Source organism: Curtobacterium sp. Leaf261 (assembly GCF_001422205.1).
GTDB lineage: Bacteria > Actinomycetota > Actinomycetes > Actinomycetales > Microbacteriaceae > Curtobacterium.
The window spans coordinates 282,585-340,255 of record NZ_LMMJ01000010.1 but is presented as its reverse complement, the minus strand read 5'-3'; the positions used below and the strand labels follow the sequence as shown (position 1 = coordinate 340,255).

The 57,671-nt window shown below is 72.1% G+C and carries 47 protein-coding genes (2 of these 47 cut by a window edge); 20 read left to right on the top strand and 27 right to left on the bottom strand.

Going from position 1 to position 57,671, the window contains the following annotated elements:
• On the top strand, positions 1-873 hold the 3' portion of the coding sequence (locus ASF23_RS14820; RefSeq protein WP_055955299.1) for a L,D-transpeptidase. The gene continues 36 nt to the left of window position 1, outside the view; the window shows 873 of its 909 coding nt (coding positions 37-909); its start codon lies off the left edge, out of view; its stop codon occupies positions 871-873.
• Positions 874-1,133: 260 nt separating this feature from the next.
• Here ASF23_RS14820 and ASF23_RS14815 read toward each other — a convergent pair whose 3' ends face one another.
• Positions 1,134-4,823, bottom strand: a complete 3,690-nt coding sequence (locus ASF23_RS14815) for a S8 family peptidase (protein ID WP_156364544.1) — start codon at positions 4,821-4,823, stop codon at positions 1,134-1,136.
• Between the two features lie 152 nt (positions 4,824-4,975).
• On the opposite strand from ASF23_RS14815, the gene ASF23_RS14810 reads away from it, so the two are divergent.
• The 6 genes from ASF23_RS14810 (at position 4,976) to ASF23_RS14785 (ending at position 12,175) form a co-directional block, all read left to right on the top strand.
• Positions 4,976-5,653, top strand: a complete 678-nt coding sequence (locus ASF23_RS14810; RefSeq protein WP_055955294.1) for a TetR/AcrR family transcriptional regulator — start codon at positions 4,976-4,978, stop codon at positions 5,651-5,653.
• Positions 5,650-6,537 (top strand): hypothetical protein, encoded by an 888-nt coding sequence (locus tag ASF23_RS14805; RefSeq protein WP_055955291.1) that lies wholly within the window; start codon positions 5,650-5,652, stop codon positions 6,535-6,537. The genes ASF23_RS14810 and ASF23_RS14805 overlap by 4 nt, the downstream gene beginning before the upstream one ends.
• Positions 6,534-8,615, top strand: a complete 2,082-nt coding sequence (locus tag ASF23_RS14800) for a YhgE/Pip family protein (protein WP_055955288.1) — start codon at positions 6,534-6,536, stop codon at positions 8,613-8,615. Before ASF23_RS14805 ends, ASF23_RS14800 begins: the two co-directional genes overlap by 4 nt.
• 244 nt (positions 8,616-8,859) lie before the next feature.
• Complete coding sequence (locus tag ASF23_RS18435; protein WP_055955285.1) at positions 8,860-10,107, top strand: endonuclease domain-containing protein; 1,248 nt, start codon at positions 8,860-8,862, stop codon at positions 10,105-10,107.
• Positions 10,037-10,840, top strand: a complete 804-nt coding sequence (locus tag ASF23_RS14790) for an NAD-dependent epimerase/dehydratase family protein (protein ID WP_055955283.1) — start codon at positions 10,037-10,039, stop codon at positions 10,838-10,840. Before ASF23_RS18435 ends, ASF23_RS14790 begins: the two co-directional genes overlap by 71 nt.
• Before the next feature lie 270 nt (positions 10,841-11,110).
• Positions 11,111-12,175 carry a LacI family DNA-binding transcriptional regulator gene (locus ASF23_RS14785; protein WP_055955280.1) on the top strand — a complete coding sequence of 355 codons (1,065 nt, stop codon included), beginning with the start codon at positions 11,111-11,113 and terminating at the stop codon, positions 12,173-12,175.
• A gap of 109 nt (positions 12,176-12,284) precedes the next feature.
• Here ASF23_RS14785 and ASF23_RS14780 read toward each other — a convergent pair whose 3' ends face one another.
• Positions 12,285-12,947 (bottom strand): TrmH family RNA methyltransferase, encoded by a 663-nt coding sequence (locus ASF23_RS14780; protein WP_055955277.1) that lies wholly within the window; start codon positions 12,945-12,947, stop codon positions 12,285-12,287.
• Entirely contained in the window at positions 12,944-13,597 is a 654-nt protein-coding gene (locus ASF23_RS14775; protein WP_055955272.1) for a TetR/AcrR family transcriptional regulator C-terminal domain-containing protein, read from the bottom strand. The genes ASF23_RS14780 and ASF23_RS14775 overlap by 4 nt, the downstream gene beginning before the upstream one ends.
• A 199-nt stretch (positions 13,598-13,796) precedes the next feature.
• Between ASF23_RS14775 and ASF23_RS14770 the strand changes: the two genes are divergently transcribed.
• The 3 genes from ASF23_RS14770 to ASF23_RS14760 are packed head-to-tail and all read left to right on the top strand — an operon-like array spanning position 13,797 to position 16,997.
• Positions 13,797-14,600 carry an HAD-IIA family hydrolase gene (locus tag ASF23_RS14770; RefSeq protein ID WP_055955271.1) on the top strand — a complete coding sequence of 268 codons (804 nt, stop codon included), beginning with the start codon at positions 13,797-13,799 and terminating at the stop codon, positions 14,598-14,600.
• Entirely contained in the window at positions 14,597-15,415 is an 819-nt protein-coding gene (locus ASF23_RS14765) for a methyltransferase domain-containing protein (protein WP_055955268.1), read from the top strand. Before ASF23_RS14770 ends, ASF23_RS14765 begins: the two co-directional genes overlap by 4 nt.
• Positions 15,416-15,452: 37 nt before the next feature.
• Entirely contained in the window at positions 15,453-16,997 is a 1,545-nt protein-coding gene (locus tag ASF23_RS14760) for an RICIN domain-containing protein (protein ID WP_055955264.1), read from the top strand.
• A 30-nt stretch (positions 16,998-17,027) separates the two neighbouring features.
• Here the strand turns inward: ASF23_RS14760 and ASF23_RS14755 are convergent, their stop codons facing one another.
• Positions 17,028-17,945 carry a CPBP family intramembrane glutamic endopeptidase gene (locus tag ASF23_RS14755; protein ID WP_055955261.1) on the bottom strand — a complete coding sequence of 306 codons (918 nt, stop codon included), beginning with the start codon at positions 17,943-17,945 and terminating at the stop codon, positions 17,028-17,030.
• 16 nt (positions 17,946-17,961) lie between these two features.
• Between ASF23_RS14755 and ASF23_RS14750 the strand changes: the two genes are divergently transcribed.
• Positions 17,962-18,651 (top strand): metal-dependent transcriptional regulator, encoded by a 690-nt coding sequence (locus ASF23_RS14750; protein ID WP_055955561.1) that lies wholly within the window; start codon positions 17,962-17,964, stop codon positions 18,649-18,651.
• Positions 18,652-18,816: 165 nt separating this feature from the next.
• On the opposite strand, the gene ASF23_RS14745 is transcribed toward ASF23_RS14750, so the two are convergent.
• Positions 18,817-20,133, bottom strand: a complete 1,317-nt coding sequence (locus tag ASF23_RS14745; RefSeq protein WP_235510906.1) for a sodium:proton exchanger — start codon at positions 20,131-20,133, stop codon at positions 18,817-18,819.
• A 535-nt stretch (positions 20,134-20,668) separates the two neighbouring features.
• On the opposite strand from ASF23_RS14745, the gene ASF23_RS14740 reads away from it, so the two are divergent.
• Positions 20,669-22,198 (top strand): phosphatase PAP2 family protein, encoded by a 1,530-nt coding sequence (locus ASF23_RS14740; protein ID WP_235510905.1) that lies wholly within the window; start codon positions 20,669-20,671, stop codon positions 22,196-22,198.
• Positions 22,199-22,311: 113 nt separating this feature from the next.
• Here ASF23_RS14740 and ASF23_RS14735 read toward each other — a convergent pair whose 3' ends face one another.
• On the bottom strand, positions 22,312-23,856 hold the full coding sequence (locus ASF23_RS14735) for a GMC family oxidoreductase (RefSeq protein ID WP_200919372.1): 1,545 nt from the start codon (positions 23,854-23,856) through the stop codon (positions 22,312-22,314).
• Positions 23,853-25,331, bottom strand: coding sequence for an alpha/beta hydrolase (locus ASF23_RS14730; RefSeq protein WP_055955258.1), 1,479 nt, complete (start codon positions 25,329-25,331; stop codon positions 23,853-23,855). Before ASF23_RS14730 ends, ASF23_RS14735 begins: the two co-directional genes overlap by 4 nt.
• 224 nt (positions 25,332-25,555) lie before the next feature.
• On the opposite strand from ASF23_RS14730, the gene ASF23_RS14725 reads away from it, so the two are divergent.
• Entirely contained in the window at positions 25,556-26,503 is a 948-nt protein-coding gene (locus tag ASF23_RS14725; protein WP_055955255.1) for an aldo/keto reductase, read from the top strand.
• Between the two features lie 177 nt (positions 26,504-26,680).
• On the opposite strand, the gene ASF23_RS14720 is transcribed toward ASF23_RS14725, so the two are convergent.
• Positions 26,681-29,512, bottom strand: a complete 2,832-nt coding sequence (locus ASF23_RS14720; RefSeq protein ID WP_055955252.1) for a hypothetical protein — start codon at positions 29,510-29,512, stop codon at positions 26,681-26,683.
• Positions 29,509-30,060, bottom strand: coding sequence for an orotate phosphoribosyltransferase (gene pyrE, locus ASF23_RS14715; protein WP_055955250.1), 552 nt, complete (start codon positions 30,058-30,060; stop codon positions 29,509-29,511). Before pyrE ends, ASF23_RS14720 begins: the two co-directional genes overlap by 4 nt.
• Positions 30,061-30,136: 76 nt before the next feature.
• Between pyrE and ASF23_RS14710 the strand changes: the two genes are divergently transcribed.
• The 3 genes from ASF23_RS14710 (at position 30,137) to ASF23_RS14700 (ending at position 34,225) form a co-directional block, all read left to right on the top strand.
• Complete coding sequence (locus ASF23_RS14710; protein WP_055955247.1) at positions 30,137-31,867, top strand: hypothetical protein; 1,731 nt, start codon at positions 30,137-30,139, stop codon at positions 31,865-31,867.
• Between the two features lie 158 nt (positions 31,868-32,025).
• Positions 32,026-33,366, top strand: coding sequence for a M23 family metallopeptidase (locus ASF23_RS14705; RefSeq protein WP_055955244.1), 1,341 nt, complete (start codon positions 32,026-32,028; stop codon positions 33,364-33,366).
• Positions 33,367-33,388: 22 nt separating this feature from the next.
• Positions 33,389-34,225 (top strand): exodeoxyribonuclease III, encoded by an 837-nt coding sequence (locus ASF23_RS14700; protein WP_055955241.1) that lies wholly within the window; start codon positions 33,389-33,391, stop codon positions 34,223-34,225.
• A gap of 165 nt (positions 34,226-34,390) precedes the next feature.
• On the opposite strand, the gene ASF23_RS14695 is transcribed toward ASF23_RS14700, so the two are convergent.
• Complete coding sequence (locus ASF23_RS14695) at positions 34,391-35,314, bottom strand: AEC family transporter (RefSeq protein WP_055955239.1); 924 nt, start codon at positions 35,312-35,314, stop codon at positions 34,391-34,393.
• Between the two features lie 68 nt (positions 35,315-35,382).
• Between ASF23_RS14695 and ASF23_RS14690 the strand changes: the two genes are divergently transcribed.
• Entirely contained in the window at positions 35,383-35,979 is a 597-nt protein-coding gene (locus ASF23_RS14690) for a nitroreductase family protein (RefSeq protein ID WP_055955236.1), read from the top strand.
• Positions 35,980-36,080: 101 nt separating this feature from the next.
• Here ASF23_RS14690 and ASF23_RS14685 read toward each other — a convergent pair whose 3' ends face one another.
• Complete coding sequence (locus ASF23_RS14685) at positions 36,081-36,587, bottom strand: AAA family ATPase (protein ID WP_055955552.1); 507 nt, start codon at positions 36,585-36,587, stop codon at positions 36,081-36,083.
• A gap of 62 nt (positions 36,588-36,649) precedes the next feature.
• On the opposite strand from ASF23_RS14685, the gene ASF23_RS14680 reads away from it, so the two are divergent.
• A complete protein-coding gene (locus tag ASF23_RS14680) occupies positions 36,650-37,408 on the top strand; it encodes an HAD-IIB family hydrolase (RefSeq protein WP_055955234.1) in 759 nt (252 codons plus the stop codon).
• 27 nt (positions 37,409-37,435) lie between these two features.
• Here the strand turns inward: ASF23_RS14680 and ASF23_RS14675 are convergent, their stop codons facing one another.
• Both ASF23_RS14675 and ASF23_RS14670 read right to left on the bottom strand, forming a co-directional pair.
• Complete coding sequence (locus tag ASF23_RS14675; RefSeq protein ID WP_055955231.1) at positions 37,436-38,059, bottom strand: phosphoribosylanthranilate isomerase; 624 nt, start codon at positions 38,057-38,059, stop codon at positions 37,436-37,438.
• A 41-nt stretch (positions 38,060-38,100) separates the two neighbouring features.
• Complete coding sequence (locus tag ASF23_RS14670) at positions 38,101-39,159, bottom strand: serine/threonine-protein kinase (RefSeq protein ID WP_055955226.1); 1,059 nt, start codon at positions 39,157-39,159, stop codon at positions 38,101-38,103.
• Between the two features lie 122 nt (positions 39,160-39,281).
• Here ASF23_RS14670 and ASF23_RS14665 point away from each other — a divergent pair, with 122 nt between their 5' ends.
• Entirely contained in the window at positions 39,282-39,485 is a 204-nt protein-coding gene (locus ASF23_RS14665) for a DUF2945 domain-containing protein (protein ID WP_055955223.1), read from the top strand.
• A gap of 50 nt (positions 39,486-39,535) precedes the next feature.
• Here ASF23_RS14665 and ASF23_RS14660 read toward each other — a convergent pair whose 3' ends face one another.
• The 4 genes from ASF23_RS14660 to ASF23_RS14645 form a co-directional block, all read right to left on the bottom strand.
• Entirely contained in the window at positions 39,536-40,309 is a 774-nt protein-coding gene (locus ASF23_RS14660; protein ID WP_082474200.1) for a DedA family protein, read from the bottom strand.
• 93 nt (positions 40,310-40,402) lie between these two features.
• On the bottom strand, positions 40,403-40,669 hold the full coding sequence (locus ASF23_RS14655; protein WP_055955220.1) for a hypothetical protein: 267 nt from the start codon (positions 40,667-40,669) through the stop codon (positions 40,403-40,405).
• Positions 40,666-41,361, bottom strand: coding sequence for a helix-turn-helix domain-containing protein (locus tag ASF23_RS14650; protein ID WP_055955217.1), 696 nt, complete (start codon positions 41,359-41,361; stop codon positions 40,666-40,668). Before ASF23_RS14650 ends, ASF23_RS14655 begins: the two co-directional genes overlap by 4 nt.
• 100 nt (positions 41,362-41,461) lie before the next feature.
• Positions 41,462-42,601 (bottom strand): ROK family transcriptional regulator, encoded by a 1,140-nt coding sequence (locus ASF23_RS14645; RefSeq protein WP_055955213.1) that lies wholly within the window; start codon positions 42,599-42,601, stop codon positions 41,462-41,464.
• Between the two features lie 208 nt (positions 42,602-42,809).
• On the opposite strand from ASF23_RS14645, the gene ASF23_RS14640 reads away from it, so the two are divergent.
• Complete coding sequence (locus ASF23_RS14640; RefSeq protein ID WP_082474198.1) at positions 42,810-44,513, top strand: beta-N-acetylhexosaminidase; 1,704 nt, start codon at positions 42,810-42,812, stop codon at positions 44,511-44,513.
• 96 nt (positions 44,514-44,609) lie between these two features.
• Here ASF23_RS14640 and ASF23_RS14635 read toward each other — a convergent pair whose 3' ends face one another.
• From ASF23_RS14635 to ASF23_RS14590, 10 genes are all read right to left on the bottom strand, one after another.
• A complete protein-coding gene (locus tag ASF23_RS14635) occupies positions 44,610-46,769 on the bottom strand; it encodes a PTS fructose transporter subunit IIABC (RefSeq protein ID WP_055955210.1) in 2,160 nt (719 codons plus the stop codon).
• 56 nt (positions 46,770-46,825) lie between these two features.
• Positions 46,826-47,815 carry a 1-phosphofructokinase family hexose kinase gene (locus ASF23_RS14630; protein WP_055955208.1) on the bottom strand — a complete coding sequence of 330 codons (990 nt, stop codon included), beginning with the start codon at positions 47,813-47,815 and terminating at the stop codon, positions 46,826-46,828.
• Positions 47,812-48,600 (bottom strand): DeoR/GlpR family DNA-binding transcription regulator, encoded by a 789-nt coding sequence (locus ASF23_RS14625; protein WP_055955203.1) that lies wholly within the window; start codon positions 48,598-48,600, stop codon positions 47,812-47,814. Before ASF23_RS14625 ends, ASF23_RS14630 begins: the two co-directional genes overlap by 4 nt.
• 238 nt (positions 48,601-48,838) lie before the next feature.
• A complete protein-coding gene (locus ASF23_RS14620; RefSeq protein WP_200919371.1) occupies positions 48,839-49,774 on the bottom strand; it encodes a carbohydrate ABC transporter permease in 936 nt (311 codons plus the stop codon).
• Positions 49,771-50,799: a carbohydrate ABC transporter permease gene (locus ASF23_RS14615; RefSeq protein ID WP_082474197.1), complete on the bottom strand. Its 1,029-nt coding sequence runs from the start codon at positions 50,797-50,799 to the stop codon at positions 49,771-49,773. The genes ASF23_RS14620 and ASF23_RS14615 overlap by 4 nt, the downstream gene beginning before the upstream one ends.
• Before the next feature lie 104 nt (positions 50,800-50,903).
• Entirely contained in the window at positions 50,904-52,232 is a 1,329-nt protein-coding gene (locus ASF23_RS14610; protein ID WP_055955200.1) for a sugar ABC transporter substrate-binding protein, read from the bottom strand.
• A 489-nt stretch (positions 52,233-52,721) separates the two neighbouring features.
• On the bottom strand, positions 52,722-53,435 hold the full coding sequence (locus ASF23_RS14605) for a hypothetical protein (protein ID WP_055955197.1): 714 nt from the start codon (positions 53,433-53,435) through the stop codon (positions 52,722-52,724).
• Entirely contained in the window at positions 53,426-54,475 is a 1,050-nt protein-coding gene (locus tag ASF23_RS14600) for an alpha/beta hydrolase (protein WP_055955194.1), read from the bottom strand. Before ASF23_RS14600 ends, ASF23_RS14605 begins: the two co-directional genes overlap by 10 nt.
• Positions 54,472-56,124, bottom strand: coding sequence for a GMC family oxidoreductase N-terminal domain-containing protein (locus ASF23_RS14595; protein WP_055955191.1), 1,653 nt, complete (start codon positions 56,122-56,124; stop codon positions 54,472-54,474). The genes ASF23_RS14600 and ASF23_RS14595 overlap by 4 nt, the downstream gene beginning before the upstream one ends.
• Positions 56,121-57,671, bottom strand: partial view of a GMC family oxidoreductase gene (locus tag ASF23_RS14590; protein ID WP_055955188.1) — the 3' portion only. 534 nt of this gene lie beyond the right edge of the window; the window shows 1,551 of its 2,085 coding nt (coding positions 535-2,085); the start codon falls outside the window, past its right edge — the gene reads right to left on this strand; its stop codon occupies positions 56,121-56,123. Before ASF23_RS14590 ends, ASF23_RS14595 begins: the two co-directional genes overlap by 4 nt.

Genomic DNA, 57,671 nt, shown 5'->3' with positions numbered 1-57,671 from the left:
CTGCTCATCGTCGGCGTCGCGATCGTCCTGCTCGCGGTCCTCGCGGCGTTCCTGATCCCGGCGGCCCTCCGCTCGACGGCGAGCCCGGCGCCGTCCACCTCGGCGTCGACGACGTCCGGGCCCTCCGCCTCAGCGAGGCCGCCGTACCGCGCACCGGACGCCGACACGATCGCCGCGCTGCCCGAGGCGCGCTACAACGCGGTGATCGGCGGACTGCTCCCGTACTACGAGAGCGGGATCACGAAGGCCTCGAGGTCGTCGTACACGATCTCTGCCGACGCACCGCTCTACGGAGCCGATCAGCAGACCGCCGTCGCGAGGCTCGCCGCGAAGAACTTCCTGAACGAACCGACGGTCGTCGTCCCCGTGCGGTTCGACGGCCCGTGGGCGCTCGTGCTCACGCCGAGCCGGCAGCAGCTCCCGTCCGTCGCGCCGAACGGCTCCGCCGCGCAGACCGTCGCGTGGATGCGCAAGGACCTGCTCACCAAGGGGACCACCCTCGAGATGCACGTGTCGATCTCGGTGAGCAAGCAGACCGTGTCGATCGTCGACGCCGCGGGCAAGGTGGAGCAGTCCTTCCCGGCGGGTGTGGGCGCATCCGGCACACCCACACCGACCGGGGTCGTGGGGTACATCGAGGCGCGGTACCTGGACCCGGCGCAGAACCAGACGGTGCACCCGATCAACCTGACGTCGCTGCACTCGGCGGCCGCCGACGAACCCTACGGCGGCGAGGACGGCGGGCTCATCGGGGTGCACTACGAGGCGCAGGCGACGGGCGACATCTCGCACGGGTGTGTCCGCCTGTCGAGCACCGGCGTGGACGCGGTCAACCAGCTCCCGCTCGGCACGCTCGTCGAGATCACGGCCTGATCCGGATCAGCGGGCCCGGTCGTCCGAGCGAGCCACTGCTCGGGTCACATGCGGACGACGTCCGCGTCGCCCGGGTCGAGCGGGGTCCGCGACGCGCTCTCCGACATGTCCGCGTTGCGCAGACGCGGGGAGACGTGCACCGATGACGAACGGGAGGGACGGTGCCAGCTGGCACCGTCCCTCCCGTCCGGATCGGATCCGTCCCGACCGGGCCGGACCGTCCGTCCGGCCCGGTGCTCGGTCGCGGGCGACCGGTGCTGCTAGCGCCGCGTGACCGGCCTCGTGCGGTCCGTCGTCGCCGTCCCGGGCAGGTAGCCCTTCGCGGTCGCCGTGATGGTCACCGAGATCCGGTGCCCCTGGTCCGCCTTCACGAGCTCGTACCGCGCGCCGGTGGCCGTGGCGATCGGCGCACCGTCACGCAGCCACTGGTAGCTGTACTGGACCTTCTTGGCGTTCCACCGACCCTCGTGGGCGGTGAGCCGGTGTCCGACCCGCGGCGTCCCGCTGATGAAGGGCTCGCTGCCCTTCTTGAGCGTCAGCGTCGGCGTCGTCACCGTGGTGGAGGTGGCCAGCACCTGTGCCTGGTTGTCCGTCGCGTTGTGCAGGTGGAGCAGGAGCACGCGGGCGTCGGACGCGGCCGCCCGGTTGACGGTGATCGCGCCGGAGTCCGCGAAGAGCGGACCGGCGGCCGTGCCCTGCGTGAACCAGAGCGCTGGGGCGTACGGGTCGAACGTCGCGGTGTTCGTGGTGTCGACGACGTAGTCACCGCTCGTGGCGAGCGACGGGGCGTACTGCGACTCCGTCTGCACCGAGTAGTCGAACGCGGTGTCCGCCGAGTCGGCCGAGTACCCGAGGGCACTCAGCGCGACCGGCAGGACCTTGACCGAGCTGTCGAACGTGTTGACGTCCTGACCCGGAGCGCCGCCGTTCAGCGGTTCGGCGTCGACGGTCTCGCCGGTCGCCAGGTCGATCGTCGTCGCGAACGTGGCGTCCACGACGGCCGACTTCGAGTCGTACGTCAGGAAGTCCGGCGTGCCGTCGCGGTCGGTGTCGATGAGGACCTCGACGTTCGTGACCGCACCGGGGTTCGCGTCCGGCCCGTTCGTCTGCACCCCGAAGGACACGACGCCCGTCGACTTGTCCATGAGCCCGGTGGTGTCGGTGCTCGCACCGAACGTCCGGACGTCAGCGGCCTCGAGCGACTGCTTCGCCGATCCCTCGGGGAACGACTCGGCCGGGTCGGTGCCGCCCAGGACGAACGGCGCCGCCAGCGCGGTGTACCCGGTCGTGCCGGTGCCCTGAGCGAAGGTCTTCCCGGTCAGGGTCAACGGAGCGGTCGTGTCCTGGTCCTTGAAGACCACGTCGGACCCCTGCACGGCACTCACCGGCTTCGGCGCCGCGAAGGTCGCGAGCCGCAGCGGGTTGTACTTCTTGTCGGTCGGGGTGAACGTGACGAGGCCGGTGGCGGCCGCGACGAACTCGCGGTCGTAGCCGGACTGCACGGCCTCCTGCGTCGGGTCGATGACCTTCCGGAGCAGCGTCGGGTCGGGGATCGCCATGGTGAGCGTGACCGTGGCGGTGCCGTGCGGCACGACCGTGACGCGCTTGGTGTTCACCGTGAAGGTCACGCCGGGCTGTGCGACGCGTGCCTCGTAGGCGACGTCGTACGTGTGCGGCCGACCGTCGGTGTTCTTGATCTGCAGGGTCCGGGTCTGCGTCGTGGCGGACTGCACCCCGACGACGCCGAACGACGCTGTGACCAGCTGGTCGTTCTGCACGGAGCGGACCGTGGTCCCCGCGGTGACGGCCTGGAGCGCGTCGACGCGACCGGTGCCCTGGCGCAGCAGGTTCGCGTCCTGATCGCCGTCCTGCACGTCGTGCGTGGCGGTGTTCATGAGCGCGGCCTTGACGTCCGGTGCGGACCAGGTCGGGTGCGACTCGAACGTCAGTGCGGCGATGCCCGCGGTGTGCGGGGTGGCCATCGACGTGCCGGAGAGCGACAGGCGACCGTTGCCGGTGCCCGATGCCGCGGAGATGACGTTCACACCGGGGGCGGCGATGTCCGGCTTGACGATCTGGTCGAACGACCCGTGCACGCCGCGGCTCGTGAACGACGCGAGCGTGTTCACCGAGTCCGCGTCGATCGCGAGCTCGGAGCCCTTGAGGTCGTCACGGAACTGCACGTGCAGCGTGCCGGCGGTGGCAGCGGCCTGGAGGCTCGTCACGGCATCCAGCGTCAGCTCGGCTCCCGGGACGGTGGTGTTCCCGGCGATGCCGGAGTCGAAGCTGTTGACCGTGCCTGCGAGCAGGACCCCGACACCGCCCGCGGCGGCGACGTTGGTGAACCGGACGCCGGAACCGCACTCGAGCGCGGCATCGGTCCACTTGAGCCAGACGACCTTGCCGGCGATCGCCGCGGCGTCATCGGCGCCGAACGCGGTGCAGCCGTCCGGGTCCGCCGCGCTCGGGACGACGACGTCGCCCTCGACCGGGAGCGTGCCCTGGTAGTTCTGCGAGTACTGCGCGCGGACGTTGCCGGTCTTGTCGGACGGCGCGGTGACGGCGACGGCGTCGAAGAGGCTCTGCCCGGTGGCGGCTGCGGCGACCGTGAGGGCACCCTCCGCGTTCCCCGGGCTGCCACCGATGTCGGTGAAGTCGTCGGCGTTGCCGTTCGCGATCACGGGGAGGACCCCGCGGGCGGTGAGGGCGTCGATCTTGGCGTTGTCCGGGTCGTCCGGTGCGCCGTAGTCGGAGCCGAGCGACAGGTTGATGACGTTGATGTCCTTGCCCTCGGTGAGCGCCTGACCCACCCAGTCGAGCGCGGCACCCGTCAGGTTCGTCGAGCCGCCGGCGTCGCCGAACACCTTCAGGGCGTAGAGCCCGGCCTCCGGGGCCGTGCCGGGACCGACGTACATGTCCTGGATCTTCTGGTTCGTGAGCTTCGTGTAGTCGCCGTCGAACGTGGTCCGGTCGGCGTTCAGCCCGTAGCCCGCTGCGGTGCCGGAGACGTGCGTGCCGTGCTCGCCGCCGCGTCCGTCGATCGGGTTGTCGTCCGGCGCCGGGGTCGGGTCGTAGGTCGCCGGGTCGGTGTCGTCCGCGTTGTACGTCGGGCCGGCGAAGTCGTAGCCGCCGAGGAACTTCGCATCGTCGTAGGAACCCTTGGTCGGCGCCGCGGTGTTCGCGAGGGCGGCGTCGTAGGCGGCGACCGTGCCCGGACCGCCGAAGTCGGCCTGCGTGTAGTCGAGGCCGGTGTCGATGACGGCGATGTTCACGCCCTTGCCGGTCTTGCCGGTCTGCTGCCAGGCGTCGAGCGAGCGGGTGTAGATGTCCGACGCGGCGTTCTTCGGGCTGACCCCGTCGGCGCCGGGCTTCACCATGTCCGGGTCGACCCCGCTCGGTGCGGCACCGTCGGTGACCTCGGTCGGGTCGCTGACCTGCTTGCTCGTCAGGGGCAGGATGCTCTGCACGTCGGAGCGCTTGGCGATCTCGCGCAGGGTGCTCGCGTCGGCGACGACCGCGACACCCGGGACCGTGTACGCCGTCGAGTAGAGCTCGTCGGCCGAGCCGTCCTTGCTCTTCACCGCGGCGGTGACTGCGTCCGTGGTCTTCTCGATGGCCGTCACGCGCTGCTTGGCTGCGGCGGACTGGACTGTCGAGCGCGCGAGGTCACCACCCTTCGCCGCGGCGTCGACCGCGAGGGCACCGTCGCCCGTCGTGCGGATGAACGCCGCGATCGGGCCGGACGCCTTCTTGATCGGGGCCGTGAGCTTCAGCGCGGCGACCTCGGCGCTCCCGAGCGGGGCGGCCTGGGCGACGCCGCCGGTGAGCGCGAGTCCACCACAGGCGATCGCTGCCGCGGCCACCATCGTGGTGACCGTCCGGGCAGAACGACGAGCGAAGGAGTGGGATGGGGTGTGCTTCGGGTGTGGTGCTCGTGGTGCAGAGGTCACGGACGCTCCTGGGCAGTGTTGTGGAGAACAGTCTTCGAAAACTATTCGTGGATGCTCAGGAACGCAGTCCGCACTTTGGGGGACGCCCCTCGTTCGGGGGTGATCTCGCGATACAAGTTGCACACCGCTGTGCAACTTATTACGCTGGTCACATGCCCACCACACGCGCGGACCGTCGCCCCGCCAGGCGCGACGCGACCGAGAACCGGGCCGCACTCATCGAGGCGGCCCGCACGTCCCTCCAGGCCGATCCCGATGCCTCGCTCGAGACCATCGCGGCCGCGGCAGGGCTGTCGCGGCGTGCGGTCTACGGACACTTCCCGTCACGCGACGACCTGGTGCGCGAGGTCGTGACGTCCGGGGCGGCCAGGATCGCCGCCGCCGTGCCGAACGGGCCCACGCTCGATCCGCTCGCGCCGGTCACCCGCATCGCCGTCATCGCCGCGGCGCTCTGGGCCGAGGTCTCGCACGTCAGGTCGATGGCCCAGATCGCCGTGCACGGACCCTTCGCCGAGCAGATCGGCACCGTCCTCGCCCCGGTCCGTGCCGCCGTTCGCGAGGCCTGTGCGCTCGGGGCCGAGGACGGCACCCTGCGGTCGGACGTCAGCCCCGGCACCCTGGCGAGGCTCGTCGAGGGCGCGTGCTTCACCGTCCTCGACGAGGCCACGCGCTCGGGGACGTCCACCGCCGACGGGCACCGCATGGTCGTCCTGTCCGCGCTCGGCATGGCCGGGCTCGACTGGCGACGCGCAGCCGACGTCCTCGCCACGATCCCCGCGCCGACACCCCCTACGTCGACCACCACCGACCCCGCGGAGTCGCACGCATGATGCTCGAACTCGACCGGCTCGCCCTCGGGCAGGACCCCGGCGCAGCGCTCCCGCCGGTGTCCGCCGTCGCAGCCCCCGGACGCCCCGGTGTCGTCGGTGTCGAGACCGAGAGCGCCCCGACCATCGCCGCGCTCATCGCCGGCGGTCGCATGGAGGCCGACTCCGGGCGGCTCCTCGTCGACGGGGTCGCCGACGCCGCCCGGGTCCGCCGGACGACGGCACTCGTGGACACCCCCGGGGTCGCCGAGCCGTTCCCCGTGATGACCGTCCGCCGCGTCGTACGCGAGGAGTTGGCCTACGCCGGCGAGCGCGCGTCGCGGTCCGCGGTGGAGACGGTCGTCGACGCGGTCGGGCTCACGCGACACGCGGACACCCCGATCGAGCGGATCCCCACCGCGCTCCGGGTCCGGCTCCTCGTCGAGCTCGCGTTGCTCCGGCCCGGCATCGAGGCGCTCGTCGTCACGTCCCCCGAGCGGCACGGCGGCTCGGTGCCGGAGTGGTTCGCGGTCCTGCAGGAGGTCGCAGACCGCGGGGTCGCCGTGCTCGTGATCACCTCGATGGCCGCCGCGGAGACGATCGACGCACTCATCGCGTCCGGCTCCGAACCCGATGACGCCGACACCGACACCGAAGCGCTCGCGCGGCACCACCACGCGCCCGCCCACCGTCAGCCCGACGCTGACCCCGACCCCGACCCCGACGCCGACCCCGACGCCGGGGCCGGCTCCGCGCCGGCGAAGGCGCCGGTCACCACCGGGGCCGAGCCGTCCCTCCAGGCCGTCGCTCCTGCCGCTGCTCCGGACGCGAGTCCGCCCGCACAGGCCGAGCCGTCCCTCCCCACCGATCCCGCCGCTCCGTCCACCCAGGAGAGCACCCACTCGTGACCACCCCCGCACTCGTCCGCGCCGAACTCGGCCGACTCACCGCGACCCCGCTCGCCCGACTCGCGTTCATCGCGCTGATGATCGTGCCGCTCCTCTACGGCGGCATGTACCTCTGGGCGAACCAGGACCCGTACGCCAAGCTCGACCACATCCCGGCCGCGCTCGTCGTGCAAGACACCGGCGCGACGGTCGACGGGGATCGGGTGAACTACGGCCAGAAGGTCGCGGACCAGGCGGTCGAGAGCGGCGACTTCGACTGGTCGATCACCTCGGCGTCGAAGGCCGCCAGCGGGATCAGGAACGGCGACTACGACTTCACGTTCACCATCCCTGCGAGCTTCTCGCGCGACCTGACGAGTGCCTCGGGTGACGACCCCCGGCGCGCCCGGATCGTGATGACCACCGACGACACGAACTCCTACCTCGCGTCGACGATCGCGGAGCAGGCCGGCAAGTCGATCCGCGCCTCGGTCACCCAGCAGGTCGGCAAGCGCGCCGCGACGACCCTGCTCGTCTCGCTCGCCGACATCCGCGCGAACCTGCAGTCCGCGGCCGACGGCTCCCAGCAGCTCGTCGACGGGCTCGGGAGCGCGCAGACCGGGGCGTCGTCGTTGGCGGACGGCACCGCGCAGCTCAGCGCCGGTGCCTCGCAGCTCGCGACCGGGACCGCGGACCTGCCGTCGAAGACCGCCGCCCTGGACACCGGGGCCGACAGGGTGGCGTCCGGTGCCGCGACGCTGTCGTCCGGACTCGACACGCTGCAGTCCGGGGTGTCGTCACTGCCCTCCGACACGCAGACCCTGGCGTCCGGTGCCGCCGCCGTCGCCGCCGGGAACAAGCAGCTGGCGGACACCGCCGACCCGCTCGCGGCGCAGCTCGCCGGGCTGACGCCGGAGTCCGCCGTCGCAGCGGTCGTCGCGGCACTGCCCGAGGGTGTGACGCTCACCCCGGAGCAGCAGTCCGCGCTCACGGCGACGCTCGCGGACTCCGACTTCCAGCAGCGGGTCGACGGCGCGAAGGCACAGGCCACGGCACTCACCGGCCAGCTCGACCAGCTGCGCGACGGCTCTGCGCAGGTGTCCGCGGGCGCCGCCGCACTCGCTGCCGCCGCACCGCAGCTGTCGAACGGCATCGCGTCCGCCGCGTCGGGTGCGTCCACCCTGTCGTCCGGCGCGTCCCAGGTCGCCTCGGGGACATCCGCGCTCGCCGCCGCAGCCCCCGCCCTGTCCTCCGGCGCATCGTCGCTGTCGACCGGTGCGTCGTCCGCAGCGTCCGGTGCGTCGTCGTTGTCGTCCGGGCTGTCGTCCCTCGATGCGGGGGCGACGAAGCTCAACGACGGACTGCAGTCCGGCGTCGCGCGGATCCCGTCGTCCAACGCATCCTCGCGTGCGGACCAGGCCTCCGCGATCTCGGACCCGGTCGGGGTGGCGAACAAGGACATCGCGAGCGCCGGGACCTACGGCGCGGGTCTCGCGCCGTTCTTCATCTCGCTCGCGGCGTGGATCGGCATGTACGCGCTCTTCCTCATCCTCAAGCCGATCTCCAAGCGGGCGATCACCGCAGTGCGTGGTCGCTCGTTCCGCGCCGCGGTGCCGATCACGCTCGGTGCTTGGGCGACCCCGGCGCTCCTCGGTGTCGTGCAGATGGTCGCGCTGTTCGCGATCGTCAAGTTCGTGCTCGGCTTCGGGGTGACGCACGACGTGGGCATGATCGCGGTGATGGCGCTCGCCTCGGTGACCTTCGCCGCGATCATCATGATGCTCAACGTGCTGCTCGGGTCCGTCGGCCAGTTCCTCGGACTGGTGCTCATGCTCATCCAGCTCGTCACCGCCGGGGGGACGTTCCCGTGGCAGACGCTCCCGGGGCCGTTGGCGGCGCTGCACTTCGCGCTCCCGATGAGCTACTCGGTGGACGCCATCCGGCAGCTCATGTACGGCGGGTCGATGGCCGCGGTGTGGTCGGATGCCGGGGTCCTGGCGTGCTGGTTGCTGGGGGCGCTCGTCGTGACGCTCGTCGTCGCCGGGCGGCAGGGCCGGGCGCGCACGCTGCGCGACCTGCGCCCGAGCCTGATCGGGTAGGGCGCGGGGCGCGGGCGCGCGGCGCGGCCGTTGAGAAGTGCGTATCTGTCGGGTGGGCGTCTCCACCCGACAGATACGCACTTCTCACGCGGGTTCACGAGGCCGGCGCGGGCGCCGAGCCAGCCGCCGCCGCCACGGACTGGAGGCACGCAGCCCGTCGCGCACAGGGTGGCGGCCTGGGCGGGTTGTCCACAGATCATCCTCGCGGATCGTGCCGCGTGCGCTCGGACGAGATGCTCGGGTCATGCGACCTCGGGCACTTCCACACGATCTCGGGCAACGACCCTTCGGCATCACGACCGCCGACGTCCTCGGCGTGCACCGCGAGCGACTCCGACGATCGGACCTCGTCACACCCACGCGCGGGATCCGGTGGCGGGCGGAGCACCTGCCGAACGACGTCGATCGGATCCGTTCGCTCCGTCCGGTGCTCCGCGACGGCCAGTTCATCAGTCATGCGAGTGCCGCCGAGCTCTGGGGCCTGCCACTCCCGTGGGGATGTTCGGGGAGCGACCCCATCCACGTCACGAGCCGGCACCCCCGCAACGCGATGTCGCGCGCGGGTGTCCTCGGGCACACGATCGACCCCGCGCGGGCAGCCACGCGGATGCGATGGGGTGTGCCGACGAGTACACCCGCCGCGCTCTGGGTGGAGTGCGGGTCCCTGCTCCCGCTCGACGACCTGATCGTCCTCGGCGACGCCATCGTGTCCCGGCCGGCACTCGCCACCGACCTCGAGGACCTGCACCGGATGCTCGAACTTCGGCCGCGAGCCCGAGGACTCACTCGGCTCCGCGCGGCGCTCGATCTCGTCCGGGTCGGTGCCGGATCGCCGAAGGAGACGGAGGTCCGCCTGGTCCTGATCCGCGCCGGGTTCCCAGAGCCGACGCTGCAGGCACCCATCCTCGACGCTCGCGGTGGCCGCGTCGGACGCGTGGACATGGCCTACCCGAGTCGACGGCTCATCATCGAGTACGACGGCGATCACCACCGCACCGACAGTGCGCAGTGGTCGGCGGACATCCGCCGGTACCGGGACTTCCAGCAACTCGGCTGGTTCACGCTCCGGCTGACGAGGCGGGACCTCGACGAGCACCTCGCGGAGACCCTCGAGGTCGTCGCCGAGCGGCTCGGCTACCGGCCCGACTCCGCCTCGGGCTCCGGCTCGGGCTCCGGCTCGGGCTCCGGCTCCGCCTCGGGCTCCGGCTCCGGCTCCGGCTCCGGCTCCGGCTCCGGCTCAGGCTCAGGCTCGATGGTGCCCCTCCCGACGATGGCACCGGCGCCGCCCGGGACACCGGGGACACCGGGGACACCGGGGACGCCGGGGACACCGGGGACACTGCGGGCGCTGCGTGCACCGGGGACGCTGCGGACACCGATGGACCGCGGACAGACGACGCGTCGGGCCGTAGGGTCACGACATGGCAACGCTGCTGATCACGGGGGGCGCCGGGCGCATCGCGACGAGCCTCAGGCCCCGCCTCCGGGCTGACGGACACGACCTCGTCCTGCTCGACGAACGCGACCTCGGACAGACCGTCGAGCGCGGAGAACGGTTCGTCCGGGCATCCGTGTCCGACAGACCCGCGCTCGAGGGTGCGCTGGCCGGCGTCGACGCGGTCGTGCACCTCGCTGGCATCCCCACCGAAGACACCTGGGACGCGATCGTCGCCGCCAACATGACGGGGACGAAGCACCTGCTGGAGGCCACCGCTGCCGCCGGGGTCCGACACGTGCTGCAGGCGAGCTCGATCCACGCGGTCGGGCTGGTCCCCGAACACGATGACGAGCCGGCGAGCGTGCTCGGGGACCGTCTGCCCCGCCCCGACACGTACTACGGCGTGTCGAAGGGCGTCATGGAGCTGCTCGGCAGTCTGTTCGCCGACCGGTTCGGCATGACGATCGTGTCGGCGCGCATCGGCGCCTTCGGGGTGACACCCGACTCGCGTCGAGCGCAGCGGATGTGGAGCTCCCCCGACGACCTCGCGAGGCTCGTCCGAGCGACGATCTCGATCGGGACACCGGGGCACCATGTCGTCTGGGCCGTGTCGCGGAACACCGGGTCGGTCGCGAACCTCGACGCGGGGGCACGGATCGGGTACCACCCCGAGGACGACGCAGCGAGCGTGGTGGGTCCCGACGGGTTCGCCGCGATGCCGCCGGAGGACATGCGCTTCCTCGGTGGTGGCATGGCGGACCTGCCGCTGGGCGCGCCGCGGGAGTGAGACCGCGCGCCCTCCGGTGAGAAGTGCCCATCTGTCGGGTCGGCCGCCGTACCCGACAGAGAGGCACCTCTGAAGCAGAACGGGGAGGTGCCGCTGGGCGCGCCTCGGGAGCGAGGGCCCGCGCGCTCCGGTGAGAAGTGCCCATCTGTCGGGTCAGCCGCTCCACCCGACAGATAGGCACCTCTCATCCGGGACCGACCGACCCCGACCCGGCCCCGGCCGCCGGTACGATCGGACCCGAACGCCGCACCGAGCAGAGAGGCCGGCACGATCGACGGACCATCCGGCAGACCCCGCACGAAGCCCGCGACGATCTACGACGTCGCGGAACGGGCCGGTGTCTCGAAGTCCCTCGTCTCGCTGGTCCTCGGCAACTCCCCCAGGGTCAGCGACACCCGTCGCGAAGCCGTCCTCCTCGCCATGTCGGAGCTCGACTACCGGCCATCCACCGCCGCGGTCTCCCTCGCCGGGACCCGCACGAGGACCATCGGCGTGATGCTCGACGACTTCCGCAACCAGTGGTTCGTCGACCTGCTCACCGGCCTCCGCGAGTCCCTCGAGGGCCAGGGCCTCCGCCTGGTGGTCGCGGACCGGTTCCTCAACACCGGGCTCGACACCTCCCCCGTCGAGGGCTTCCTCTCGATGCGCGTCGAGGGCATCGTCGTCGCGGGCGAACCGGACGGGCTCCCGCGGATCCCGAGGAGCACCCCGGTCGTCGTCGCCGGCGGCCGTGCCGACGCTCCGGGTGCCTCGAGCGTCGCCAACGACGACCGCACCGGGGGCCGCCTGGCGACCGAGCACCTCCTCGCGCTCGGCCACCGGCACGTCGGACACCTGTCCACGACGGACTCCCGTGCGGGCATCGAGCGTCGTGCCGGCTTCGACGACGCGATGGCAGCCGCCGCCGTCCGAGCGGACCAGGCCCGACCGGAAGCGTCGGACGCCGGACTGTCGGGCGTGACCGTGGCGCTCACCGGCCCCATGACGGAGGCGACGGGCGCTGCTGCTGCTGCGCGCCTCCTGTCCGATCATCCGGAGGTGACCGCGGTCTTCGCGGCCAACGACATGATGGCGATCGGAGCGCTCTCGGTGCTCGCAGAGCACGGTCTCCGGGTGCCGGAGGACATCTCGATCGTCGGGTACGACGACACCCCGATCGCCGCCGCCCGGTTCATCGACCTGACGAGCGTCGACGACCGCAGTGTCGACATCGGCCGCGCAGCGGGTGCGGCGCTGCTCGCGCGGATCGCCGACCACGACCTCGAACCGACCGACTCGCTCGTGCAGCCGAGGCTCGTCGTGCGCGGATCGACGGCCGCGCCCCGCCAGACCTGACCGGCGCACCGGGACGACGACGAGCGTCGGGACTGGAGGCACGGCGAGCGCCCGTCTCGCCCGTCGCGACCGTGGGGCGCGCACCGGCACCGCTCGCCATGCGCCCCGCTCAGGGTGTCGCGTGTCGAAGGACCCAGGAGTGCATCACGATGGCCGCCGCCGCAGAGGCGTTGATGCTCCGCGTCGACCCGAACTGCGCGATCTCGAGGTGTGCGTCCGCGCCGGCGAGGGCGGCGTCACTGAGCCCCGGGCCCTCCTGTCCGAAGAGGAACACGCAGCGCTCCGGGACCTCGGCGGTCTCGATCATCGCGGCGCCCGGCAGGTTGTCGATCGCGATGACCGGACGTCCCTCCTGCCGCATCGCCGAGAGGAACGCCGCAACGTCCGGGTGGTGCACGACGTGCTGGTACCGGTCGGTCACCATCGCACCGCGACGGTTCCATCGTCGACGCCCGATGATGTGCACCGTCCCGGCGAGGAACGCGTTCGCCGATCGCACGATCGAGCCGATGTTCATGTCGTGCTGCCAGTTCTCGATCGCGACGTCGAACGCGTGCCGCCGGGTGTCGAGGTCCGTGACGATGGCCTCCATCGACCAGTAGCGGTAGCCGTCGACGACGTTCCGGGTGTCGCCGTTCGCGAGGAGCTCCGGGTCGAGCCGCGGATCGTCCGGCCACGGGCGCGGATGGGGTCCGACGCCGTGCGTGGTCAGCTCGTGGCTCGGTGCCGGACCGGCCGCGGGGGCCGGGTCGGTCGCGGCGGGTTCGGTCACGGGTCGAGTGTAGATCGGCGCTCCTCGGCGACCCGCTCGATCCCGGCGACCAGCAGGTCGATCCCGAGCGCGAACCGCTCGTCGTAGTCGTGCTCCCCGAGGATCTGACCGACGAGCGCATGGCGTTCCGGTCGGCCCTCCTCGGAGTTCCCGCGCCCGATGCGCACCGAGGCGTGCCCGATCACGAAGTCGTACACGACGAAGAAGGCGTACACCGCGTGCTCGTCGTCGAACCCGGCCTCGCGCAGCGCGTCGACGACACGGCGCACGATCTGGTCGGAGTGCGTCGACACCAGGGGCGCGCGGCGACGGTGCGACTCCAGCACGAGCGGATGTCGGAGCAGCAGCACCAGGAGGTGCTCGGCGAACGTCCGGACGACCCCGCGCCACTCGTCCGGCCACTCGATCTGCGCGGTCGCCTCGTCGATGGAGCGACGCACCAGCTCGGCGTGCAGGACGTCGAGGTCGCCGATGGTCCGTTGCACGGTCGTCGGAGCGACCCCGAGCACATGCCCGAGCGCTCGGAACGACAACGACTCGAGTCCGGTGTCGTTCGCGACGAGGACCCCGGCGTCGATCACCTGGTCGCGGGTGACCGCGTTCGGGCGGCCGCGGCGACGCGGCGTCGTCGCTGGGTCGGTGGTGCTCATGCTCCGGCCTCCTCGCAAGGGTCTCTCGGGGCTGGTCCGTCGATGGTAGCGGGCAGCGGACGCGACCACCCGACGGGCCGGACGGTGCCTGTGGAGAACGCACCGTGTCTCCCGGCCGTCCTCGCTAGGCTGGCGGCGCCTGCACGGCAGCGGGCACGGTGCCCGCCCTGCGGGCGCCCGGTCGGACGAAGGGGAACGCATGGTGGCTGCGACGCGTGACGAGGTCGAGTGCTGGCTGACGGACATGGACGGGGTGCTCGTCCACGAGAACCAGGCGCTCCCCGGCGCACCGGAGCTCATCCAGCAGTGGCTCGACCAGGGCACGCCGTTCCTCGTGCTGACGAACAACTCCATCTTCACGCCGCGCGACCTCAGCGCTCGCCTGAAGTGGTCGGGGCTGTTCGTGCCGGAGGACCGGATCTGGACCTCTGCGCTCGCGACGGCGGACTTCTGCCGGTCCCAGATGCCCGGCGGCTCGGCGTTCGTGATCGGCGAGGCCGGGATGACGACCGCCCTGCACGAGGTCGGGTTCATCATGACCGAGACCGCGCCCGACTACGTCGTCGTCGGCGAGACCCGCAACTACTCCTTCGAGGCGATCACCAAGGCAGTGCGGCTCATCCGCGACGGCGCCCGGTTCATCGTGACGAACCCCGACGCGACCGGCCCGAGCGCCGAGGGGGTCCTCCCTGCCACCGGCGCGATCGCGGCGATGATCAGCAAGGCGACGGGCAAGGAACCGTACGTCGTCGGCAAGCCGAACCCGATGATGTTCCGCTCCGCGATGAACCGGATCGGTGCGCACTCCGAGAACACCGGGATGATCGGCGACCGGATGGACACCGACATCCAGGCGGGCATCGAAGCCGGGCTCCACACGGTGCTCGTGATGACCGGCATCAGCGACATGGCCGAGGTCGAGAAGTACCCGTTCCGGCCGAACGAGATCCTTGCGGGGGTGCACGAGCTCGTCACGACGACGCCGTTCGAGGTGGAGATGTGAGCGACCTCGATCGGACCGGTGGGTCGCCCACCTGGGACCCCGCGCAGTACGCCGCGTTCTCGGGCGACCGGTCGCGGCCGTTCCACGACCTCGTCGCGCAGGTCGGCGCGGTCGCGCCGCGTCGCGTCGTCGATCTCGGCTGCGGTCCCGGGACCCTGACGGCCACACTCGCGGACCGCTGGCCGGATGCCGAGGTGATCGGCATCGACTCCTCGTCCAGCATGCTGGACGAGGCCGCGTCGGTCGCCGCGGACCGCCCCAACCTGCGGTTCGAACGCGGTGAGATCGCGGACTGGAGGCCCGACCAGCGTGACGACGTCGTCGTCACCAACGCGGCGCTCCAGTGGGTACCGTCGCATCGCGAACTGTTGCCGACGTGGCTCTCCGAGCTCGCACCGGGAGCGTGGTTCGCGATGCAGGTCCCGGGGAACTTCGCCTCCCCGTCGCACGCGCTCATGCGGTCGATCGCCGCTCGTCCTCCGTTCGCGCACGCGCTCGACGGCGTCCTGCGGAGCGACCCGGTGTCGGACGCTCCCGGGTACCTCGAGACGTTCCTCGACGCGGGGTTCGACACCACGGCGTGGGAGACGACGTACATGCAGGTGCTCCGGGGCGAGGAGCCGGTGCTCGAATGGACCCGCGGGACCGGACTCCGCCCGGCACTGCAGGCGCTCGACGCCGCAGATCCGACGGGGGCGCTCACCCGGGCGTACGAGCGGGAGTACGGCGCGGCGCTGCGGCTGGCGTACCCGGCGTCGGCGAACGGCACCGTGTACCCGTTCCGCAGGATCTTCGCGGTCGGTCGCCGGCGCTGACGAGAGGCTCCCAGGTGTGCGCCCCTATCCTCCGTATATGAAATACCAACGGAGGATCCCTGCCATCATCGCGGGTTCGGTCCTGCTCTCCGCCGGGATCGTCGGCATCGGTGCCACGACGGCCGTCGCGGGCGAGACCCCCGGCAGCTACGTGGACTACTCGTTCGACGAGCCGGTCAGGGGGTTCACGCAGGAACAGACCCTCGTCACGTCTCCCGGCGATGCCAACGTGTACTGGTCGACCCAGTTCGGGACCACGCGAGGAAGTGGCGGCTACGTCGGCATGCAGACCTGGAAGGACGGCGGCGGGCAGTTCCTCCTGAGCGTCTGGGACTCGACCGACGGCCGGCCCGGACCCGGGGCGACATGCCTCACGTTCGACGAGGACGGCTCCGGGCAGAGCTGCCGGATCGCCGACGTCCGACCGATCGAAGGCCACACCTACCGCACCACCACCTCCATCGCCGCCGACGGACGACTCTCCGCGAGCATCCACGACGTGACGACGGGCGAGGACCATGACCTCGGCAGTGTCCTCACGCCGGCGGGCAACCGGTTCTCCGCCCACCTCGGGAGCTGGACCGAGTACTTCGACTGGAACTCCGACGAGGTGCAGTGCGCGGACGAGGCCTACTCGGCGATGGGCACCGCCGCACCGACGGCGACCGGAGGAGCCACGGCGCGTCTGACGTCCACGAGCCCGAGCACCACCTGTTCGACGGACACACGCCTGACCGAGCGCGCAGGCACGGTGCTGCAGGAGAACGGCATCGGCAACTCCGCCGGCGGTCGGATCTCGGCCGGGCCCGACCTGTGCCTCGACGTCCAGGAGTCCCGCGACGGCGGCAAGGTCGACCTCTGGACGACGTGTCACACCGGCACGAACCAGAACTGGGTCCACGCGGCCGACGGGAGCCTCCGTTCGCAGTACCGGTGCCTCGACGCGAACGGCACGACCCGCGGTTCCTCCGTGACTCTCTGGTCGTGCACCGGAGGCGTGAACCAGTCGTGGGAGCTCCGGACGGATCGGAAGATCGCGAACGCCAGCTCCGGGTTGTGCCTGTCGAGTGCTTCCGCCCCGGGATCACCGAAGACGCCGGGCCTGACGCTGCAGTCGTGCGCGACCGCCACTCCATCGACCACGCCGTTCGCGGCCGACGCCGACGCAGGGCACGAGGGCGATGACGGCGACGGCGATGCCGAGGCCGGCGACGGCGACGGCGACGGCGATGTCGAGGCGACGATCGGCGCGCTGCGCACCGGGGATCGCTGTCTCGACCTCGCCGACTGGAAGACCGACGACGGGAACCGCGTCGGCCTCTGGAACTGCAACGACGGCGAGAACCAGGAGTGGACGGTCGACGTCGACGGCTCCGTCAGCGCCCTGGGCGCGTGCCTCGACGCCGGCGACGCGCAGACGGGATCGGCCGTGACGATCTGGACGTGCAACGGCGGAGACGGACAGGAGTGGACCCGCGACGCGTCCGATCACCTGCAGCACGTCCGGTCCGGGCTGTGCCTGGACGCCGCGACCGACGGGTCGAGGCTCGAGCGCTGCGAGGACGCGACCGTCTGGAGCTGAGCTCCGCGCGGCTCCGTCCCGGAACGACTCCTACGCCGACGGCCGGTCGAGCCCGACGTCCTCCGACGCCCGGCTCGGCCGGCCCGTCTCGAACTCGTGGCGGGCCGGCACGTCCCGCCACCGCCGGGCGAGCCTCCGGGGCCGGTCGTCACGCCGGGAGACGAGCACCGCGGTGACCACACCGAACACCAGGAACGCGATGGTCGCGAGTCCGAGCAGGCCGAGCGCGACGACCGAACCGTCGAAGTCCGTCACCGAGCCGCCGAGCCCGGTCGCCACGACCGCGATCGCACCGAAGTCCCAGAGCGCGTGCATGAGCACCGGCAGGACGATCGAGCGGCTCGTCCTCCGCGCGACGTACAGCGCCGAGCCGAACGACGCCGCGAACACCACCTGGACGATCGTGGTCCCGACGGCTGCCCCGGCGAGGATGTTGAGCAGGTGCAGGAGCCCGAACAGCACCGAGGACAGTAGCCACACCCAGAACTCGGGCAGCCTCGCACGGAGTCCGGCGAGGAGCACCCCGCGCGTGAGGAGCTCCTCGAAGACCCCGACGAGGAGCACCGCGACGCCGAGCAGCAGGTAGTACCGGAGCGGCCGGACACCCCACTCCACGAATGGCAGTCGTCCGAGGGCCGCGACGACGATGAGTCCCGGGGCGAGGATCGTCCACGCGGGAGCTCCCCGCCGCTGATCGACCGTCACGATGCGCCACCACCCGAGCCCGGTGACGATCAGCGCGAGTGCACCGGCGGCGATCAGCTCCGGCAGGATCAGACGGTGCACGACGCTGTCGATCGTGGTGCCGACGCCGGCGTAGTCGTCGCTCGGGCGGGACCGGACGGCGCTGACGGCGGCGAAGACGACGATCGGGGCGAGGCCGATGAGCAGGGACGCCGGGACCGGCCAGCGCCGACGACGGATGGGAGCGGTCTCGGTGTCGGGCATCGCCTACCATTTGACCATGCGCCTGCCGAGTCTCAGCACGATGGCAGAGGACTACCTGAAGCTCGTCTGGAAGTCCGGCGAGCGCGGCGACTCGGCACTCGCGACACGGGACATCGCCGCGATCCTCCGGGTGTCCGCGTCGACGGTGTCCGGCAACCTCCGGAAGCTCGATCGCGACGGCCTCATCGAGCACACGCCCTACCACGGGGTCGTGCTCACGGATCTCGGGCACCGGATCGCCGTCGCGATGGTCCGCAGGCACCGGCTCATCGAGACCTACCTGGTCCGACGACTCGGCTACGGCTGGGACGAGGTGCACGCCGAGGCGGAGGCGCTCGAGCACGCCGTGTCGGACACGTTCCTCGACCGTATCGACACCGATCTCGGCCACCCGACGCACGACCCGCACGGCGATCCCATCCCCGGGACGGACGGGGTCGTCCCCGAGGTCGCCGGCACGCTGCTGTCGACGGTCTCGGCCGGCACGTGCGGCACGGTCGGGCGGGTCTCGGACGACGACCCGGGGCTCCTCCGCTACTTCGACGAGCTCGGGGTGGCACTCGGCACGCACCTCCGTGTGGAGGACGTCCGCGACTACGCGGGCGTCATCGCCGTGACACGGACGGCATCGGACGGATCGGAGGCGCTCGTCGACCTCCCCGCGGCGGCCGGCACCGCGGTCTGGCTGACCCCCGACGCGCACTGACCCGACGCGCACTGACCCGACGCGCACTGACCCGGCGCGGACTCCGCTCGGACCAGGTCGAGAGGTGCCCATCTGTCGGGTGGGTCGCCGCACCCGACAGATCGGCACTTCTCACCGGCGCCGAACGCCGCCGAACGCCGCCGAAGGCCCCGCCGAACGCCCCGGCTACCGCACCGGCTCGGGTGCCGGCTCCTCCGCGAGCGTCGACCCGGCCCGCCGGAAGGGCGCCGTCAGCGTCGGCAGGATGGCCCGCCGGTGGATCCAGAACACCACGAGCGCAGCCGCCAGGTGCACCGCCGAGAGCACGTACCGCCCGCCCGTGTCCGTCACGACGAACTGCACCGCGAACAGGGCGGCGAGCCCGATCGCCGACCACCGGTGGAAGCGCAGCGCGATGATGATCGCCACCCCGAGCACCGTCTGGGACGCCGTGAGCAGGAACTCCTCGACCTGCCGACCGTCGAGCGGGAGCCCGCCGGTCGTCCCGCCGCCGAGCACGTGCGCGATCGGCAGGGAGCCGACGAGCAGCGACCACTGGTTGATCTTCGACGCGATGAGCGTCGCGATCGCCGCACCGCCGAACCCGCGGAGGGCGAAGAGCACCGCCACGATGAACTCCGGCGCCTCGGACGCGAGCGGCGCGAGCCACTGCACGAGGAAGTAGCTGTCCACGCCGAGCGTCTTCCCGGTCTGCACGAGGGCGTCCGCGAAGGGCTCGGCGGCCATCAGGACGATCGCTGCGGCGACGACGAACATCGCCACGAGGGTGATCCGACGCGGGCGCTGCGACATCGACGCGATGTTCCCGGCCATCCCCACGAGCGGCTCCTCGTCCTCCGGAGCGGCCGAGGCCCCACCGCGCGACGCCCGCCACAGGTACACGACGAACGCCGCGAGCAGCACGAACCCGAACCACATCGGGATCGACCCCATGAGCGGGATCGCGAACGCGACGACGGCCAGGATCGCGAGGAACCCGACGTCGACGCGGGCGGACGGCTCGAGACGCAGCACCCGGGTCGCGGACGCCGGCAGCAGCCCGCCGCGGACCCCACGGCGTGCCACGAGGAGCGACACGATCACGACGAGTGGCCACCCGAACCCGAGCAGCAGCCGGTTCGAGCCGGTCATGTTCGCCGCGGCGAACTGCTCGTAGGACGGGTCGTAGCCGGACCGGAAGGCGTAGTAGAGGTCGACGGCGTACTCGGGCAGCACGGCGATGAGCGCGAGGATCGCGATGGCGAGCGCACCCGAGATGTCCTTCTGCGCAGCCTCCGCGGCCCACGCCAGCAGGAACGACGCGGCGACGACGGCCCCGCCGAACACGACCATGTCGAGCACGGGGTTCGGCGCGGACCCCGAAACGCGGAAGACGATCGCGGGGAGCGCGAGCACGAGACAGACCGCGATCCGGCCCCAGGCGGATCGGGTCATCGAGGCGACGGCGACGGGCGCGCCGACGATGGTCGAGGAAGCAGACATGTGGTCTCCAGATGAGCACCACGGCGGCGTCGAACGGGTCGAGCGTCTCCGGCCGTGGCGGAACGGCCGAAGGTCTCGCTCGCCTCGGTCCGTGTCCGGTGATGCGGGATCGGGCCGAGGAGGTGCACCGGGCGGATCGTCGTGATCGCCAGTGTGTCGATGCACCTGCTGCATCCGCGCGACGGGCCGCACGGACGCTGGGAGCTACTCCCCTTCGGACACCACTCTGGACGGTGCCAGGGGCCGCCGTCCAGCCGATCGGCGGTGTTCGGGTTCCCGAATCCACGCGTTCGAGCGCCCGCCCCGGAACTCCGGGACTCGACCGGAACCGGACTGGAGGGACGGTGCGGCGCCGACCCGCGCCTCCCGTCCGTCGCCTGGTCGCGACCGCGACCTCGTTCACCTCCTGGACACCTTGGTCACCCCGCCCGGTCACAGCGTTCTCATATCGTTCCGATGCTGAACCACATCACGATCAGAGAGAGCCGCCATGCCCCGTTCGTCCCGATCACGGAACCGCCCGCAGTCACCCTTCGTGCGGAACATCGCCATCACCGCGCTCGCGTCCGCGCTCCTCGTGGGCACGCCGGTCGCCGCCTTCGCCGCGGCGCCGTACCCGAGTGACTCCACCGCGCCGAACCTCATCCCGCTCCTGGCCGGGTACAACGACTACTGGGTGGCCGACGCCGGCAACACCCTGCACGGCACCGTCAAGGACGCGGCCACGCTGCAGCACGACGACGAACTCACGGTGTGGATCAACAACCACGCGACGACGGCCCAGCAGTTCAAGGCCCTCCAGGACTCCGAGTACAACAACACCGCCGGCACCGCGTACGACCAGTCGATGACGATCGCCGACTCGCTCGGCTCGGTCCTCGGTCCGCTGTACCTCAAGGGCACCAACACCGGCGCGCTCCCCCTCACGAAGGCGCTCATCAACAGCTCGAACGGCACCTCCGGCGCGTACGTCGGCACCGGCGCCGCGAAGACCAACTTCAGCCACCCGCGTCCGTTCCTGCCGACCGACGCGACGACCGCCCCGGTCGCCGGCGACGCCGCGGCCTGCTCGCCGACGACGGTGAACGCCTCATCGCTGAGCGCCACCCGCGTCGGCCAGCCGTACGCCGCGGCGAACGGCAACCTGAACATCGTCCGCGTGCCCGACCAGACCGACACCACCGGCGCGATCGCCCCGAACGGCGCCGCGGTGCCGCTCAGCGCGGGCTACGGACAGGCCGGCATCTGCACGGGCGGCTCGTTCCCGTCCGGGCACACCACGACGGCGTACCAGGCCGGCGTGACCCTCGCGACGCTGCTCCCCGAGCTCGCGCCCGAGGTCCTCGCCCGCGCCTCCGAGGCCGGCAACGACCGCATCGTGCTCGGTGTGCACTACCCGCTCGACATCATGGGCGGACGCATCGACGGCGAGGCGGCCCTCGCGGCACGCTGGTCCGACACGCAGTACCGCACCGAGGTCCTCGAGCCCGCGCGCGCCGAGCTCGTGAACTACCTGCAGACCCAGTGCGGCGGCACCCTCGCCGACTGCATCGCCAAGGAGACCGCCTACCAGAGCAACCCGTACGGCGGACAGGCGATGCCGGGCGGAACGGCCCAGGTCGTCACGAACCGCGCCACGGCGACGTCGGTGTACCGCGAGCGGATGACCTACGGGTTCCCCGCCACCGGGACCACCGGTCTCGCACCGTCGATCCCCGCCGGCGCGGACAACCTGCTGCTCACGGCGTTCCCGACCCTGACGGACGCGCAGCGCACCGCGGTCCTCGCCCAGACCGAGATCGCGTCGGGCTACCCGCTCGACCAGTCGACGTCGAGCTCCGGCTCGTGGGAGCGCCTCGACCTCGCCGCGGCCACGAGTGCCACCGTGCAGCTCGCCGCCGACGGCTCGGTCCAGGTGACGGCGACCGGTGGCCAGGCGCAGGTCCTGCCGGCCGCGGTCACCGACCCGACGCCGACGCCGACGCCGGCCCCGACCGGCAGCACCGGCGGAACGGGGACGACCGCGCCGACCACGACGGCGCACCTGCCCGTCGTCAGCGGCTGACCGTCTGACGAGTCCGTCGAGAGGTCCCGGCGCGACCACGTGACGGACTGGAGGGACGGTGCCAGCTGGCACCGTCCCTCCAGTCCGTCCTCCGGTGCCGTCCGGCACCCCCGTCAGGACGCGAGCATCCGCTCCGCGGTCCGCAGGCCGAGCGCCATGATCGTCAGCGCCGGGTTCGCGATGAGCGAGCTCGGGAACACCGAGTTGTCCGCGATCCACAGGTTCGGGACGTCGTGGCTCCGACCCTCGGCATCGACGACCGAGCTCCCGGGGTCGGTGCCCATCCGCGCCGTCCCGATGGTGTGCGCCGTCCGTCCGAGCACCGTCGTCGAGGTCGCACCCGCGGCCTCGACGACCGCGGTCATCGTGCGGATCGCGTGCTCGTCGATCGCGTCCTCGTTGTCGCCCGCGCTGAACGACACCCGCGCGATCGGGATGCCGAACTCGTCGACCTCGTCGGTGAGCTCCAGCCTGTTGTCGTCGCTCGGCAGGCACTCGGCGTTGATGCCGACACCGGACATGTACCGGTAGGAGTCCATCGTGGCGACGAGGTCCTTCCCCCACTTCGCACCGCCCCTGGCCATCGTCGTCGCGAGTGTCAACGGCACGACCCCGAGGCTCTGGATGAGGTACCCGCCGGCGAAGTCGACGCCCTCGGGCCGGATGAAGTCCTCGGTGATGATCGACGACGGGTACCCGCGGTGGCTCCGCATCTCGGTCGGGAACGTCCCCCACACCTGCGTCGCACCGTGGGCCATGAAGTTCCGGCCGACCTGCCCGCTCGAGTTCGCGATCCCGGTGTGCAGGAGGAGCCGCGGCGTCTCGATGCCACCGGCCGCGAGCACGAGGGCCGCGCAGCGCTGCCGCCGGTCGACGCCGTCCTTGCGGTAGACGACCGCCGACACCCGCCCGGCACTGTCGAGCTCGATGCCGTGCACCATCGCCTCGGCACGGATCTCCGCGCCGTAGGCCACCGCCATCGGCAGGTAGGACGTGTCCATGCTGCCCTTCGCGGCGTTGCGGCAGCCCTGGTGGCAGGACCCGCACGCGACGCAGGCGTGCCGGTGTCCCCAGTGCTCCTGGTCGACGTCCTCGGTGAGGACCGCAGCGGGCGCGTCGGTCGCGCGGATCCCGAGTGCGTCGCAACCGCGGATCATCATGTCCGAGGAGGCGTTCCGCCTGGTCGGACCCTGCCGGTACCGCCTGGTCGGGTCCCACGGGTAGTCGGCCGGGCCGGAGACGCCGACGGTATGCTCTGCGCGCTCGATGTACCGGATGAGCTCGGCGTGGTCGATCGGCCAGTCCGCACCCGTGCCGGACTCGGAGCGGAGGCGGATGTCGTGCTCCGTCGGGCGCGGCGTGAACGCACCCCAGTGCAGGGTGGAACCGCCGACGCCCATGCCACTGTTGTTCGGGCCGAACGCGGTCGGGGTGTCGCCACCGGAGAGCCGCTCGCCCATCCAGTTGATGTCGACGGCGTCCATCTCGTCCGGGGTGTGGTCGCCCGGCTCGAAGTTCCGGCCCGCCTCGAGGGCGACGACCCGTTTGCCGGCCGCTGCGAGCGTGGCGAGGAGCGGTGCCCCGCCGGCGCCGGTCCCGATCACGACGACGTCGACCACGTCCTCGTCGCCGTACGTGCGCATCGATGTCAGGTTCATCGTGTGGTCTCCATGCTCGTCGCGGTCTCCATCCGGGGCTCCCAGCCCTCTTTCTCGTCGGCGCCGAGGAGCTGGAACCCCTGGAGCCGTGTGCCGTCGCCGCCGTTGGCGAAGCCGTCGAAGCCGATCCTGGCCATCGTCGCCGGGTGCGCGAGCCACTGGCGGACGAGGTCGACACGGGCGTCCTCGAACCAGATCGTCATCTGCGCCGCGGAGAAGACGGTGCTGGCGCTGTCGCCGTCGTCGGTCGCCCCGTGCTGCTCCACGCCCGCCGCACCGGCGGAGTCGCCGTGCTCGGGGACGAAGCTGCTGTCCACGATCTCGCCGATCCGGGCGTCCTGGTCCTCGGCCGTCATCTCGGTGAACCCGGCGAGCGCGTCGAGGCCGAGACCGTACGCGTCGCGGTCCGGTGGGAGCATCGCGTTCCGCCAGCCGTCGCCGGCACCCGCCGCGAGCTGGGCGTCCACGCGGGCGGCGATGTCGATCGGGGCGGTGCCGTCCGCGAACGGGCCCTGGGGGACGACGCGGTCGGCGAGTGCCCGGAGGGTCGCGAGCTGCTGCGTGGTGAGTGCCTCGGGCGCGCGGTCGGGGTCGTCCGCGAGCGCTCTGGCCGCCAGGATCGAGCGGGTCCGCGCCGAGGTCCGTCCGGACGCGATCGTGCCGACGACGTCCTCGGGGATGATCGGCGCGCGTCCGGCGACGTCGTCCCAGAACCCGGCGATGGCATCGGCGACCTCGTCCGGGCGTTCGAGCGGGAGCAGGTGTCCGGCGCCATCGAGCGTCAGGAAGCGTGCACCCGGGTAGACCGCGCCGTTGAGGCTCCGCTGCGCATCGGGGCCGAGGTCGCCGTCCGCACCGCCGGCGACGATGAGCGCGGGGACGTCGAGGGTGCCGACGTCGTGCGACCAGTCCTCGCGGCTGCCGGTGGTCAGCCAGTCCGTCCAGGCCTCGGGCGACGCCCGGAGCAGGTCGGCCCGGACGCTGTCGTCACGCGCGGGGTCGAGGGGCGAGCCGACGTTCGCGTCGATGAAGGTCCGTGCAGCATCGGCGCTCAGGTGGTCGACGAGCCGGCCGTCGGTCGAGCGGGCCCAGCCGAGCATCTCGGCACGACGGTCCTCGTCCATCGGCTCGGGCACCGGCGGCGACGCGGCGAGGAGCACCACGCCGGCCAGCCCGAAGACACCGGGTGCGCCGGCCATCACCCTGGCGGCGACGGCCGAGGCGATCTTGCCGCCCATGCTGTGTCCGACGAGCATCCACCGCGTGGCACCGTGTCGACGGATCCGCTCGAGGACCTCGGTGCGCATGTCCTCGACCGTCGTGCCGGTCGACGTCGAGGCGTCCCCGAACCCCGCGAGGTCGATCTGCACCATCTCGAACCGGCCGTCGAGCGCGGCCCCGACGAGGTCGAACTCCCGGCGGCTCGTGCCGAGGGCGTGCAACAGGAAGAGGGTCGGGCGGGGCTCGCTCGGCATGGATCGGCCTCCAGGGGTCGTCGTGGGAGAGGGGACGACCGGAGCCGTCTCCTCGACGCTACGTCGCACCGCTCGGGACCGCCCGAACCCGCTGTCCCCCGAGCCGCCGAACGCACTGCCTCCTCCGGGCCACGGCGGGTCGTGTCCGACCGCTCGCTGGGACGCGCCGCGGGGTCCGGGCATAGCGTGGACCGATCCACGAACCCCGTCTCGGAAGGACAGCAATGACCCGCATCGGCACCAGCGACCTCCACGTCTTCCCCCTCGCCCTCGGCGGCAACGTCTTCGGCTGGACCGCCGACGAGCAGACCTCGCACGACGTCCTCGACCACTTCGTCGCCGGCGGCGGGAACTTCATCGACACCGCGGACGTGTACTCCGCGTGGGGCGAGGGCAACTCGGGCGGAGAGTCCGAGACGGTGATCGGTTCGTGGCTCCGGAAGTCCGGCAAGCGCGACGACGTGGTGATCGGCACCAAGGTGTCCCAGCACCCCGAGTTCCCCGGCCTCGGTGCGGCGAACGTCGCGGCGGCCGCCCGGGCATCGCTCCAGCGTCTCGGGACGGACTCGATCGACCTCTACTACGCGCACTTCGACGACCAGGACACCCCGCTCGAGGAGACCGTCCGCGCGTTCGACCAGCTCGTCAAGGACGGACTGGTCCGGTACACCGCGATCTCGAACTACTCGGTCGAGCGCGGTGCCGAGTGGATCCGGATCGCCCGGGAGCACGGTCTCGCCGAGCCCGTCGCGATCCAGCCGCACTACAACCTCGTCACGCGCGAACCGTACGAGTCGACGATCGCGCCGTTCGCGCACGAGAACCACCTGTCCGTCGTGCCGTACTTCGCGCTCGCCGCCGGGTTCCTGACGGGCAAGTACCGGTCCGCGGAGGACTTCGCCGGCAAGGACCGCGAGGGCCAGGTGAGCGGGTACTTCTCCGACGAGGGGCTCGCGGTGGTCGACGCCCTCGACACGATCGCCCGCGCGCACGACACCGAGATCGCCACGGTCGCGCTCGCCTGGCTGCAGGCGCAGCCCGACGTGGCCGCGCCGATCGCGAGTGCGCGGAACCTCGACCAGCTGCCGGCGCTCCTCGCGTCGGCCGAGCTGCAGCTCACCGACGACGAGCTCTCGACGCTCGGCGACCGGTCGGCGGCCGTCCCGGCCTGAGTCTCGCGCCGTCGGCGCTGGTGAAGCGTGCCCATCTGTCGGGTCGGAGCGATCCGGCGACAGATGGGCACTTCTCATCCGCCGACGGACGGACGGACGGGAGGGACGGTGCGGGGCCGACCCGTGCCTCCCGTCCGGTGCGTGGTCGCGTTCGTGACCGGTGACCTGCGACCTGCGTCAGGCGGTCGGCGCGAGACTGCCCGTCAGGGGCTGGCCCGACGACCGTGAGACGAAGCAGTAGTAGTAGTGGTCGCCGGCGTCCCAGTCCGTGAGGTCGGCCGGGTACGACCCCTGCACCTGGATGTCGCTGTAGTTCGCAGCGGCCGAGAGGTCCAGCGCCCCGGACCCTGAACACGTCGTCGCCATCTGGCCCTTGAGGACGTCCGCACCCGGGTAGTCCGCCTGGTCGATCGTGCCGCGGTGCGTCAACTGCGCGGGGTGCTCCCCCGCACAGTCGACCACCGTGACCGTCGTCGCCCACGCATCGCTGAACGGGTCCACGCACTCGCCACCCGCGAGGTCGCGCCACGAGTGCTCGCCGGGGGCTGCCGCGGTCGCGGCGAACGACGCGGTGGCGGCGGGCTCGGGAGTGGCGCTCGCACTCGTGGCCGGCCTCGCACTCCGCTGCACCGATGCGGACGCCGAGGTCGACGACGGGCTCGGCGCCGGCTGGTTCTGGGGGTCGCCGCCGATGATCCACCGCGTGATGAAGAACACCAGCACGAGGAGCACCACGATGAGCCCGATCGCACCCCAGATGAGCAGGCGCTTGCCGCGCTGGCCCTGGGCGGCGAGGCGGCCGAAGCCCTCGTTGACGAAGTTGTCGCCGCGCTCGGTCCCACGGGCGGGTGCCGGAGCGCCGTACACCCCGGTGGATCGCGGTGGCACGACCGGGCGGGAGTCCGCGGGACGGGGTCCGGCGGAGACGGGAGCCGCGGGGAACGGGAACCCGTCCGGACGACGGACGTCCTGGGCGCCACCGGTCCGGCCGCCGTCGCCGGGTTGCTGACCGACGACGGGGAGCATCCTCGTGCCGGTGGCGTCCTCACCGTCGCCGTAGTCATCGTCGTCGTCGTCGTCGAGGTAGTCGTGCTCGGCGGGCTCATCGGGCTTGTCGGGCCGTGCGGCGCCGAAGCCGAAGCCGACCGGGTCTGCATCGGCGTCCGGGCGCGCGGTCGCGTCCTGGATCGCCGCGGTGTGGCCGGCGGCGGTGTCGTCCGAGCGGGGTTCCGGCTCCGGCTCCGGGTCGACGGCCTGCATCGCGCCCGTGCCGAAGAGGGCGTCGATCGCGCGCGTGTCGCTCGTCTCGCGACCGTCCCACTCGCGCTGGTCGATGGCGTCGAGGTCGATGCCCACCGTGGCCGGCAGGTGTCCGTCATCGTCCACGTGCGGCGCTCGGTCGTCCGCGGCGGCGGGGGCCACGAGCGGTGCTGCGGGTGCCGGTGGTGCCGCTGTGGCATCGGTCTTCGCCCACCACGGGACCTCGTCGGTGCGGTCGGTCGGCTCGGGCTCGTCGGCTGGTTCGGTGGCGGCGGCCCGATCGGCGTCGTCCGCAGGGGCGGCGGCGGCCCGATCGGCGTCGTCCGCAGGGTCGGCGTCGTCGGGTGTCGAGGTGTCCTCACCCGGGGTCGGGACGTCGCCGACGAACACCTCGCCGGTCCGCGCGGCGTCGTCGCTCAGCGACCAGCTCGCCTCGGCACTCGGCTCGACGAGGTCGGCGGGTCCCGACGGTGCGGCGTCGGCATCGCCGGCATCGTCGGTGTGCGCGTCCGCGTCCGCGTCCGAGTCCGCGTCCGAGTCCGCGTCCGCGTCCGAGACGGTGTCCGCGCCCGTGACGGTGTCCGCAGGAGTGACGCCGAGCAGGTCCGCGAGCGATGGTTCCGACGTCTCGCGCGCCGACGGATCGGGCTGCTGCTCACCGTCCACGACGGCGGCCTCGTCCTCGTCCTCGTCGGAGAGCGACCACTCGCCCACCGCGAGCGACGTGGTGTCGAACGTCAGTCCGGACCCGGACCCGGCCTCGGCAGGCCCGTCGTGACGGTCCTCGCCCGCAGACCAGTCGAAGGGCGCGTTCGCGTCGTGCGCCTGCGGGGCGGGCCCACTCGCCGGCGGGGCGACCCGCAACAGGTCGGTGAAGCTCGGGGGCTCGGCGTCCGACGGCAGGGTCCGGGCGACGCCGAGCGGCTGCGCCACCGGTCCGGTCGGATCCGGGCTGGTCGAGGCGGGGCTGGCCGAGGCGGGGCTGGTGGAGTCCGGGCTGGTCGCGCCGGAGCCCACCGCGCCGTCGGTCGGTGACGATCCCGTCGCGCGGCCGAGCCAGTCGACGTCGTCGCGCCCGACACCCTCCGGGTCGTGGCGACGCCGTTCCTCGTCGATGGCACGGGTCTCCTCGGCGCGGTCCTCGCGGCTCGAGGCAGCGAACGGCAGCTCGATCGACATCGGGTGCGGCGCGGTCGAGGTCGGCGGGACGACGGACGGCGGAGGCACCTCGGGGCCGGAGCGCTTCGCGAGCTCGTCGGGCATCGAGAGTGCACGGGTGCTGTCGTCCTCCGCGTCGGGAGCGAGCGGCTCGACCTCCGCAGTCTCCGGGCTGACGCCGTGGTCCTCGGGCGTGTGCTGCGGGGCGTCCTCGAGCACGAAGTCGTCGGCGTCCTCGTCGACCAGCTCCGCGCCGTCGTCATCCGGCAGGACCACGTCGACCTCGCCGGACTCCCGGGCCGCGCGCTCGGCAGCACGGATCTCGCGGCGCGTCGGCCAGTTCTCCGGCAGCTTCGCCTCGCCGAAGATGGACGACGCGCTCCGCAGCCCGCCACCGATCCCGGCAGCGGCCCCGTCGGCGCCGGACCCGGCCGCGTCACCGGACCCGACCACGGCGGTAGACCCGGCCACGTCGCCGGACCCGGCCACGTCGCCGTCCGCAGCGGGCTCGCCGGAGCCGTCCCGTCCCTCCAGAGCGTCTTCGCTCGGCCGGGGGTCGTCCGCAGCGTCCTCGGGACGTCGATCGGTCACGGCGCCAGCCCGAGGTCGGCCAGCCCGATCGCCGCGAAGTACGGGTACCCGGCGGCCTCGATCACCTCTTTCGCCCCGGTGTCCCGGTCCACCACGACCGCCACAGCGGCGATGATCGCACCCTCGCGCTCGAGTGCCTCGGCGGCCTTGAGCGGCGAGCCGCCCGTGGTCGAGGTGTCCTCGAGGACGATGACCCGCTTGCCGCGGACGTCAGGCCCCTCGACCTGTCGGCCCCGACCGTGGTCCTTCGGCTCCTTGCGGACGACGAACGCGTCGTAGTCGTGGCCGAGCGCCGAGGACTGGTGCAGGACCGCCGCGGCGATGGGGTCGGCGCCCATCGTCAGACCGCCCACCGCGACGACGTCGGGGACGTCCGCGATGAGCGCCGTCATCACCTGTCCGATGAGGGGAGCAACTCGATGATCGAGGCTCACCTTCCGGAGGTCGATGTAGTACGTCGCCTTCTTGCCACTCGTCAGGGTGAAGTCACCGTGGAACACGGCCTCGGCCTTGATGTGGTCGATCAACTGCTCGCGCACGTCCGTCACGAGTCACCACAGTATCCGAGGGCTCCCGATCGGCACAGTCGAGCGGTCCCACGGCACGCGCCGGTACGCTCACGACATGGCTGCGCCGCCCCGTTCCCGACTGCCCGACGGGCGTCGACGGCGGAGCGTCGCCACGGCGCCGGACGACCGGGAGGCACGCGGCACCACCGTCGTGCGCGCTGCGGTCGTCGAGCTGGTCGGCTTCCTGACGGCGCTGTCGCTGGCGGTCGCCGCCCTCCGGCACGTCATCGAGACCGCGCGCGTGCAACTGCTCTGGTACGACGGCGACTCGGTGCTCCTGCCGATGGTCGCCAGGTCGCTCCGACTCGGCGAGCCGTTCGAGTGGGCGATGTCACCGACGCTCTTCTTCTTCCCCGAGGTACCGGTCTACCTGCTCTGCGCCGCCGTGACGACGACCCCGCAGGCGGCACTCGCGCTGAACGGCGTGGTCGTGCTGCTCGGGGTGTACGCGCTCGTGCGGGCGATCGCCACGCAGGTGATGCCGGAGGCCTCGCGGCTCGCACGCATCGCGGTGAGCGTGCTCGCCCTCGGGGTCGTGACCATGCTCGTGCTCACCGAGTCCAGCGCGACCGCGCAGAGCATGGAACTGGCGTCGCTGCTCCTGCTCAGCACCTACTACTACGGCGCGGTGCTCGCGATGCTCGGCACGGCCGCACTCGTCCTGCGGGTGGTGCGCACCGCCTCCCGTCCGGTGCCGGCGACCGCGTGGGGTGCGCTCGTCGCGCTCGGCCTGCTCGCCCTCGCGACGACCACGTCGGATCCGCTGTACGTGCCGTGGTCCGCCGGGCCGGTGCTCGTGACCGTCGTCCTGCTCGCCGTCGCCCGGCGTGTCCCGTGGCGCGTGGTCGGCGCCCTCGCCGTGGCGCTCGTCGGCGGCTCGACGCTCGGCTACCTGCTCCGGATCCCGCTCGGGCCGTTCGTGTCCCTCGACCCGAGCACGTACGTGCACCCCGCGATGGCCGTGCCCACGCTCGGGTGGTTCGCGGCACTCACCGACGCGCGCGCCGCCACCAGCGCCGGCGACGTCGAACTCCTGCTCCTGTTCCTCGGCTCCGCGCTGAGCGTCGCCGGCACCGTCTGGGCCTGGCGTGTGCGCACGGCGCGGACGGTGCTCGTGGCGTGCGTGCTGTCGACGGTCACGGTCGTCGCGGTCTCCGTCGGCGTGGTCCTCGCGGGGTCGGAGACATCGAGGTACCTCGAGCCGATCGTCACCGCTCCGCTGATCGCCCTCGTCGCCGTCGCCGAGCTCGTGCGCACCCGGGTCCGACGCACGCGGCTGCACCGTGCCGGTCGCGGGTTCCGACTCGTGTGCGGCATCGTCGGGGCGTGTGTGCTCGTGCTCGGCGTGGCGGTCGTCCCGACGACGGTGAGCGCGGTCCGGGCGGCGACCTACACACCCGCCACGTGCCTCGACCGGTGGGTCGCGGGGCGCTCGGTGGACGGTCGGCCCGTCGAGGGGGTGGGTCAGTTCTGGACCGTGCGACCCCTGGCTGCCTACGGGACGGACTCGGTGCGCCTCCTCCAGGTCACCGACCGGTTCTCGGCCTACGCGTGGATGACGAACCTCGCCCCGTACCGCGATGCGCACCCGACCTACGTGCTCATCGGGACGAGGGACGTGTGGACGACGCCGGTGCAGGACGCCCTCGGCGACCCGGCGGCGATCATGCACTGCTCCGGGTACGACATCTACGACTACGCCGGCACACGGGGTGCTGCGATCCTGCGCGGCTCGGTGGTCGACACCGCGACGGCGATCATCCGGGAGCGCGGGTTCGGCGGCTGAGGCGCGGCGGCGCGGAGTTCTCCACAGGCGGGCGCGGCCTCGGCAGGACGACCTGTGAGGACGTATAGGGTTGCCGAGCGGCACCGCACCCCGGTGGACCCCGATCGACCCGGAGTCCACGGCGCCGCCCGACCGACCATCGACGATTGGGTTCATCCGTGCCGGTTCTCCGTGCCCGCGCCACGTTCGCGCTCGCCGCAGCCTTGACGCTCACCGGCGTCGTCGTGCTGAGCGGCGGCCTCGTCACCGGGTCCGACCGCGCGACCGCCGCGACCTCCTACCCCTCGTGGGACGACGTCATGGCCGCACGCGGTCAGGAGTCGGCGACCAAGACCAAGGTCGCCGAGCTCCAGGCCCTGCTCACCGGCCTCAGGAGTCGGGCAGAGTCCGCCCAGGCCGAGGCCGAGCGTCTCGGGACGGAGTTCCAGAAGGCGCAGAGCAAGTCGGACGAGGCGGCGGAGACCGAGGCGACGCTCCGCGCCGAAGCGGACGAGCACGCCGAGGTCGCAGCCGAGAGCGCCGCGCAGGCCGGGCAGTTCGCCGCGCAGCTGTCGCGGACGGGCGGGAGCTCGATGACGGCGTCGATCATCTCCGACGGCAACGGAGCCGAGGACCTGCTCTACGACCTCGGTGCGATGAGCAAACTGACCGAGCACGCCCAGAAGATCGAGACCGCCGCGGTGGCCGACGCCGCCGTCGCCCGGTCCCTCACCGCGCAGGCCGACCGCGCCGCGACCGCGCTCGACGCCCTCGCCGCGGATGCCGAGTCCCGGATGGCCGCCGCACAGCGCGCCTCGGACGCGGCCCAGACGCAGGTGCAGGAGCAGAACGACAACGAGGCCCGCGTCCAGGCGCAGCTCGCGACGCTCACCTCGGGGCGGGAGCGCACCGAGGCGGAGTTCGCCAAGGGCGAGCAGATCCGGATCGCCGCAGCGGCCGAGCTCGCACGCCAGCAGGCCGCCGCCGCAGAGGCGGCCAGGCGCCAGGCAGCGGCCGCAGCGGCCGCAGCAGCAGCCTCCGGCAGCTCGGCCGGGTCCGGCCCGGCTCCGTCGACCGGTGGCGGCGCGGGCGTCGGCAGCGGGTCGGGCTCGGGGTGGGTCCGTCCGGGCGGCGGCGGGATGTCGAGCTCCTACGGATGGCGCATCCACCCGATCACCGGCGTCCGCACGTTCCACGACGGCGTCGACCTGGCGAGCGGGTGCTCGACCGGCATCGTCGCCGCGTCGGCCGGCACCGTCGACTACGTCGGGTGGTACGGCGGCTACGGCAACTACGTCAGGATCGACCACGGCAACGGGCTGAAGACCGCCTACGGGCACATCGTGGCCGGCGGGTTCCGGGTGCAGCCCGGGCAGCGTGTCAGTGCGGGGACCCTGATCGCCCTCGTCGGTTCGACGGGCAACTCGACGGGCTGCCACCTGCACTTCGAGACGCGTCCCGGTGGCGGCACGACCGACCCGGTGCCGTTCATGGCCGCGCGGGGCGTCTCGTTGCGCTGAGCCGGCCCGGTACATTCGAGGGATGCGTGTCGCCTCGTGGAACGTCAACTCCATCCGTGCCCGGTCCGGCCGGGTCGTCGACTGGCTCGTGCGCGAGGACGTCGACGTCCTCGGCATGCAGGAGATCAAGTGCAAGCCCGAGCAGTTCCCCGTCCAGGAGTTCGAGGCCGCCGGCTACACGGTCGAGGCGCACGGACTGAACCAGTGGAACGGCGTCGCGTTCGCGAGTCGCCTGCCGATGGAGGAGGTCACCCGTGACTTCCCCACCCAGCCCGGCTTCCTGAAGGGCCACGAGGGCGACGACCTGCCCGTCGAGGCGCGCGCGATGGGCGTCACGGTCGACGGCATCCGGCTGTGGAGCCTCTACGTGCCGAACGGCCGGGAGCTCGGCGACCCGCACTACACGTACAAGCTCGACTGGTTCGCGCGGCTGCACGACCGCACCGCAGCGTGGCTGGAGCAGCACCCCGAGCAGCCCCTCGCACTCATGGGCGACTGGAACGTCGCGCCCCTCGACGAGGACGTCTGGGACATGCGGGTCTTCGAGGGCAGCACGCACGTCAGCGAACCCGAGCGCGCCGCCTTCCACTCCTTCGAGGAGATCGGCCTCGCCGACGTCGTCCGTCCGCTCGTGCCGACGGGCTACACGTACTGGGACTACAAGCAGCTCCGGTTCCCCCGCAACGAGGGCATGCGCATCGACTTCGTGATGGGGTCCGAGGCGTTCCAGGACATCGTGACCGGTGCCGCGATCCACCGGAACGAGCGGAAGGGCGATGCCCCCTCCGACCACGTGCCCGTGACGGTCGACCTGGACCTCGAGACCACCCTCGACGACGACCGCCCGATGATCTTCTGACCCCGCCCCCTTCCGCGGGACACCAGGTCGGCCGCGTAGCGCAGGGAAATACCCCTGCGCGAAGCGGCCGAGGTTGCGTTTTGCGGAGACGACCGACGGACGGACTGGAGGGACGGTGCCAGGCCGACCCGTCCCTCCAGTCCGACGCGGCGACAGCCGCGCGACCTACGGGTGCAGCAGCGCTGCGACCAGCACCAGGACGGGGACGGCGCCGATCGTCGTCACGAGGACCACGTCCCGCGCCACCGGAACCGCGGCGTCGTACCGCTGCGCGTAGTTGAACACGTTCTGCGCGGTCGGGAGCCCCGCGAGGACCGTCAGGACGAACACGTGCTGGTCGGAGACGTCGAACACGTACCGGGCCAGGACGAACGCCAGCGCGGGCATCGCGAACAGCTTGATCGCGGACGCCACGATCACGTCGGTCCGGATCGACGGGTCACGGAGCGGTGCCGACCCGTGCAGGCTCATGCCGAAGCCGATGAGCACGAGCGGCACCGTCGCGGCACCGACCAGCTCGAACGGCTGCAGCACCGGCGTCGGGATCCTCACCCCGGTGATCGCGACGACGAGCCCGAGCAGGGACGCGATGATGAGCGGGTTCGACACCGGCCCGAGGATCCTCCGCCGGATCCCCCCGCCGGACGACGTCGCGGTGTCGAGGATCGTCAGCGCGATCGGCGCCAGGATGATCAGCTGCAGCAGGATGATCGGCACCACCCACGTCGCCGCGCCGAGCACGTAGACGGCCACCGGGAGTCCGATGTTGTTCGCGTTGACGTACCCGGCCGCGAGCGCGACGACCGTCGTCTGCGCGACCGACCGGCGCAGCACGAGCTTGACGACGATCCAGGTGAGCACGGCGATCACGGCTGCGGTGAGGAGCGACACCAGCAGCATCGTCGAGAAGAGCACGTGGACGTCGGCCTTCGCGATCGTGGTGAACAGCAGACACGGGGTCAGCACGAAGAACACGAGACGGCTCAGGACGAACTGCGAGTGCGGGCCGAGGAGTCCGATGCGTCCGACGACGTACCCTGCGGCGATCACCGCGCCGATGATCGCGAAGCCGATCAGGACGCCAGTCACCGGGCAATCCTCGCAGACGCGCGGACGAATGTCGGAATGCGGACGCATCGACCGCCGTTGCACGCGTCATGACCTCGTCGACGACCTCCACCCTCACCCGTTCCACCGATTCGAGCCAGCCGCTCGTCCCCCTGCTCGAGGAGCGCTGGAGCCCGCGCTCGTACGACGAGACGGCGACGATCTCCGACGACACCCTCGACGCCCTCCTCGAGGCCGCGCGCTGGGCACCGTCCGCCGCGAACACCCAGCCCCGCCGGTTCGTCGTCGGACGCCGTGGCACCGAGACCTTCCGCAAGATCGAGCAGCACCTGATGGGCTTCAACGCCGCGTGGGCCGGTCGTTCGAGCGCACTGCTCGTCGCGATCGCGGAGCCCGTGACCGAGGACGGTCAGGAGCGCCGGTGGGCCGAGTACGACCTCGGCCAGGCGGTCGCCGCCCTCGCCGTGCAGGCACACGCCGAGGACCTCCACGTGCACCAGATGGGCGGCTTCGAGGTCGACGGCATCCGTGCCGCGTTCGACCTGCCGGAGCGGTTCGTGCCCGTCACGGTCACCGCGATCGGCACCGTGGCCGACCCGTCGAAGCTCGACGAGAAGGCTGCTGAGCGCGAGACCGCCGCGCGGACGCGCCTGTCCCTCGACGAGCTCGTCCTCGCGCGCGACTAGCGACACCGCTTCCGAGGCGCGCGACACCGCCTTCCGACCGAGACGCCGTCCTCCCGGGCGGTGCCGCGTGCGGAGGGCGGTGTCGTGCGCGCGGGCGCGGCTCACACGGAGAGCGCGCGGAGCGCCTCCTCGACGAGCGCCTCCACCGCCAGCCCGGCGTCGAGCACGACGCGCTCCCCCTCCCACGACTCGAGGGCGTCCCCACGAGCAGCGAGCGTCGCCCACGCCGGCTCCGGGAGTGATGCGTAGCGGCGACCACGGGCCTCCAGGCGGTGTCGGTGGTCGTCTCCCGGCGCGAGCCGCAGCTCGACCCACCGTGCACCAACACCCGCGCGTGACGCCAGCCCGTGCCACTGCTCGCGCGCCCGGGGGTCGTCGTTCACGGCGTCGACGACGACCGAGCGGCCGACGCCGAGCTGTGTCGCCGCGAGTCGCTCGACGACGCCGTACGCCGCCACCCCGGTGGTGAACCCCGCAGGGAGCCCGGCACCGAGGAGCGCGTCCTCGACCTCGTCGACCGCGAGCACCACCGCGTCGACGCGACGTGCGAGCGCCGCCGCGAACGTGGACTTGCCGACACCGGGGAGACCTGCGAGGACGATGAACATGGCCGCCACGCTAGTGGCAGACCGGTCGGGCAACGCGGCGTCGTTCTGCCAGAATCGACGCCATGCCCGTACCCCGCCTCGTCGCCTTCGACCTCGACGACACCCTCGCCCCGTCGAAGTCCCCGCTCGACCCCACGATGCTCGACACGTTCGCGGAGCTCCTCGAGGTCGTGCCCGTCGCGGTGATCAGCGGCGGGAACTTCACGCAGTTCGAGGAACAGCTCGTGACCCCGCTCCGCCAGCGCGCGGGGCTGCGGCTCGACGACCTGCACCTCATGCCGACGTGCGGGACCCGCTACTACCGGTGGACCGGCGACGACTGGCACCTCGAGTACGCGGAGGACCTGACCGACGAGCAGAAGGCCCGTGCGCTCGAGGTCGTGGAGGAGCAGGCCCGCGCGCTCGACCTCTGGGAGTCCGAGACCTGGGGCCCGATCCTCGAGGACCGCGGGTCGCAGATCACGTTCTCCGCACTGGGGCAGGCAGCGCCCGTCGACGTCAAGAAGGCCTGGGACCCGACCGGCAGCAGGAAGGACACGCTCCGCCGGGCCGTCCAGGCCGCGCTCCCCGACCTCGAGGTGCGCTCGGGCGGGTCCACCTCCGTCGACATCACCCGCAGGGGCATCGACAAGGCCTACGGCATGACCCGGCTCGCGGCGCTGACCGGTGTCGCCCTCGACGACATGCTCTTCGTCGGCGACCGCCTCGATCCCGAGGGCAACGACTACCCGGTCAAGGCCCTCGGCGTCCCGTGCCACGCGGTCGAGGGCTGGGAGGACACCGACGCGTTCCTCCGCGAGCTCATCCCGACGCTCCGCTGACCGGCCTGGAGGCGCGGCTCGCGCCCGTCAGCCGACGCTGCGGACCGCCTCCACGAACGCCCGGATGCGCGCGGGGTCCTTCACGCCGCGCGACGACTCGACCCCGCTCGACACGTCGACCCCGTCCGGGTCGAGCCGCGCCACGACATCGCGCACGTTCGCCGGCGTGAGGCCACCCGCCAGGATCCACGCCTCGTCCACGTGGCCCGCGAGTGCCGCGGGGTCGACGGTCCGCCCGCTCCCCGGCACGGCGGCGTCGAGGAGCAGCAGGTCGTGGTCGTAGGCCGCTCGCTGCTCCGGTGTCTCCGCGAGGTACTCCTCGGCAGCGATCGCCCGGATGGTGAAGAACCCGGCGTCCCGCGCCCGGGCGAAGTCCGAGGCGGCCTCTCCGCCGTGCAGTTGCAGGGTCGTGAGCCCCACGGCGGACGCGATCCCGACGATCTCGTCGATCTCCTGGTCGCGGAACACCCCGACGGCGTCGACACCGTCCGGCACGCGCTCGACGAGCTCCTTCGCGAGGTCGGCCGTCACGGTCCGGGGGCTGCCCGCGGCGAACACGAAGCCGACCGCGTCGGCTCCCGCGTCGACCGCGGCGTCGACCGTCTCCGGGGTCGAGAGGCCACAGATCTTGATCCACAGAGCATCGGTCATGCGTCGATCCTCCCACTCGCCGAGGTCCGGGTGTCGCGGACTCAGTGGCCGACGACGCCCATCCACCACGAGCCGAGGCAGGCGCCGACGACGAGCGCTCCCGCGGCGGAGGCGAGTGCCACGTTCCGCCGACGCCATCGACGGGCCGCCGTGAACGTGCCTCGCCTGGCGTGCCGGTGCGCCCTGCGGTGCAGCCGGTGCCGCTCACGGTGCGCAGCGCGTCCCGGACCGATGGGCACCGGCCCGGTGACCCGTGCGTCGCCCCCGCGGAGCACACTCGCGACCGTGACGGCGGTGGGTCGCTCGGCGGGGTCGCGGGCCGTCATCGCCGACAGCAGCGAGCGCCATTCGGGTGCGAGGTCGGCCGGGACGACCGGGTCGTGGGAGAGCCGGGCGAGTGCCGCCTCGATGACGGTGCCGGTGTACTCCTGGTGGCCGGTCAGCGCCTCGAGCAGGACGAGTCCGAGCGAGTAGACGTCCGTGGCGAGTGAGATCGGGTCACCGGCGACCTGCTCGGGGCTGAGGTACGCCGCGGTGCCGATGATGGTGCCGTCACCGGTGAGCCTCGACCCGTCGACGAAGTGCGCGACGCCGAAGTCGGTGAGCTTCACGGTGCGGGTGAACCCGGCGGAGCCCTCGTCGCTGATCAGGATGTTCGCGGGTTTGACGTCGCGGTGCACGATGCCGCGCGCGTGCACGTACGCCAGGGCGTCGGCGAGCTGGGCCCCGAGCGACGCGACCTCGTAGTTGTGCAGGGGTCCGTCGGCCAGACGACGGAGGAGCGTCGGGTCGGCGATGAGCTCCATGACGATGAACCGGTGGGGCCCGTCGACGAGCTCGTGGGTCCCGGCGTCGTAGAGCGGGATGAGCCCGGGGTGCGAGAGCATGCTGAGCAGCCGGATCTCACGCTCCTGCCGGACGCGGTCGGCAGCCGTCATGGACTGCGGGGACGCGAACATCTTGATCGCGACGTCGCGGTAGGTGTGTTCGTCCCGCGCCTGGTAGACCGTGCCCATGCCTCCGGTGCCGATGACCGCGGTCAGTCGGTAGCGCCCGGCGAGGACCGTGTCGGTGGTCACCGTTGCCGAGGTCAGGGACATCCGACGCCGATCCGTGAGGGGCTCCCTGGACCGGGGGCCTGTGCCGACAACGGTACAGATATCGCGACGTTCGGGACCGCGTGTTACCCACTTGTGACCCGTTCGAGGGTAGGGTTCGCGCCATGGCTCTCGAACGCGGCGACACGGTCCACTGGAACACCTCCCAAGGCACGACGACGGGCACCGTCACGCAGAAGCGCGTCTCGGAGTTCGAGTTCGACGGGCAGACCTTCAAGCCCACCGACGACGACCCCTACTGGATCGTCGAGTCGGAGAAGACCGGGGCCAAGGCGGCGCACAAGGAGTCCGCGCTCACCAAGGCGTAGCGGCTCGCGCCGCGGCGGAGCCTCCGATCGCACACGGACGGGAGGCCCGGTCAGCGTCCGGCGTGCCGCTCGCGTCGGACTCGCAGCAGGCGGCGCACCACGAAGAACACGACGACCCCCGCGATGGCCGCGTAGACGATGCGGTCGAGCCACTCCGACCAGCCCTCGATGAGCGCGTACTGCGTGCCGAGGGCCGCCCCGACGAGGACGAGGACCGCGTTCCACAGGCCGCTCCCGAGCGCCGTGAAGAGCGCGAACGTGCCGAGGTGCATGCGTTCGGCTCCGGCGGGGAGCGAGATGAGGCTCCGCACGCCGGGGATGAGCCTGCCGAAGAACACCGCCGCCCTGCCGTGCGCGGAGAACCAGCCGGCGGCCTTCCGGAAGTCGTCTTCATCCACCAGCGGGAGTCGGCTGAGCCACCGGACGCTGCGCTCGAGCCCGACGACGGCGCCGAGCCAGTAGAGCACGAGCGCCCCGAGCACGGATCCGAGGGTCGCGGTCACCAGGACGAGCACGAGGTCCATCTGCCCGGCACCCGCGAGGAAACCGGCGAGCGGCAGGATGACCTCGGACGGGATCGGCGGGAACACCGTCTCGACGAAGAGCATGAGCCCGACGCCCCATTCGCCGAGGTGGTCGATGAGGTCGAGCACGAGGCCGCTGAACCCAGCGAGTTCGGCACCCGGGTCGGCGTTCGCGACGGTCGCCGTGTGCAGTTCGGGCTCGGTGTGCAGTTCGGGCTCGGTGTGTGGTTCGGGCTCGGTGCGCGGGGCTGCGGGACGCTGGACGGTGAACCGCGGGGCGGTCGCGATGGCGATCGTCATGCGGACGACGGTAACGACCGAGGCTGAACGAACGACCCACGTGCCCGCCAGGAGGATCGGTCCATCGGGCACGTGGGTCGCACGGGTGTTCGCCTAGCGGTGCGGGATCAGCGTGGCTGCTGCCCGGGCGCCGGCGAGTTCGCGGGCGGTGCGGTCGGCGAGGACCGCACGGCGGAGTTCGGGTGTCATGGCGATCGACGTCGCCGTGGAGTGGGTCCGGACGCGAGCGTCACGGGCGGCGGAACGCTCGGCGCGCCGGGTGCTCCAGCGGACCATGGCGGTGTCGACACGGTGGACGACACGGTCGACGGTGCCGATGGTGCCCGCGGGCATCGTGGCGGGGTGGTGGAACGCGGTCATGGCTGCTGCTCCTCGGGAGAGTCGGTGGGGATGTCGGATGCGGTGGGGGCGGACGCGGTGCTGCCCAGGTCGATCGGGGACTGCCCGACGACCTCGATGGGGCGGGTGAGGAGGTCCGGCTCCGGTTCGTTCTCGAGTGCGACGGGGAAGACCCGGTACTTGAGGAACACGCGGGCGGCCCCGGGGACCTCTGCGGCCTCGGCCCGGTAGCGCTCCATCACGTCGTGGACCTCTGCGCCCAGTCGCGCCGTCTGCTCGGCGGTCAGCCACATGTAGGCGCTGGAGTCGTCGGAGGCGCGCTGCCACTCCTCGGGGAGTTCCTCGGAGCGGTAGTTGATGAAGTCACGGACGAGCTGTTCCTCGACCTGGTTGAGCGCACTCGCGGCCATCTGCACGGCGGAGAGACCCGCGGGCGTCGCGGTGATCTCGGGCGAACCGATCTCCACCGGACCCGGGATGCGCTGCCAGTAGCGCTCCCTGGCGGTACCGCGCTCGGTGTCCTCGATCACGAGCCCGTGCTTCTCGAGCTGCCGCAGGTGGTAGCTCGTGGACCCGCTCGACTCCCCGATCCGCTTGCCGAGGTCGGTCGCCGTCGCGGCGCCGTACACGGACAGCAGGTTGAAGAGCCGGGCGCGGACGGGGTGGCCGAGTGCCTTCAGGGCCTCGACACCGGCCGTCTGTGATTCGCTCATGATCCAAAGGTACCGCTGCAAAGACATCTTTGCAAGCAAGTCTTTGCAATCAGGTCTTTGCAGTGGTCTCTTTGCAACGATCTCGCTGCACCGGTCCGCGTCAGACCATCCGCATGTGCACGCTCCGCACGTGTGCGAGCGAGTGCGCCAGGGCTCCCCTGGCCACGGCGTCGCGCCCAGCGCTCGTCGGCTCGATGCGCACCGACGCCCCGAGCTGGGCGGACACCGCGTCGGCGAGGGCCTCGGCGAACACCCCGGCGGCCGGCAGCACCTCGCCCCCGACGACGACGAGTTCCGGGTCGACCGCCGCAACGAGCTGCGCGACCCCCGTCGCGACGTCCTCGGCGAGCGCCCGCACGACCGCGACGGCCTCCGGTTCCCCGCGCCCGGCCGCCGCCATGCAGGACTCGAGGTCCGTGCCGGACGGGATCCGTGCCTCCAGTCTGGCGGGAGCACCCGGCCACCCCGTGGACGCGAGTCCACCGACCTCGCCCGCCGCGCCGCGGACCCCGCGCGCGAGCGTGCCGTTGACGATGATCGCGGCGCCGATCTGGCGGCCCATCACGAGGTACAGCGCGTCCTCGACGCCGACGAACCGCCCCCACATGGCCTCGGCGGTCGCGGCGAGCTTGGCGTCGTTGTCGAAGAACGTCCGCGCCGTCGGGAACAGGTCGCCGATGCGCCCCGGGATCCGCGCCGACACCCAGTCCGGAACGGCGATGGTGTAGTCGATCCGGCCCTGGCGGTCCACCACGGCCGGGACCCCGAAGGTCGCGGACAGGAGCTTCGACGCGTCGATGTGCGCCGTGAGCCGCTCGACGACCTCCTGCACGCTCCGCCAGGCCTCGTCGGCGGACGCGAGCGTCGGGTACGTCTCCTCGATGGTCATCAGCGGCTCGCCGCGGAGGTCGGACACCATGCCGACGATGGCGTGCAGGCCGAGGTCGACGCCGATCACGTACCCGGCGCTCGCCTCGGCGCGGAACCGCTTGGCGCGCCTCCCGGCCTTGTTCGGCGTCGCGATGGCGTCGACCTCGGCGACCCACCCCTCCGCCACGAGGTCGGCGAGCGCGGCCTCGATCGTCGGGCGGGACAGGCCGACCACGCGGCCGAGCTCCGTCACGGTGTGCGAGCCCTCGTCGCGGTAGAGCGCCCCGAGGATCGCGCGGGAGTTGAGCAGGCGGAGGGTCGCGGGCGAACTGCCCGCCGGCACCTCCGTCGTCAGCAGATCGACTCGCATTCCCGTGTCCTCGTCTCGCCGCGTTCCTCGCCCGCGCGTCCCGGCCGGCCGCAGGCCACCAGCGTCCCGCGCAGACCTTCCGCGTACCGTGCAGCAGACGGCGCGTCACGCGATTGACAGTGCCGTGAGGTGACCATAACCTCGATATTACGAAAGATCATTGAGGAATACCGCTCCACCCCGCTGCGATCCCGTTCGAAAGGCCCTCATGCTCATCCCCCGCCCCCGTGTGCAGACGCCGGGTGTCGGCGCGTTCGCCCTCGACCGCAGCACGCGGATCACCGCCACACCCGAGGTCGAATCGACGGCGCAGTACCTGCAGGGCGTCCTCCGCCCGTCGACCGGGCTGCCGCTGTTCGGCACGGCATCGGTCGCCGACGCCGGGATCGTGCTCCGCCTCGCGGACGACACCGAGGCGCAGGGCCTCCAGGCGGGTCCCGCCGATGACCGTTCGGAGTCGTTCCGCCTCACCGTCACGGCCGACCGCGTGGAGATCGTCGGCGGCGGGCCGGCCGGGGTGTTCTACGGCGCGCAGGCGTTCCTCCAGCTCCTGCCGGCGGACGTGTACCGTGCCGCCAGGATCACCCCGGACGGCGCCGACGAGCCGTGGACCGTCGCTGCCGTGACCGTCGAGGACGCCCCGGCGTTCGCGTGGCGCGGGTTCATGCTCGACGTCGCCAGGACGTTCCGCACCAAGCACGAGGTGCTCCGCGTGATCGACCAGATCGCCGCGCACCGGATCAACCGGTTCCACTTCCACCTCACCGAGGACCAGGGCTGGCGCATCGAGATCCGGAAGTACCCGAGGCTCACCGACGTCGGCGCCTGGCGCACCGAGTCGCAGGTCGGCGCGCACGTCCCCGGGGCGGACGGCGAGCTCACCCCGGCGGCGTTCGACGGCCGGCCGCACGGCGGGTACTACACACAGGACGACATCCGCGAGATCGTCGCCTACGCCGCCGAGCGGTTCGTCACGGTCGTCCCGGAGATCGAGACGCCCGGACACGTCCGAGCGGCACTCGCGGCCTACCCGGAGCTCGGGGTGCACCCGGATCGCGAGCTCGGCGTGTGGACGGAGTGGGGCATCGCGAAGGACATCCTGAACACCGAGGACTCGACGGTCAGGTTCTTCCAGGACGTCCTCGACGAGGTGATGGCGCTCTTCCCGTCCGAGTACATCGGGATCGGCGGGGACGAGTGCCCGAAGGACCAGTGGGTCGGCGACGCGCGGACGCAGGAGCGGATCCGGGAGCTCGGCCTCGACGACGAGGAACAGCTCCAGGCGTGGTTCGTCGGCCGGCTCGGCGAGCACGTCGAGCGGGCGGGACGCCGGATCTTCGGCTGGGACGAGATCCTCGAGGGCGGGACGCTCTCGCGGTCCGCCACGATCCTGTCGTGGCGGGGGATGCAGGGCGCGATCACTGCCGCCAGGCGCGGGTACGACGTCATCTCGGTACCCGACGACCAGGCCTACTTCGACTACCGCCAGTCCGACCTGGCGAGCGAGCCGATCCCGGTCGCGATCACCCTGACGACCGCGGACGTGCACGCGTTCGACCCGGTCCCCGCGGAACTCGACGAGGCCGAGGCCGCGCACGTCATCGGCGGCCAGGCGAACATGTGGACGGAACACGTCGACACCGCCCGTCGGCTCGACTACATGCTCTTCCCGCGGCTCGTCGCGCTGGCCGAGGCGCTCTGGTCGGCGGACGTCGCCGGGCCCCGGGACCTCGCGGAGTTCGAGGGCCGGCTCGGGGAGCACCTCGCGCGGCTCGAGGCGATGGGCATCGAGTACCGGCACGAGTCCGGTCCGTTCCCGTGGGAGCAGCGGCCCGGTGTCCCCGGGCGGCCGTCGAGCCGCGAGGACCGGGCCGCGTTCATCGCCGCGATCACCGCGAACATCGCCGACTGACGGGCGCGCGGCCGACGCACGTGCGCGACGCGCGGACCACGGACGGGAGGCACGGTGCCAGCCGGCACCGTGCCTCCCGTCCGTCTCGTGGTCGCGCTACACGGCGACCGGCTGACGCTGGTCGATCACCGCGGCCGCGTCGGCGGCCTGCGCGTCCTCGAGGGCGAGCGGGGTCCGACGACGGACGAACCGCTTGAGGACGACGAGCACGAGCGCCGAGACGACCATCCCGACGACGATCGCCAGGATGAACATCCAGATGTTCCCGATCGCGAAGAACACGAAGATGCCGCCGTGGGGTGCGCGTGACGTGACGCCGGTCCCCATGCAGATCGCACCGGTGACCGCGGCACCCACCATCGACGACGGGATGACGCGGAGCGGGTCCGCCGCGGCGAAGGGGATCGCACCCTCGGAGATGAACGACGCCCCGAGGAGCCACGCCGCCTTGCCGTTCTCCCGCTCGGCGACCGTGAACCCCTTCCGGTAGAGGATCGTCGACGCCAGCGCGAGCGCGAGGGGCGGGACCATGCCGGCTGCCATCACGGCGGCCATGATCTCGAGCGGGGCGGGGTTCGCGACCGAGCCGGCGGAGAGTCCGGCGACGGCGAACGCGTAGGCCACCTTGTTCACCGGACCGCCGAGGTCGAACGCCATCATCAGGCCGAGGATGACACCGAGGAGCACCGCGGAGGCGCCGGTCAGCGAGTTGAGGAACTGCGAGAGCTCGGTCATGAGCCACGCGATCGGGCCGCCGAGCACGAGGAGGAGCAGCCCCGACGCGACGATCGAGCCGAGCAGCGGGATGATCACGACGGGCATCAGGCCACGGAGCCAGCGCCAGACGGGGATGCGTCCGAGCCAGTACGCGGCGGCACCGGCGAGCAGCCCACCGACGAGACCGCCGAGGAACCCGGCGTTCATGAACACCGCGATCGCACCGGCCACGAACCCGGGCGCGATGCCCGGCCGGTCCGCGATCGCGTAGGCGATGTACCCGGCGAGCGCTGCCACGAGGAAGCCGAGCGACAGCCCGCCGATCTGGAACGCCGCGGAGCCGAGGTAGTACCCGAGGCCCTCCGGCGGCAGGTGCAGCAGGGTGTAGTTCTGCAGCGTGTAGACGGCGTTGTTGACCGTGTGGCCCTTCGCCGTGAGTGCGACGCCGTAGCCCGCGAGCAGGAAGCCGAGGGCGATGAGGAGTCCGCCGCCCGCGACGAACGGGATCATGTACGACACACCGGTCAGCAGCCAGCGCTTGAGGGCCTGGCCGAGATGCTGCTTGCCGGCGTTCATCACCGGGCCGGACGCCACCGAACCAGCACCCGCGACGCGCTGGGCGCGCGGGTCGTCCACGGCGGCGAGCGCCTCGGCGATCATCCGGTCGGGCTCGTCCACACCGCGTTTCACCGGACCGCGGACGACGGGCTTGCCGGCGAACCGGCCCTGGTCGCGGACGTCGACGTCGACCGCGAACACCACGGCGTCGGCCGCGGCGATGAGTGCCGGGTCGAGCGGCGTCACGGACGAGGACCCCTGGGTCTCGATGTGCACCTCGGCACCGGCGCGCTTGCCGGCGGCGACGAGGGCGTCCGCCGCCATGTAGGTGTGGGCGATGCCGGTCGGGCACGCGGTCACGCCGACGATGAGCCGCGGCCGTGCGGTGCCGGACCCGGCCGATCCGGGGGCCGCGGCCGACGTCGCCGCGCCGCCCCGTGCCTCCCGGCCGCTCGCCGACGCCGATGTTGCGGACGCGCCCGCACCGGCGGACGTGCCCACACCTGCGGACGCGACCTCGCCGCTCACCTCGCGGTCCACGAGGTCGACGATCTCCTCGCGTGTGGTGGCTGCGCGGAGCGCGGCGGTGAAGTCCTCGCGGATGAGTGCCCGGGCGAGCGTGGAGAGCACCGTGAGGTGGTCCTTGTCCGCGCCCTCGGGCACCGCGATCATGAAGACGATGTCGGCGTCGCCGTCGGGGGCGCCGAACGGGACCGTCCGTGCGAGGCGGGACATCGCGAGCGTCGGCGACGTCACCGACGACGACCTGGCGTGCGGGATCGCGATGCCGCCGGGGACGCCCGTGCCGACCGAGGCCTCGCGCTTGATCGCGTCCTCGGCGAGCGCGTCGGCGGACCCGGCCCGGCCGGAGGCGGCGACGCGCCCGGCGAGGACGCGGATGACGTCGGCCGAGGTACCGCCGAGGTCCTCGTCGAGCCCGACGAGATCGGGGCCGATGAGGCCGGATGCCTGTGGTGCCATGGTGGTTGCTCCTTTGCAAGTGCGCGACCGCGCGATGGACGAGCTGGTGGTGCAGGTCAGTGGGTGACGGGGGTTACGGGGGCGAGCACGACGACGGAGACGTCGACGGGACGGGTCTGGTCGAGGGACGGGACGAGGCTGCCCGGCAGGGACGCGGCCGCCGCACCCGAGGCGACGGCCTGCGCGAGGCAGCGTTCGGGGCCGGCTCCGGTCGTCTCGGCGAGCAGGTACCCCGCCAGTGCGGAGTCCCCCGCGCCGACCGTCGAGCGGGCGGTGATCCTCGGAGCCGCGGCTGACCAGCTGCCCGCCGCGGTCACGAGGACGGCACCGGCGCTGCCGAGTGTGAGGAGGACGGCACCCACCCCGCGGTCGAGCAGCCGCCCGGCAGCGGTTGCAGCGAGAGACGGGTCGGCCTCGTAGGCGTCGGGATCGCCGCCGACGACCTCGGCGAGCTCCTCGGCGTTCGGCTTCAGGAGGTCGACGTGCACGCCGGACGACAGCAGGGCGGTGAACGGCACGCCGGAGGAGTCGACGGCGACGCGCGGGGCCGCCACGCCGGACCGGTCGGCGGCGGCACGGACGGCGCCCACCATCCGCGCGAGGGTGTCGTCCGGGAGACCCGGCGGCAGCGAACCCGCGAGGACGAGCCACCGGGCGCCGACCGAGCTCGACACGACGAGGTCCGTCAGGGCGTCCGCGTGCCGGGCGAGCGACGGGCCGGGCTCGTTGATCTTGGTGGTGGTGCCGGTCGGCTCGGTGATCGCCACGTTCGAGCGGAGCGGTGCTCCGATCGGGAGCGCGATGGTCGGGATGCCGAGTCCGTCGAGCGCGACGAGGACAGGATCGGTCGGGTCGCCCGGGAGCACCGCGAGGGTGTCGCCGCCGGATGCCCGGACCGCTCGGGACACGTTCACGCCCTTGCCGCCCGGCTCGGCGGACGACCGGCTCGCCCGCTGGACCGCGCCGCGCTGGAGTTCCCCGCCGAGCTCCACGGTGCGGTCGAGGGACGGGTTCGGCGTGACGGTGACGATGCGGTTGCCGCTCATGCGACGACCACCTCGACGTCGGCCTCGGACAGTGCCTCGGCGAGGTCGGCCGGGGGTGCGGCGTCGGTCACGATCGTGTCGACCTCGGCGAAGGTCGCGAACCGCATGAGGGCCTCGACACCGTGCTTCGCCTGGTCGACCACCACGACCGCGCGACGGGCCGCGACCACGTAGGCACCCTTGACCGCTGCCTCGTACTCGTCCGGCGTGCTCAGCCCGAAGCCCGCGGACAGGCCGTTCGTGCCGACGATGGCGATGTCCGGGCGGAGCGCGGCGATCTGCTCGACGGTGGCCGTGCCGACCGCCGCGCTCGTCAGGCCGCGGACCCGGCCGCCGAGCAGGTGCAGCTCGAGGTGCGGGCTGTGCTGGAGGACCGCGGCGATCGGCACCGAGTTCGTGATCACCGTCATGGTCTGTCCGGGGGCCGCGGGCTCCCACGCCGCGATCTCCGCGGCGACCGCGGCGCACGTGGTTCCGGCGTCGAGCGAGACCGACCCGGTGAAGGTCGGCGGGAGGAGGCGCATCGTCGCCCGCGCGATCGCGGTCTTCGCGGCGCCGTGCTGCCCCTCGCGCTCGGCGACGCTGAGCTCGGCGACGCTCGCACGCGCCGCGGGGACGGCGCCACCGTGCACCCGTCGGAGGAGCCCGGCCGCCTCGAGGGCGTCGAGGTCGCGCCGGACCGTCTCGGTCGTGACGTCGAGGCTCGTGGCGAGGTCGGCGACCGACACCCGGCCGGAGGCGAGCAGCGCATCGGCGATGGCGTCCTGGCGTTCCGTCGCGTACATGTGCCGACCCCTTCGTCGCGTGGTCGCAGTTCTGCGACCATCTGTGTTCGAAGGACTATAAGCCGACTTCCCACAGAAGCGCAAGGACTTTCCAACGCAAACGAAGAACTCGACACGCTGGAGCTCGGAGGTCCGGAGGTCCGGGGGTCCCGGGGTCCTGGGGTCCTGGAACGAGAAGTGCCCAACTGTCGGCTGGTCACACCGACCCGACAGTTGGGCACCTCTCAACGCATGTGACCTATCCCTTGACGGCCCCCGCGGTCATCCCGGCCACGAGCCGCCGCTGCACGATCAGGAAGAACACCACGACCGGCAGCGAGAACAGCACCGACGCCGCCATGAGCGCCCCGTAGTCGGTCCCCTTGTTCGTCGAGAAGGTCGCGAGCCAGACCGGCAGCGTGTACATCGACTGGTCCTTCAGCATGACGTACGCCGTCAGGTAGTCGTTCCACGCGGCGATGAACGCGAACACGCTCGTCGCGATGACACCCGGCATCACGAGCGGGAACAGCACGCTCCAGAGGATGCGGAAGGTCCCCGCGCCATCGGTCTTCGCGGCCTCCTCGATCTCGACGGGCACCGCGACGAAGAACCCGCGCATCACCCAGATCGAGAACGGCAGCACGCTCGCCACGTACGCCAGGATCAACCCGACGTAGCTGTTCAGCAGGTTCAGTGACTGGAACGACAGGAACAGCGGGATGAGCAGCGCACCCGACGGGATCATCTGCACGAACAGGATCGCCACGAGGATCGCGCGGCGCCCCCGGAACCGGAACCGCGACAGGGCCGCCGACGCCAGGAACCCGACGACGATCGACAGCAGCACCGCAGCCACCACGACGATCGCGGAGTTCCGCAGGTAGAGCAGGAAGTGCTCCTGGGTGACCGCGCGGACGAAGTTCTGGACCGTCGGGTGCAGCGGGAACCAGATCGGGGTGAGCGTCGTCACCTCGTCCTTCGGCTTGAAGGCGGTGACGACCATCCAGTAGATCGGGAACACCCAGATCGCGCAGAAGACGATGGCCAGGACCGTCGCGACGGTCCGCCGCGGCCGCTTCCGGCGTGCACGGACGCGCGTCCCCGCCGTCGGGTCCGCCACGGCGTCGTCCGGACTGGAGGCACGGCTGGCGCCCGCCCCGCGGGCGGCGGTCACGTCGGTGGTCGCGGTCACAGGTCTTCCTCTCCGGAACGGATCAGGCGGCGGATGTAGTAGCTGGTCAGCGCGCCGAGGATCACGGTCGAGATGATCGCGATCGCGGCGCCCTGCCCGTAGGACTGGCTGACGAAGGACCGGACGAACGTCCAGATACCGAGGGTCGTCGTCGCCTCCTCGGGCCCGCCGTGGGTGAGCAGCCAGATCTGGTTGAACACGTTGAAGTCCCAGATCACGGAGAGGATCGAGACGAGGAGCAGTGTCGGGGACAGCGCCGGGAGGGTGATCGACCGGTACATCGTCCACGCCGACGCCCCGTCGAGCGCCCCGGCCTCGTAGTAGGCGGGGTCGATCTGCGACTGTGCGGCGTACAGCGTCAGCGCGACGAACGGCACCGCCTGCCAGATGACGAGCGAGAGCACGATCGTGTACGCCTGTGCGGGGTGGGACGCCCAGTTGTCCTGCGTGTGGTCGCCGAAGACCCGGAGCTGCGTGATCATCCAGTTGAGCACCCCGTAGAACGGCTGGAACAGCCACTGCCAGACGAGGCTCGACGCCACGTTGGGCATCGCCCACGCGAGCACGAGGACGATGCTGACGATCGTCCGCATCGGTCCGCCGAGCCGGGTGAGGAGCTGCGAGACCGCCATGCCGATGGCCAGGGTGCCGACGACCATCGCCGCGGTGACCACGGCGGTGCGGACGAGGACCGGCCAGAAGCTCGCGTCGGTGAGGACGTTCGTGTAGTTCGCGAACCCGGCGAACCCGGCGTGCCCGGTGAAGAGCGCGCGGAGACCGTAGTCCTGGAACGAGATGACGACCAGGCGGATGAGCGGGTAGATCACCAGGACGAGCAGGATGATCGCGGCGGGGGCCAGGAGGACGAGGGGCGCCTTCGACCGTCCGAGTCGTCGGCCCGCGGTGCGGACGCGACCCGGCCGTGGGGCCGGTGGCTGCGCGGTCGACTGCAGCGTCCCTCCCGTCCCGATCGGTCCAGCGGCGGGCGGGACGCCCGGCGTGGCGTCCTGAGCAGTGGTGGTCATCGGCGGTGATGCTCCGGTTCGGTCGCGACGTGGGTGGGCGGAGGCGTGCGGCGGGCGGACGCGTGCGGCGGGGACGGACTTGGTCCGCCCCGCCGCACCCGGTGTCACTGCGTGGCGTTCAACGCGGTCGTGAGGTGCTTCGAGAAGCTCTCCGCCGCGTCCTGCGGGCTCTTCCGGCCGGTGGCGATGTCCGCGAACATCGACTGGAACGATGCATCGCCCTCGATCGTCGCCCAGCCGGGCGTGGCCGGGGTCGGCTCGCTCGTCTTGGCGGCCTCGAAGTACGGCTTCTGCAGCTCCGACACCTTGCTCGACACCGCGTCGATGAGCTGCGTGGAGTTCGGCTCCCAGCCGTCGACCCCGAAGACCTGGTTCTCCTGGAACTTCTTCGAGGTGAGGATCTTCATGTAGTAGAGCGCGAGGTCCGGGTTGGCGCTCTTCGCGGGGATGCCGAGGTCGGAACCGCCGAGAAACACCGGCTGCGTCTTCCCCGAGGTCGTCGACGGCAACGCGAACGTGCCGAGCTGGTCCTTGAGCTCGGGCTTCGCGGTCTCGATGGACCCGATCTCCCACGACGAGCCGAGGATCGCGGACGTCTGGCCCTGTGCGAACACGTCGGACTCCGCGGGCTTGTCGGTGTTGATGTCCTGGGTCGACGACACCGAGTAGGTGTTCTGGAAGTCCTTCCAGGCGGTGAGGCCCTTGACGGCGTCAGCCGAGTCGAGCGTGCCCGTCCACTTGCCACCCTTCTCGGTGGCGATCTGTCCGCCGGCGTCCCACACCCACTGCAGCCCGCCGTACCAGTACTGCCCCGGCATGTAGAACGCCGAGAAGTCCGTGGCGGTGTTCGCGGCCTTGACCTTGTCGAGGTCGGCCGTGAACTCGGCGTAGGTGGTCGGCGCCGCGGTGACACCGGCGTCCGCCCAGATCTTCTTGTTGTAGATCACCGAGCGGTTGCCGGCGAAGAGCGGCGCGCCGTAGAGCTTGCCGTCCACCGTGGCCGGGCCCTCGAGGCCCTTCAACCAGGTCTGTCCGTCGGCGAGCTCGGACTTGTACGGCGTCAGGTCCTTGAGCCCACCGGTGGCCGCGTAGACCGGCACCTGGGTGTTGCCGAGGTCGACCACGTCCGGGGCGTCGGACTGCGCGAGCGCCGTGGTGAGCTTCGTGGTGATGCCGTCCCACTGCTGGGTCTGGAGCTTGACCTTCGCGCCGGTGTCCTTCGTGAACTGCTTCTCGGCGACCTTGAGGATCGCGGGGCTGAGATCGCCGTTCATGATCCAGACGGTGATGGTCTTGCCCTTGCCGTCCGGTGTCCCGATCGAACCGGAGTCTCCCCCGCTGCCGGAGGACGAGCCGCCGGCGGAGCAGCCGGCGAGCGTGAGTGCCGCGGCGAGGCCGAGTGCACCGAGGGCGGCGAGTCGTGTGCGTTGCAAAGTGGCTCCCTGTGTGTGGCCCCGACGTCGTCGTCGGGGCGGACCGTGCTGCGGTGTGGTGCTGCAGGTAGTGCTGTCAACTGCTTTACGAAAGGAACTTACGTAATGGCAAGTGAACGACTCCGCGCGCGGTTTGTCAATCACCTGCAGCGACTTTCTCGAACCGCGTCGAACCGCGTCGATCCTTGTGTTTCCGGGGTGTCACGGATTCCGAACGATTCGTGCGGAATGGCTTGACGGGGCAGCGCGGTTCTGGCACCCTCGGCGCGCGCCGCCGGACCACCGGGTGGGCAGGAGGGACCGGACGGGAGGGACGGGACGGGGCCGCGCCGCGCCTCCCGTCCGTCAGGTGGCCGGCCGGGAGGGACGGGTCGGGACCGCGCCGCGCCTCCTGTCCGTCAGGTGGCCGGACAGGAGGGACGGGTCGGGACCGCGCCGCGCCTCCCGTCCGTCAGGTGGCCGCGGGACGCGGCGCGGACGAGCGGCCCGTCAGCGCACGACGCGACGGACGAACCCGCCGAGGAACCGGAGGCGCGACCCGCGCATCGAGGACGCCTGTCGGACGAGCCCGCGGACTCGGAGCGTCCCCACGAGCACGACCCGCGCGTCCGTGAACGACCCCACGAGGACCCGACCGCGGTCCGCCGCAACGTCCACGCGCAGGGCGTCGTCCGGGGTGAGCCGCACGACGCGTGTCGCGAGCGTGGTCGTCTCGTGCCAGGCACCGAACGCGCCGGAGCGGAGTTCCTTGACACCCTCGACGACGAGCCATCCTGGCTCCACGACGGGGCGGACGAGCAGTCGGTAGTACATCCGTCGGCCGTGGTCGGCCTCCGTCAGCAGGTCCACGAACCCGGCGACGACCGTTCCCGTCACCGCCCCGTGGACCGTGCCGCGCTCGACCGCGCCGCGGAAGCCGTCGCGTCCGGGGTCGATCCCGTCGACGCGGACGTCGAGGTCCCGGAGGTCCAGCTCCCCCTCCGGCGGCAGGGCCGCGCGCCCGGGTCGAGCGACGGGTCGTGCGCCGGGTCGTGCGCCGGCTCGTGCGCCGGTCTCGTGTCCGGTTCGGACGGCGGTGGCGGCTGCGGCGGCCGCGAACAGTCCGTCACCGCAGGTCCGCCCGCGAGGTGGGAGCGTCACGGCGGTGTCGGGTGCGATGTCCGCCGGCCCGACCATCCGCTCGCGGAAGGTGATCAACGGCATGTTGCTCCTCGTGCTGGTTCGTCGGACGTCGGCAGGTGGGCGGTGCCGCTGGCCGCGGACGCGACGAACGCCGCGAACGCGGTCCTCGCCTCGGGACCGATCGGCCACGACTCGAGGTCGAGTGCGTGCCGGGCGCCGACGCAGCGGAGCACCGTCACGGGTGCGCCGTCCCGGCGGGCGATGCCCGTCGCCCACGCGTCGACCCCGGCAACGTCGACGTAGCTGTCCTCGGTGGGATCGGCCAGCTCGACGAGGGTCGGGACGTCGCGGGGCAGCGGTGTCGTCGCGGCGATCTGCCCGTTCGCGAGCAGGCGCCCGGCGAACACCGGGTCCTGGAGCGGCGACGGCGGCTGCGGTGGGCCCGCGACCGGTGCCGACAGGTCATGGGTGAGCGCCCGGAGCTTCGACACACCGTCGCCCCCGGAGAACGGCAGGGGGACGATCGCGGGCGACTCGACCGCGAGTGCGCTGATCGGACGCCCGAACGCGGCGCGCTCGGACGGCGACTGCACGATCCGCGTGGCGAGGAGTCCGCCGAACGACCACCCCGCGAGCACGAACGGGCGGTCGGAGCCGTCCGCGGTGGCTCGTTCCACCGAGGCCGCGAGTGCCGCGAGGTCGCCGAACGACCACCGGTCGATGACCCCCGCGTCGGTGAGTCCGTGCGACGGCATGTCGAAGGACGTCACCCGGACGCCGTCGGCGGCGAGCGCGGCGAAGAGCGCGGCGTGGTTGTCGAGGCGATCCGCGTGGCCGTGCAGGAACAGGACGTCCACCCGCGGCGCGCCCTCCGGCTCGACGACGCCCACGCGGACCCGGTGCGGTGCTGCGCCGAGCTCGGGCACGTCGAGGAACCCGGTCCGGAGTCCTGCGACCGGGGAGTCCGACACGGCGCGGAGTCGGAGCGGAGACGGAGCGACCTCGCCCGTGTCGGCGAGCACGGCGTCCGTCCGCGCGACATCCGCAACCCCGGGCAGGACCCCGGCGACGAGTGCGCCGGCCGCGGCGGTGGCCAGGAGCGCACCGACGAGGCGCCTCATCGTGCCGCCGCCGTGTCGTCCGCGGCCAGGCGGAGCACGAGCCGCTCGGCGATCCGCTCGGCGAGCGCAGCGATCGTCAGCGCCGGGTTCGATCCGGTCGAGGTCGCCACGAGTGCTCCGTCCGCGACGAGCAGTCCGTCGTGCACGCCGCCCGCGGGGTCGAACACCCTGCCGTCGGCGTCGCACACGCCGCGGTCGACGTCGTCCGCCATCACCGCTCCACCGAGGGGGTGCACCGTGATCGGGGTGGCCGCCGGCACACCGCGCTGCAGGAGGGCCCGTCGGGGGTTGCCCACGAACGTGGCCTCCTCGGCGTTCGACAGCGCCCGGAGGTCGTCGAGCTGCCGCGCATACACCGACTGCGACCCGGACCCCGCCCAGAGGATCCGCGGATGGTCCCTGCGGTCGAGCACGATCCGCCCGGCCGACGAGTCGGTCCCCATCGCGAGCCAGACCTGGGAGTGCTCGATCGCACCACACCCGGGCGGACACCCGCCCGGCCGGATGTCGCACCACACCTTGGTGTCCTTCGAGAGCGCGAACCGGAGTCCGAGTACGCGTCGGAGCGCCTCCGCGAGACCGTAGGGCAGCGCACCGTCCTGGAGCAGGTACCCGCCGGCGCCGTCCCGCTGGTCGAGCATCGCGGTGATGGTGGGGCCCACCACGACCTCGGGCATGTGCGAGTGCTTCGCGCCGGTGCCGGACCGCCGACTGCCGGTGTTGTACGACACCCCGAGCGAGTCCGCGTTGCCCGAGAACCGCTCGCCGAGTCGCGGGGAGAGCCCGAGCCCGGCCGCCGCGCTCCGGAGCAGGATCGACGTCGAGCCGATCGACCCGGCCCCGAGGACCACGGTGTCGGTGGTGACCGTGAACGGCGTCTGCACGATACGACCCGACGCCGCCCTGGCCCGCCGCACACCGACGACCGACCAGCGACGACCGGGCAGGGCGCACCGCTCGATGCGCTGGACCTCGACACCCGTCACGATCCGCGCGCCGGCACGGGCGGCCATCGGCAGGTAGGACTCCCACATGGTCGTCTTCGCCCGGACGTTGCAGCCGGTGACGCAGTTGCCGCAACCGGTGCACACCGGTCGGTCGTCGTCCGCGCCCGGTCGCTGTGTGAGCTTGATCGCGACCGGGACACGTTCCGCGCTCGTGCCCCGCACCGCGGCGAGGTCCATGAGCGGACGGGCCTTCTCGACGAACGGCTCCGGGACGCGCTCCGGGCGGAGGACCGATCGGACACGATCGAAGTACGGCGCCATCACGGCACCGTCGATCGCGGTCGGCCAGTGCTCGTCGAAGACCTCCGGGCGCGGCTCGAGCATGACGTTCGCGTAGATGAGCGACCCGCCGCCGAGACCGTTCGCGGTCAGGCGGTCGACGTCCGCGCCGAGAGCGAGGTCGAACAGCCCGAACGGGTTCGACTTCGACCGGATGGCGGAACGGACCTCGCCGAACGACTCCGGGAAGTCGCCGGGGACCCACTCGCGCCCGCGCTCGAGCACGACGGTGCCGCCCGCTCCGGCGTGCCCGGCCACGCGGGCCGCGGTCACCGACGCGCCGAACCCGGAGCCGACGACCACGACCGCGGCGTCCGACGGCAGGTCCTCGGTGGCGAGCGGTGCTGGGGGGTGCGCGGTCATCGGGTGCCGTCCGTCCGGAGGTCGTGGTCGAGGTCGAGGTCGTGGTCGTGGCCGAGGTCGCCGGACAGGGCGGTGCGGGCACCCACGTCGCGGTCGTCGGCGCGGCCGCCCGTGCGGCCCCCAGCGCCGCCACCCGCGCGGTCGTCGAGGATGGTCGCGGCTGCCCGCTCGGACATCGCGAAGATCGTCATGAGCGGGAACAGCGCCGGGATCTCCGGGAACACGGACGCATCGACGACTCGGAGTCCGTCGATGCCGCGCACCCGGAACCGCGCGTCGAGGACGGCTCGCGGGTCCCCGTCGGCGCCCATCGGCATGGTGCAGCTCGCGTGGTGGCCCCAGGCGTCGCGACGGATGACCGCGTCGATGTCGTCCGCGGACGTCACCGCGGGGCCCGGGTAGATCTCGTGGTCGGTCGCCGCGTCCCCGAAGCGCAGACGCCGGGCGGTGGCGTTGACGCTCCGCGCCCGCTCGATGCCGTCGCGCATCGCCCGGAGGTCGAGCGCGGTCCCGGCGGAGGACTGCCCGTCGTCGAAGTACCGGAAGTTGATCGCCGGTGGCTCGGTCGGGTCGTCGGACCGCAGGCGCACCGTGCCGTCCATGCTCTTCTGGTAGCCGCGGAGGACAGCCCAGTTGAAGTGGTCGCCGCCCCGGATGCCGTCGGCCGCGAACCCCGGGCGGTACCCGGTGAAGTTCGACGGCGCACCGAACAGGAACAGCTCGGGGTGCTCGCTCCCGCCCGCCACCGTCTGCTTGATGCCGACGAGCAGGCCGTTCGACCGGTACAGCGCGTTGGGGTCCCCCGACCGCCACTCGGTCATCCCCGGGTCCCCCTCCGCCCCGTACGTCTTGCCGGCCAGGACCGAGAAGGGTCGGTCGAACTCGGTGACGACGGTCATCTCGTACCGGTCCTGCAGGTTGCCGCCGACGCCCGGCAGGTCGTGCACGAGGTCGATACCGTGCGCGCGGAGGTGTGCGGCGGGTCCGACCCCGGACAGCATCATGATCTGCGGCGTGTTGAAGGCCCCACCGGAGACGATGACCTCGTGTCGTGCGGTGACGGTCCGTCGTGCGGCGTCCCGTGCCGCCGCTGTCAGCGTTCGCCGTACCGGGCTCGCGCCGTACTGGTGGGGGGCGACCACGACCTCCAGTCCGACCGCGCGCGGCCGTGGGCCGCCGGTGTCGAAGCGGATGCGCTCGACGAGCGCGTCCGACTGGATCGCGAGCCTGCCCTGGAGGCCCGGTGCGGCTTCCAGGAGCCGCTCACGGACCCCGTACCGCTTGCCGTCCCGGGTGGACTGCGGGACCAGGGACACGCCCTGGCGGTAGGCCTCGATCGCGGCGGGGTCGTTCGGGTCGAGCAGGGTACCGGCGATCGTCCCGCGGTTCAGGTCGATCGCGGAGGCCGGCGGTGCGAGCTGTCCGGCGTCGACGAGTGCGGCCGTGACGAGCCGCGCGAGCGTCGGGTCCTCGGCGAGGATCGCGGCGGGACTCGTCTCGATCGGCAGCCACTCGCGGACCCTCGCCTGGTACTCGGCCATCACCAG

What these genes read in the sequence shown, in the direction of transcription:
- ASF23_RS14605 (WP_055955197.1), bottom strand. Translation starts at nt 53,435, where the DNA reads ATGCCGTTGATCACCTTCCGCGAGCGGATGGTCGGGCCGGCGGACATC.
- ASF23_RS14665 (WP_055955223.1), top strand. Translation starts at nt 39,282, where the DNA reads ATGGCTCTCGAACGCGGCGACACGGTCCACTGGAACACCTCCCAAGGC.
- ASF23_RS14775 (WP_055955272.1), bottom strand. Translation starts at nt 13,597, where the DNA reads ATGAGCACCACCGACCCAGCGACGACGCCGCGTCGCCGCGGCCGCCCG.
- ASF23_RS14710 (WP_055955247.1), top strand. Translation starts at nt 30,137, where the DNA reads ATGGCTGCGCCGCCCCGTTCCCGACTGCCCGACGGGCGTCGACGGCGG.
- ASF23_RS18435 (WP_055955285.1), top strand. Translation starts at nt 8,860, where the DNA reads ATGCGACCTCGGGCACTTCCACACGATCTCGGGCAACGACCCTTCGGC.
- ASF23_RS14645 (WP_055955213.1), bottom strand. Translation starts at nt 42,601, where the DNA reads ATGCGAGTCGATCTGCTGACGACGGAGGTGCCGGCGGGCAGTTCGCCC.
- ASF23_RS14675 (WP_055955231.1), bottom strand. Translation starts at nt 38,059, where the DNA reads ATGACCGATGCTCTGTGGATCAAGATCTGTGGCCTCTCGACCCCGGAG.
- ASF23_RS14680 (WP_055955234.1), top strand. Translation starts at nt 36,650, where the DNA reads ATGCCCGTACCCCGCCTCGTCGCCTTCGACCTCGACGACACCCTCGCC.
- ASF23_RS14735 (WP_200919372.1), bottom strand. Translation starts at nt 23,856, where the DNA reads ATGAACCTGACATCGATGCGCACGTACGGCGACGAGGACGTGGTCGAC.
- ASF23_RS14660 (WP_082474200.1), bottom strand. Translation starts at nt 40,309, where the DNA reads ATGACGATCGCCATCGCGACCGCCCCGCGGTTCACCGTCCAGCGTCCC.
- ASF23_RS14700 (WP_055955241.1), top strand. Translation starts at nt 33,389, where the DNA reads ATGCGTGTCGCCTCGTGGAACGTCAACTCCATCCGTGCCCGGTCCGGC.
- ASF23_RS14685 (WP_055955552.1), bottom strand. Translation starts at nt 36,587, where the DNA reads ATGTTCATCGTCCTCGCAGGTCTCCCCGGTGTCGGCAAGTCCACGTTC.
- ASF23_RS14630 (WP_055955208.1), bottom strand. Translation starts at nt 47,815, where the DNA reads ATGAGCGGCAACCGCATCGTCACCGTCACGCCGAACCCGTCCCTCGAC.
- ASF23_RS14640 (WP_082474198.1), top strand. Translation starts at nt 42,810, where the DNA reads ATGCTCATCCCCCGCCCCCGTGTGCAGACGCCGGGTGTCGGCGCGTTC.
- ASF23_RS14760 (WP_055955264.1), top strand. Translation starts at nt 15,453, where the DNA reads ATGAAATACCAACGGAGGATCCCTGCCATCATCGCGGGTTCGGTCCTG.
- ASF23_RS14755 (WP_055955261.1), bottom strand. Translation starts at nt 17,945, where the DNA reads ATGCCCGACACCGAGACCGCTCCCATCCGTCGTCGGCGCTGGCCGGTC.
- ASF23_RS14655 (WP_055955220.1), bottom strand. Translation starts at nt 40,669, where the DNA reads ATGACCGCGTTCCACCACCCCGCCACGATGCCCGCGGGCACCATCGGC.
- ASF23_RS14725 (WP_055955255.1), top strand. Translation starts at nt 25,556, where the DNA reads ATGACCCGCATCGGCACCAGCGACCTCCACGTCTTCCCCCTCGCCCTC.
- ASF23_RS14770 (WP_055955271.1), top strand. Translation starts at nt 13,797, where the DNA reads ATGGTGGCTGCGACGCGTGACGAGGTCGAGTGCTGGCTGACGGACATG.
- ASF23_RS14730 (WP_055955258.1), bottom strand. Translation starts at nt 25,331, where the DNA reads ATGCCGAGCGAGCCCCGCCCGACCCTCTTCCTGTTGCACGCCCTCGGC.
- ASF23_RS14805 (WP_055955291.1), top strand. Translation starts at nt 5,650, where the DNA reads ATGATGCTCGAACTCGACCGGCTCGCCCTCGGGCAGGACCCCGGCGCA.
- ASF23_RS14690 (WP_055955236.1), top strand. Translation starts at nt 35,383, where the DNA reads ATGACCTCGTCGACGACCTCCACCCTCACCCGTTCCACCGATTCGAGC.
- ASF23_RS14745 (WP_235510906.1), bottom strand. Translation starts at nt 20,133, where the DNA reads ATGTCTGCTTCCTCGACCATCGTCGGCGCGCCCGTCGCCGTCGCCTCG.
- ASF23_RS14670 (WP_055955226.1), bottom strand. Translation starts at nt 39,159, where the DNA reads ATGTCCCTGACCTCGGCAACGGTGACCACCGACACGGTCCTCGCCGGG.
- ASF23_RS14635 (WP_055955210.1), bottom strand. Translation starts at nt 46,769, where the DNA reads ATGGCACCACAGGCATCCGGCCTCATCGGCCCCGATCTCGTCGGGCTC.
- ASF23_RS14600 (WP_055955194.1), bottom strand. Translation starts at nt 54,475, where the DNA reads ATGAGGCGCCTCGTCGGTGCGCTCCTGGCCACCGCCGCGGCCGGCGCA.
- ASF23_RS14790 (WP_055955283.1), top strand. Translation starts at nt 10,037, where the DNA reads ATGGCAACGCTGCTGATCACGGGGGGCGCCGGGCGCATCGCGACGAGC.
- ASF23_RS14595 (WP_055955191.1), bottom strand. Translation starts at nt 56,124, where the DNA reads ATGACCGCGCACCCCCCAGCACCGCTCGCCACCGAGGACCTGCCGTCG.
- ASF23_RS14625 (WP_055955203.1), bottom strand. Translation starts at nt 48,600, where the DNA reads ATGTACGCGACGGAACGCCAGGACGCCATCGCCGATGCGCTGCTCGCC.
- ASF23_RS14810 (WP_055955294.1), top strand. Translation starts at nt 4,976, where the DNA reads ATGCCCACCACACGCGCGGACCGTCGCCCCGCCAGGCGCGACGCGACC.
- ASF23_RS14615 (WP_082474197.1), bottom strand. Translation starts at nt 50,799, where the DNA reads ATGACCACCACTGCTCAGGACGCCACGCCGGGCGTCCCGCCCGCCGCT.
- ASF23_RS14750 (WP_055955561.1), top strand. Translation starts at nt 17,962, where the DNA reads ATGCGCCTGCCGAGTCTCAGCACGATGGCAGAGGACTACCTGAAGCTC.
- ASF23_RS14650 (WP_055955217.1), bottom strand. Translation starts at nt 41,361, where the DNA reads ATGAGCGAATCACAGACGGCCGGTGTCGAGGCCCTGAAGGCACTCGGC.